The following is a 55687-nucleotide window of genomic DNA, read 5'->3' on the forward strand; positions in this document are numbered from 1 at the left end:
GTAAGCTAAAAGACCGAAGTCTTCCGCATCCGCTATCAAGCGCCCACACTTATCGGTTGTTTGTTTGTTAAAGAACTGGTCGCGGTTCGCTTTGCTCACCGCGTCGCTGCGTTTGCTGCAGCAGAGAAACGAGATTATGAAGCGTGATCATCGTTTCGTCAACAGGTTTTTTTCCTTCAGCTCGCTGCGCCGTGCGCGCCGCCAACCACCCCTGCCAACCCCGCAACCCTTGTCCCGTCTGCTTTGCAGCGGTGTTTCGTGTTGCGAGGGGGCGAATCATAGGGGACCCCCTCGGCCTTGGCAAGCGTTTTCTGAAATGATTCCGGCACCAACAGAAAAGTGCCGCAAAAGACTTATGGAGGCCAGTTGGCATCGCCGAGCCACGGCGCTAGCCGGCGGCCACCTGGCTGCGGCAAACTATGGCCGCAGGACAAGCCCGGGCGGCACACGACGAAATCCGCTACACCCGCGGGGCACTCTATATAGAAGGAGGAACTTGCATGACCATTCGCATCGTGAAGCTCGGCTCGCCCCGACAGCCCGACGAGGGAATCCGCATCGGCACCGTACGCAGGCCGCCCCGGGGCGTGCCGAAAGCCGAGTTCGCCAAGCGGGACTACTACGATGTGTGGTTTCCGAACCTGTCGCCCTCCGCCGAACTGGTTGCACAAGCCTTGGACATACAGAGCGGAGGGGATGAAAAGGCATGGCGGGCATTCGAGCGGCATTTTCGTGCGGAAATGGCGCGCCCGGAAGCCAGCAGGACATTGGATCTGCTGGCCGCGATGTCACAGCAAACGAACTTCTCGATTGGCTGTTATTGCGAACACGAGGAAAGATGCCACCGTTCTATATTGCGCGCCCTGCTGGCGGCGCGCGGGGCCGCGCTATCTTAGGCGGTGCGCTCAAACCGCCTTTTGGTCGCGCACGCACTGGCGGCGGAACAAGGGACGCAGGCTTGGCCAGCGGATAGGCAGGAGCGGGGTGCGATGGCGCACAGCGTTGCGCTCGGCATAGTGGGCCAGCAGTTGCTCGCCAACCGACTGCCGGAAATAGGCGGGCGTCGGGTAGTCCATGGTCAATCCCTATTGTGGTTCATCAGGATTGACAGTATACCGATTTTTGGTGCACTGCGTCATGTTGAGGCTTGCAAACGCCCCATTCCGGGGCATTGGGTTGCCGCCGGAACGCCCAGAAATACCAATGAAATCAACGAAAAGCAGCGCCCTGGTGGCGGCGGGTGCTGACTTGACCTGGTGCGGGATCTCTTTCGTATATCGAATACTATCTACCAGCACTCAGGAACCTGTGGCGGCGGCCTCGGCCACATCTTCGGCTGCCTTGGCGGCGCTATAGACGTGCCGCGTCGCCAACAGCGCCGCCAGATCCGCATCGCCGGCGATGACGGCCTGCAGGATCTGCGCATGCTCTTCCCAGTTCTGCCGGGCACGCGTCACGTTGGCCGGTGCGAACAGCAGGCCTGTGCGCTCCCTGAGCGTACGCACCATATCCTGCAGCACGCTATTGGCCGCGATATTGCCCAGCACCTCATGGAAGCGGGTGTTCAATTCGATGAAACGCTCCGAGCGTCCGCTCGCGGCGGCCTCGGTGCCCTGGCGCAGCACTTCGCTGAGTTCGGCGATCAGGGCAGGATCACGGCGCTGGGCAGCCAGCTTGGCGTTAAGCCCCTCCAGGGTGGCCCGCACTTCAACCATTTCCTTGGCGATGTTCGGCGACAGCGTCGCCACCGAGGCGCCCCGCCGGGGCTCGATGCGCACCAGGCCTTCGGCGGCAAGCGCGCGCAGCGCTTCCCGCACGGGGATGCGCGACACGCCAAGTTCAGTGGAAAGCTTGTTCTCGACCAGGCGCTCGCCTTGGTTGTACTGCCCGCCGAGGATGCGCTCACGCAACGTATCGGTCACCAGGGCAAACAATGGGGAGTGCTGGGCGCCAAGACTGGCGCCGGCGGAATCCGAACCAGGAAGTGCGTGTTCGGTACCATGGGCGTCGGACATAGATTCTGGCTTGGGTCGGCGAGACACTGTCCTCGGGTGTGGCGCACGGGCGAGCCATCGCGAACGAGTGTCAAAGGGATCAGGGACCGCGGCGCTGGCCCGGAAGGCTGAGGGACAATGCGACCGCGGCGGCATTGTCCGCATTGTATACCGGCGCACTACGGTTTTTGCGCAACACACATTGCCAATGCCAAGGCTCACATCAGGGCGCGCCGCGCCCTGGCACAACGCGCCGCCCATGTGCCGTGGGCACGGGTCCGGCAGGCTATGATGCGTAGCCTCTCCCAAACCCCGCCCGCGATTCGCCGATGGCTCTTAACCTGGTCTGGCTCTCCTTCTTCCTGCTCGCCTTCATCGTCGCCTGCATTCGTGTGGCGACAGGCGATACCGCGGTGTTTCCGGCGATGCTCGCGAGCCTGTTCGACAACGCACGCACCGCGTTCGAGATTTCGCTTGGCCTGGCGGGCGTCATGAGCTTGTGGCTGGGCATCATGCGCATTGGCGAACGCGCCGGCGTAGTCGACGTCTTTGCGCGGGCGGTCAATCCGCTTTTGCGCCACTTCTTCCCCGGCGTTCCGCAGGGCCACCCGGCCCAGGGCGCGATGATGATGAATGTGTCGGCCAATATGCTGGGGCTCGACAATGCGGCGACGCCGCTCGGCCTCAATGCCATGCGGGAGCTGCAGTCGCTCAATCCGCGCGCTGACACAGCCAGCAACGCGCAGATCATGTTCATCGTGCTGAACACGGCTGGCTTGACGCTGATCCCGACTTCGGTGATCGCCATGCGGCAAGCGATCGCGGTCAAGCAAGGCCTGGTCGGGTTCAATGCCGCGGATATCTTCCTTCCGACCCTGCTTGCCACCTGCGTGTCCTGCGTTGCCGGCTTGCTGGCAGTGGCTTGGGCGCAGCGGCTCAACGTGCTCAAGCCAGCCGTGCTGGCCGCCTTCGGGCTGCTGGCGGCGGCTGTCGGCGGAGTCTTCCTCTGGCTGCGGCACGCGCCCCCGGAACAGGTGAGCACCGCCACCGCCCTGGCTGGCAGCGGCTTCATCCTGACGTTGATCGTGGTCTTCCTGATTTGCGGCGCCGTACGCGGCATAAACGTCTACGAGGCCTTCATCGACGGCGCCAAGGAAGGCTTCGGCGTCGCTGTGCAGATCATTCCCTATCTAGTGGCAATCCTGGTGGCGATCGGGCTGTTTCGGGTGACCGGCTGCATGGATGTCCTGATGCGGGGCCTGAGCGCCGCTTTTGCTTGGCTGGGCCTGGACACCGCCTTCGTCCCCGCGCTGCCGGTCGGGTTGATGAAAATCCTGTCTGGCGCGGGCGCCCGCGGGCTGATGATCGACGTCATGAGCACCTATGGCGTCGACTCCTTCCAGGGTAAGCTCGCCGCGATCATCCAGGGCTCGACCGAAACCACCTTCTATGTGCTTGCCGTGTACTTCGGCAGCGTCAACATCCGCAACACACGGCACGCGCTTGCCTGTGCCTTGTTCGCCGATCTTGTGGGATTGTGCGCCGCGATCGGCATCGCCTACCTGTTCTTCCGCTGAAACTGGCACGCCGTGCCGCGATAAAACCGACGAATTGCCGACAAACACTCGACGAAAACAGGGCGAAAGATGATAGAAGACGAGCTTTCGATGTATTAAGCCGCTACTTTGTTGCTCACATACAACATGTTTGTGAAGCCAGACACGCTTGGCCTACATGCCGCTTGGTGCGACGCAACAAATCATATATAGTGGAGTCTGTCTCCTCCACCACCTCGGTGGATTCCAGCCCGCGCACGAAACTGCGCGGGTTTTTTTTGCCCGCGTTTTGCCAATCGCCATGGTTTGCCATTGCTGTGGCGGCTCACGGCATCGGCCGCAGCCGATCCTGCCCAGCGCACCAAAGAAGCTCAGCCGCTGCACCATGAGAAGGCCAGGCCGCACCGCTCCGGGGTGAAACCTCGAATTTCTCGCAAAATGTTGCGACGCAACATTCGATCCCGTAGAGTCAACCTGTCTCTTGCGCCTGGCAGGGCGAATCTCCGCCTCGCAGCGCCCACCCTTCTTGCCGACATGATCTCCGCGCTGCGCCTGCCCCGCCCCGATGCCTCGATGTTGCAAAGAGGCCTGGTCTACGCCTTCTCGTTCCTGGTCCTGGCCGGCACGGGATGGCTCACCGGGGAAGCGGGCTATCTGTGGGCGGCAACGGCTTCGATCTGGACCTGCCTGGCCGACCGCCGCGGCACCGCCGCCGAACGGCTGGCGGCACTGGGCTCCGTCGGCATTGGCGGTGCCGCCGCATGTGCCCTGGGCACCGCTGCAGCGGTGACGCCATGGACGGCGCTCGCCGTGGTGCTTTTCGCCGGGCTGGCCGCCGGGCTGGCCGAGACCCGCGGCCCCGTGCCCGCGCTGTCGGCCAAGCTGCTCTATGTGGTGCTGATCGCCTCCTGCCTGCAACCAGCGGGCGAGGCCGAACTGGCCATGCGTGTGTTGGCCCGCAGCCAGGAATTCCTGCTCGGCGGCATCTTCGCCTGCGTCGTCAGCCTGGCCCTCATCCGATCCGCGCGCGACACGCGGCCGCGCGCCGAGATACTGGCGGTGTTCGATGCGTTGCTGCGTTTTGCCTCCGATCTGGCGGCCGATGCGCCCGTGGGCGATGCGACGGCCACCAAGCGCGACATCCGCGAGCGTATCGAGGCTGCGCATCAGGCGATCAACATGCGGCGCAGCCTGCGGGACCCGCTTGGGCTGATGCACTATGCCTATGTGGTGAGCCTGGCCGATGCCATGTTCGCCCTGTTGATCGTTGCCGCCGAACTGCGCAGCCGGGCCGATGACGCGGGCCCCAAAGCCGGTGACACGGGCAGTGCGGAGCACCTGCCGCTGCGCCACTTGCTGCGCTGCGTCACCGATGTCCGGGAGCAGGTCTGCGAAGGTCTGGCCCATCACGCGCCTGACTTGCCGTCACTATGCGCGGCGCTGGCCGGCGAACTGCGCCGCCTGCATGCACCGCTGGCCAATGCCGGGGCGCCGCCGTTGTACCAGGCTGCGCTGAGCGCACTGGCCCGCTATCCGGCCTTCGGCGACTGGCGCCGCGAGTACCGTTGGCCGCGGCGCGCCATGCGCCGGACATGGCAACGCTGGCGCGCCGTGGTTGCGGAGCACACCGCCCGCGATGCCCGCGTGGCCCGCCATGCGGTGCGGCTGGCGCTGGCTGGCGGCCTGAGCCTGATGCCGGCGCAGTTCTGGAGAGTCGATCACGGATACTGGGTGGCGGTCACCGTCATCATGGTGCTTAGCCCCCAGTTGCAAACCACGCGCAGGATCTCGTTCCTGCGCTTCGCGGGTTCCCTGGCCGGCGCGCTGCTGGCCTGTGCCATCGGCCTGGCTCACCCGCCGGCGCCGCTGGCCCTGGCAATCAGCGCGGCCTGCCTGGCTGCCGCCTATACGTGCCGGCTCGCCGGCAGTCCCGGGGCCTTCGCAATGTGCCTGACGCCCGCAGTGATCCTGTTCTCGTGGGTCGGGGCTCCAGCGGCGGACAGCAGCCACTTTGCCGCACTGCGAGGCATCGACACGGCGCTGGGCTGCCTGATCGCCCTGGCTAGCTACTATGTGCTGGCGCCGCGGGCCGAGCTGTCGCGGGTGTATCGCCATAGCCTCGACGCGCTGGTGGCAAACACAACGTACCTGCGGGCCGCATTTGCCGGCGCCAGCGCGTTCACTGCCTCGCCCACCCGCTCGCCCGCGCCGACGCAGACACGGCTGGAAGCCTTGCGCATGGCGGCCGGGCGTACCTCCAGCCGGGCGGATCAAACCTTGCAGCAGGGTGTGGCAGAGCTCGCTCCAGAGTTGGCCCGCGAGTACGCCCAGCTGCACCTGGCCTTGCGGCGCATGGCAGCGCTGGCTGGCTTGGTGCGCGCCGGGCTAGAGGCCCAAGCAGGCAAGAGCCAGCCGGAACCGGCCACGCAGGCCGTCCTGCAAGGCCTCGCCGCACGGCTGTCCGACCTGGCAGCCAACCCCGGCGCAGGCGTGACTTCGCTTGCAAGCGGGTTCCTGCCGGATTCCGCGGCACCGCTGGACCGGTTTCTGGTTGAACAGGCCGGCTTCGCCTCGGCCCAGATCAACACCGCCCACGCAGCCGTGGCCGCCGTGCACCGGCTGGCCGGCGGCCAGCCCAGGCCCAACGGCCCGCATTTGCCCTATCCGGGTTGATGACGGTCAAAGCCCAGCACTCTGCGTTCATCGCGGATCGGAACCATCTCCTAGAATGGTTCCATTCCTCAGTGACCGGTGTGAGGCACGCCATGCCCGAAATTTCCTTTCCCCGCAGCGTCCCCACCTACTGTGCGGCTAGCCTGACCCTCTCCTGCCCCGCCACTGTCAACGGGCAACCCACCTTGTATTCGATCACGGCCGAGGCGCTCGAGACCCATTTCGGCGCCCGCTCCCCACGCGAGGAGGATCTGGTGCGGGCGTTTACCAGCCACCGGCAGCGCATCGAACGCATTGCCGAAGGCCTGTTCGAACTCACCCAGGCGCGGGAAATCCTGTTACGTAGCGGGCACATCCGATTCGCAGGCTGAAGGCTCAGCCTTCCGCCGCCTGGCCGCGCACCAGGAGCACCGGCACGCTGGCCTGCCGGATCACGGACTCGGCCACGCTGCCCAGGACCAGCCTGCGCACGCCACGCCGGCCGTGGGTGCCGATCACGATGAGGTCTGCGCCCCATTCAGCTGCGGCATCGTTTACCGCGCTGGCAATGTCGCCCCCCACGGTCTGCTGGGTGACCAGCCGCGTTTCATGGCGCACGCCCTGCGCGCTCAGGCGTTGCGCGGCAGCCGCCAGCGCGCGTTCGCCGCTGTCGGCCAGCGCTTGCTGCACGGGCGTTGGGTCGTAATACGCAACGTCGAACATAAGCTGGCCGTTGTCCACGACATACAAGGCGAGGACTTGCGCGCCCCCGGTGCCCGCGATCCGGATTGCCTCGGCAAGCGCCAGGTCGGAGGTTGCACTGCCATCCACTGCCACCACAATCTTCTTATAAGCCGCATTCGTCATTGCCATTTTCTCCAGTAGAACAACGGATAGTGGCGGAAGCGGCATCGCATTCCGCCGGATTCGATACTACTCGCCCCCGCGCGACGCGGACGTTCCGTGCGCGCCCGAGTCCACAATCACGAGGTAGCGCCCGGGCCGGGCCACCGGCGCCCGGCCCGGCGCCAGGACCCAAAGCGAGTCACCGCGCTGCGCAGCGGCCAGGTAGTCGGCATCCAGCAGACCATAGTGGTCAAGGAGGCGATTCAGGGTGGCGGGGATCCGCACGCATCCCTTGGAAGCCGGGTGGCCCAGCCGAGACTCAAGCCGGTCCGGATCGGTGGCATGCATCTGCAAGCGCATCTGGCTCTCCCCGCCCTTGCCCCAGCCACGTTGGGCATCGACCCAGCCGAAGTCATAGATGCGCATCCCGCTGACGCCGTAGCCGCGGATGCCGTTTTCGTTGTAGGTACCCTCGGCACGGAAATCCATGTTGTCCATGCTGTGGCTGAATACACCGGTCGGGGTGATGAAATGATCGAAAGTGCCTGGCTTGCCTGTCGAGACGGGCGCGGCGCCCACCCACTGCCAGGGCGCATCGTCGGCGGGCCGCGCGAACAGCATGGCGGCCTGGACGCGCGGGTTGCGATCGACCAGCACAGCCCAGTCACCCGCATCGGCCTCCCGCCCGTCTGCCTGTAGCGCGGACGCCAGCAAGCCGGCATACCGCACGGCGACGGCCGCCGGGAGGCTGAGATGGCGGGACACTTGTTGCGCGAATGCTTGCCGGACCATGCTGAGCTCATTGGCGGCGGCAAGTGGTGGCTGGAACGCCACCAGCGCGGCTAGCGCCAATGGCGCCAGACGTCGTCTGAAGCGAGCGAGCCAGCGCCGAAAACCTTTGACGCGGGCCCGCCCGAGGCGAGCGCACGACATGATTGCCTCCTTTAGACAGGCGTTGCGGCTAAACGCCATGGTTGACGTTTACGCGGCGCGGCGCCTTGTGCAGGATCAAGCTCCACGCACGGAAGCGCTCCGACGCCACCGTCCCGAAACGGTGGACGGTCTACTTATATAGACCGCGAAGGCACGGACTATTTCCGTTGTGTATGTCGGACGCCGCTTCCCCGGGGACGAAGGATCGCCAGCGTACCGAGCGTTGCGGCTCAGCCGCCGCGTTTCGTGCCTTACGCAGGTCGCATCCATATACAATCACGCCCATGCAATACATCCATGTCGTCAACGGCGACGTAGCGGGCAACACGCTACGGCAAGCCCTCGCCCAGGCCGCCAGGCCCGACCCGGTCGTCGTGCTTCGCGACGACCTCGCCGTCGGGCCGCTGGCCGATGTCGATAGCAGCGGGCTGATCCGCTCCGGTTTCTGGCAGCGCGTGGCGCCGCACAGCGACATCGACTTCGCCGCCGAAATGCATCAAGCGCTCGACCAGCTGCATGGCCTGCGCAAGGACGAGCTGGAAGTTGCCATCTGGCATGGCCAGAGCGCTTCCGACCAGTTGATGCTGCGCCGGGTGGTGTTTCACCTCTACCAGTCGCCCCAGCGCATCAATGAAGTGGCCATGGACATGCGCGAGCTGGAAGCGCCCGCGCGCGGCAACCTGGCCGCTATCGGCATGTATCCCGCGGCCCGGCTGGCGCGGCGCTTCTCCACCATCGCCCCGGTCTCGGTCCTGCGCCTGGGCCGCCTGGGCTATGAGTGGCAGCAGAACGTCAAGGAAAACGCCGACGTGCGCCTGTGGAAGGGCAATACGCTGGTGCCAGCGGCCTACCACACGGTCGACGAAGTCATCCTGGAGCGCGCCCCGCTGGAATGGGCGCCGGCCGCGCAAGTGGTGGGCGGCGTGATGGGCGCCATCGAAGGCCTGCTGGCCAGCGACTGGTTTGTGTTCTGGCGCTGCCGCGAGCTGATTGGCGCCGGCCAGCTGGTGCTGCGCGGCAATGCCGAATCCCTGCAGACCTGCGAGTTGCGCCGCAACCTGTCCGCCGGCGGCGAGTAAAAAGAGAAAAGGCGAAGGTCTCCATGGCCCGTACCAAGGCACCCGATTTCGAGGCGCAGCGCGAGCAGATCCTGGACCTGGCTGCCGCCGCCTTTGCCGCCAGCAGCTACCCCAGCACCTCGATGGCCGACCTGGCTGCCGCCTGCGGCACCTCCAAGGCCCGGCTGTACCACTATTACGAGAGCAAGGAGGCGATCCTGTTCGACCTGCTCGACCGCTACACGCGCCGGCTGATGCTGATCGTGACCGAGGTCGAGGCGGAGGCGGAACGCCAGGGACGCAGCGAGCTGGATAGCTTCTCCAACCTGATCCGGGCCTTCCTGGCCGAGTACGAGACCTCGCAGACCCGGCATGTCGCCCTGATCAACGACGTCAAGTTCCTCGCCGAGGAGCAGCGCGACCAGATCCTCAAGCGCGAGCGCGACGTGGTGGCCGCCTTCTCCCGCCAGTTGCGCCGGGCCTATCCCGAGCGCGTCACCCGCGACAACCAGGCCGCGCTGACGATGACGGTGTTCGGCATGATCAACTGGACCTTCACCTGGCTCAAGCCAGGCGGCAAGCTGTCGTACGCGGAGTTCGCCGAGATGGTGATCGACCTGCTGGCGGGCGGGTTGCCCGGTGCGCGCGCAGAACCCGCAGCGCGGCTGCGTGGTGTCGAGTAACACAAATTCATAGGCAGTGCCGGCGCCATTGCAGCGCCGGCGCGGCACCTCAGGACCAGTCTTCCTCTTCCCGCTGGCGGCGCTGATCGCGGTCCTGGCGGAACATTTCCTCCAGTTCGTCGCGCGCCTGGCGCGCCAGCGAGACCAGCTTCTTCTGGTCCGTGTAATGCGGATAGAAGCGCTCGATCGCCGCGATGTTATGCCGGCGAAAGCGCAGCGCGACCGAGCGGGCCTGCACGGGATCGTAGCCCAGCCCCTCCAGCACGCGACGGCCCAGCAACAGCGAGCCCTCGAACACTTCGCGCTCGAACAAATGCACGCCGCGGTCCTTGAGCTGGTAGACGTGCGACACATGGCGCGCCCGCGCGTAGATCTGCAGGTGCGGGAAACGCGCTCGCACGCTGTCGATCAGCGCGAGGCTGTCCTCCATGCCATCGATCGCCACCACCAGGATGCGGGCCCGCTCAGCGCCCGCGGATTCAAGCAGGTCCATGCGCGTGGCGTCCCCGTAGAACACCTTGAAGTCGTACTGGCGCAGAAACTCGATCTGGTCGGGATCGTGGTCCAGCACGGTCACGCCGATCCCTTGCGCATAGAGCAGGCGGCCGATGATCTGGCCAAAGCGGCCGAAGCCGGCGATCAGCACGGGGTTGTCCTGCGGCGCGATCACGTCGTCCGGGCGCCGCGCCAGGCGGGCCAGCCGTGGCGCCACCAGCCGGTCGAAGGCCAGCAGGAGCAGCGGCGTGGCCACCATCGACAGCGCCACCACCAGCACCAGCAGCGCCTCGGTGCGCGCCGGCAGCAAGCCGGCGCCGCCCGCCACGCCAAACACCACGAAGGCGAACTCGCCGCCCTGTGAAATCAGCAGCGCAAACAATAACCACTGGCCGCGCGCAATGCCAAAGCGCGGCGCCAGCAGGGCCAGCACCAGCGTCTTGAGCAGCACGAAGCCAACCACCAGGGCTGCCACCTGCACCGGCGCGCGCATCAGCACGCCGAAGTCGATCGACATGCCTACCGCCATGAAGAACAAGCCCAGCAACAGGCCCTTGAAGGGCTCAAGGTCGGCTTCCAGCGCATGGCGGTACTCCGAGTCCGCCAGTAGCACGCCAGCCAGGAAGGTGCCCAGCGCCATCGACAATCCCACCGCGTCCATCATCAGCGCGATGCCCACCACGAGCAGCAGCGCGAAGGCGGTGAACATCTCGCGCATGTCGGTGCGCGCGATAAAGCGCAGCGCGGGGCGGACCAGATAGCGCCCGCCCACCACCACGGCGCCGATCACCCCGACCGCCTTTGCCGCCCCGAGCCAGCCCCCCGCGCCGGACGCGCCGGCGTCTGCGCCACCGGCAGCCAGCAGCGGCAACAGCGCGATCATCGGGATCGCGGCGATGTCCTGGAAGAGCAGGATGCCGAAGCTGGCGGCGCCCGCCGGCGTGCCAAAGAGATTGCGCTCGGTCAGCGTGGCCAGCGCGATCGCGGTGGACGACAGCGCCAGCCCCAGGCCCGCCACCAGCGCGACCTGCCACGATGCCCCGACCAGCGCAGCGACGCCGCCGAGCAGGATCGCGCAGGCCGCCATCTGGGCGCCGCCATAGCCGAAGATCACGCGGCGCAGCGCCCACAGCTTCTTGGGCTCGAGCTCCAGGCCGATCACGAACATCATCAGCACCACGCCGAACTCGGAAAAATGCAGGATGGACTCGACGTTGGTCACCAGCCGCAGGGCCCACGGGCCGATCGCCACGCCGGCCAGCAGGTAGCCGAGCACCGCGCCCAGGCCAAAGCGGCGCGCCACCGGCACCGCCACTACCGCGGCAACCAGGAAGACCACCAGGGCCACCAGGAAATCGTGTTGTTCCATGGCGTGCTCCTCAGCTTGCGGCGGCGTTGGAGGCAACGCCACGGGCGCCGTCGGCAATGCCGCCCAGCACACCGGTGACCCGGCCGATATGGTCGGCCAGCGCCTGGGCATCGGCCTGGTTGGCATCGTGCAGCACCAGTGGCGACAGCCAGCTCATGCCGCACAGCACGGCGGTCTGCTCAAGCGGCAGCATGTATTCCTCGATGCTGTGGCCATGCGTGCCGTCGGGCCCGTAGGAGTCGGCGTGGCCACCGGTGCTGGCCACCACAAGCATGGACTTGCCACGCAGCGCCGTACCGCCGGGGCCGTAAGCCCAGCCACTCTCCAGCACATCGTCCACCCACAGCTTGAGCAGCGCCGGCATGCTGTACCACTGCACCGGGAACTGCAGCACCAGCGTGCCGGCCCGCGCGAGCGCGCGCTGCTCGGCGACCACGTCGATGTCGTAGTCGGTATAGCTGGTGTAGAGATCGTGCACGGTCACGCCGGGCAGGCTTTCCAGTGCCGCCGCCAGCGGACGATTGACGCGCGACAGTTGCGGCCTGGGGTGGGCGTAGATAACGAGAATCGGGGGCTCGGCCTTGGGGTCCACGAAAAATCCTGAGAAATCAGCTGCGCAACAGTAGTCGCGAGGCCAAAAAAGATGTGCATAAAGCACTTACATCTGTGAATAACCGGGGCTGTGCCACCGCGAAGCAGGGCCAATCCCGTGCCCCGGCCCGGCGAAAGCCGGTATGCGGCGTTGCAGCAAACCCACACCATCGGGCGGAAAGCGCCCTTCAAGCACCACACAACTGATTGATTTATATAGATTTAGTTGGAATTTACAAAATCGAACAAGGTAGATGCGATGCTCACCTTACGTGGAACTGACAAATCCACTACAATACTTTTTGCAATGCAGCAAGATAGTGTTTGCCCTTGTAGCCCGACCAATTTGTCGAAAGTGCATGGACGAACACCCGCTGAGTGCTATTTTTATACCTGATTACGTCGCAAGGAAAACAAAGTGAATCCGCTCGAACTGAGCAAGGCCGTCGGGGCCGTATCCGACGAAGATCTCCGCCGTGCAGCCGCAGCAGCGCAAGCCTCGCATCGCCCCACCACCCTGGTGCGCGAACTGGCTGCGCATCATCGCTCGCGCCTGCTCAAGCATTTCCTCGCCCTGGGCGAGGAGGATCGCCTGCTCCGTTTTGGCCAGTCGGTTGGCGATCATGTGATCGAAGCCTACGTCGACAGCATCGATTTCGACCACGACACCGTGTTCGGCGTGTACGACGAGCACCTGGAACTGATCGGCGTGGGCCACTTTGCCAACCTGCGCGACAACACGCAGGGCCGCGTCGCCGAGTTCGGCGTCTCCGTGTCGCAGAGCGCACGTGGCCGCGGCATTGGCAGCGCGCTGTTCGAGCGTGCGGCCATGCACGGCCGCAACAGCAATGTGCGCACCCTGTACATGCACTGCCTGTCGCGCAACGCCGCCATGATGCACATTGCCAAAAAGGCCGGCATGAAGGTGCAGTATGCGTACGGCGAGGCCGATGCCTACCTTGAGCTGCCGCCTGCCGATACCGTCAGCCGCCTGACCGAGGCGCTCGACGAGCAGGTTGCCGACCTCGACTACATGCTGCGCCGCAACTTGCGCGATGCGCGCCGTTTCGGCCTGCGCTTCTGGCGCTCGATGGTGCCGCAAAAGCACACCGCCTGAGCGAAGCCTGCCGGCATCGTACCGATGGCGCGCCCGCCCGGCGCGCCATTTTCTTTGGTGCCGGCGATAACCGCGAGGCTCTCAGCCTCCTGGTACCGGCAAGGCCGTGGTGTCCTTGATGCATTCGAGGGCGAAGCTCGATCGTACGTCGATGACCGCGGGATGGGCCAGCAAGTGGTCCTTCATGAAGCGTGCGAAATGCTCCATGTCTTCCACGTAGACCTTGAGCAGCAGGTCCATCTCCCCGGTCATGGCGTGGCAGGCGGCCACTTCCGGCCAGATCTCGATGGCAGCGCGGAACAAGTCCAGCGGCGCCTTGCCTTTGGGCGCGCCCCCGTGCTTCTCGAGCCGTACGTTGATATAGGCCAGCAGCCCCAGCCCGATCCGGCCGGGTTCCAGCAGCGCCGCGTACTGGCGAATCACGCCAACCTCCTCCAGCCGGCGGATGCGTCGCAGGCACGGGCTGGGCGACAGGTTCACGCGCTCGGCCACTTCCAGGTTGGTCAGCCTCCCGTTGGTCTGCAGCACCTCCAGGATCTTCCTGTCGATCTTGTCCAGCTCCACCTTGCTCACGATATTGTTGCTCCGCAATATGTTTGTCGGCAATTTTTTTGCGCAAATTTAGCAAACCGTGCACAAGTACGCAATTTTTTATGGCGACCTGTCTCTTCTGGCGTCCTTTCGCCCTGCGCGATCGCCTTCCAGGTGCAAGATGCCGCCGCGGCGTACGGCCCATGCACAGGAACAGGGCGTCAGAGACTGCCATGGCAAATGCGGCCGGATCGCCCCGGACGTTCCGGCCTTCAGGAGCGTGGACTATTCGCTGATCCGGCAGGTCGAGCGTTCGGAAGGCAAGGATGGTGCCAACACTGGCCAGAGCCGCCAGCCACGAAGCAAAAAAAAGCGCGGCCGGCAACGGTCGCGCTTCTTTTCATCTGCCCACGGCGCGGCGCGCCGTGGATCCTGCCTCAATCAGCCACCGCTGCTCGACGGCGCTGCCGGGTTGGACTGGCTACCGCGGGGCATCCGCTGCATCCGCTGCTCGTGCATCTTCTGCATGCCAGCGTGGATCTCGTCCAGCGTCAGCTTGCCGTCGTGGTTGGTGTCGAGCTGGTCGAAGTACTTGGCCAGGTGAGGCATCCCGGCTTGCACCTCTGCCTTGGTCAGCGCACCGTCGCCATTCTTGTCGGCCGCCTTGAAGCGGGCATCGAGCTCGGCCCGCATCTCGGCACGGCGCTGCTCCATCATCGTCTTGTGATAGGCAGCCAGTTCGCTCTTGTCGAGCTTGCCGTCGTGATTGGTGTCGATCTTGTTGAAGAGCGCGTCGGCCTCCGCTTTGGAGATCGTGCCATCGCCGTCGGTATCGATCGATTTGAACCACATGCCGCCGCCATGCTCCATATGGTGGCGCATACCCGCCTGAGGTCCCGGGCCCGGCGCGGCGGGGGCAGTGGTCTGGGCGAAAGCTGCGCCGCCCATCGCCAGGAACACCGCCGAAGCGGCCATGAAATTCCGGATCGAACGTGCCTTGAGATTGCCTTGCATGTCTTTGCTCCTTTTTCGTCTCGGTGGACTGGTAAGGATTAGAGCGCACGCCAGGCTGGAAAGTTGGTCCGCCTAATACGTTGTTACGCGGCTCACAGTTAAGCACCGCCGGCGTAAGCCGCTGAAAGTAACGTAAACAAGTTGGCGCAGCGCCGTTACAAATCAGTCTTTAGCAGAGATAGGTTCGTTACCGCCCTGGGACGGCTGCTGCGGCAAGGACTGCAGCGGCGGTGCGGGGATGGGCGTGGCGGGCACCGGCATCGGCGTGGATAGCGGCGCCGCCGCGCCTGCCGGCAAAGCCGGCTGTGGGGCCGCCGCGGGGCCGCGCGTGACGATGGCCGGGACCGGCAGCGCGATTTCCTGGCGCACGCCATTGCGCTCGATCACAACCCCACGATCACGGACTTCCGTCAGCCGGATCTGCGGGGACAGCGCGGTGCCCGCGCGCACCGCCTTGGCCGGGCCGCCATCCAGCGAGACAATGGCCGCCCCGGCACCGCTGCCAATGTCGGCTACCACCCCGATCAACTGCACATCGCGCACGCCGGACTGCGCGTTGCCGCCAAACAGCGTGCCGGCCGCGCCGGTCTCCACCGCCTCGGTCTGCGCCACGCGGGCCGCGTTCGGCACGGCAATGGTCTGCATCGCGCTGAAGGTCAGCGCCCAGCGGGTAGCCAGGGCGCATAGCGCAACGAACAGCACGAGCGCGGCCAGTCGCGGCAGCCAGAGGCTGGAGGGGTTGAAGCGAAGGGCGGGCCGCAAGGAGAGTTGCACGGAAGTGGGCTGGTAGGCATCAAAACACCAAGCCTACCAGAGCCGCATGACAGCTGTCTGCCTCCGTCAGGCCCGCGACGCATCGGCACGCCAAGGCAAAACGATGCGTTGCGCGCATCCCGCGCCGTTTTGCCGCGGGTGAACATGCAAGCACTCGCTCGCAAAGTCGTCATGAAGTGGCGGTTATACTGTTTGACCACTGGATCGCCGCCACGCGGATGCAACGCGGATGTAAGCAGGCGCTCCGCCAGATATTCCATAAGGCTAACCATGATGCGCAGGAACGTTGCCACCCTTCCCGACTCTTCCCCCCGCCTCGGCCGCCGCCGTGTCCGCGGCTTTACCCTGATCGAAATCATGGTCGTGATCGTGATCCTCGGCGTGCTGGCCGCGCTGGTGGTCCCGAAGATCATGAGCCGCCCCGACGAAGCCCGCATCGTCGCCGCGCGCCAGGACATTTCCTCGATCATGCAGGCGCTCAAGCTGTACCGCCTGGACAACAGCCGCTATCCCACCACCGAGCAAGGCCTTGCGGCACTGGTGGCCAAGCCCACCACCGAGCCCGTGCCCAACAACTGGAAGGGTGGCGGCTATCTGGAAAAGCTGCCCAAGGATCCCTGGGGCCATCCGTACCAGTACCTGAACCCGGGCGTGCGCGGCGAGATCGACGTGTTCAGCTTCGGCGCCGACGGCCAGGCTGGCGGCAGTGGCAACGACGCCGATATCGGCAATTGGGAATAAGGAACCAATGCCATGATCCGGGCCAGGCGCGCAGCCATGAGCACCTGGCCACAGGCAGGGCGGCTTCACGGCCATCGCGGCCGCGGCTTCACCTTGCTGGAACTGCTGGTGGTGATGGTGATCGCCGGCATCGTGATCTCGCTGGTCGCCGTCAATGCCGCGCCCAATGAGCGCGGCCGCGTGCTCGACGACGGGCAGCGCATTGCGCGGCTCTTCGAGCTCGCCCAGGAAGAAGCCCAGCTGCGCGCCCGGCCGATTGCCTGGGAGGCCGATACGGTCGGCTGGCGTTTCCTGCAAGCCACGCCGGCCGGCTGGGCCCCGCTCGCCGGGGACGTGTTCGCGCCGACCAAATGGCGCCTGCAGCTCGACGGCGTGGCCGTCACCGAAGGCGGGCGCGGCAACGGCGGCGCGCGCCTGGTGTTCGGGCGCGAGCTGATCGAAGGTCCCCAGCATGTCGTGCTGGTGCGCGGCGGCATTCGCATCGATGTGGCCAGCGACGGCGCCGGCCGCTACTTCGCCAGCACGCCATGACGCGCCACCCCAACTCCCCCCCCTGTGCGCGCAGCGCCCGGTGCTTGCCGGTGCGCGGCTTCACCCTGATCGAAGTGCTGGTCGCCCTGACCATCCTGGCCGTGGCGCTGACCGCCGCCATGCGCGCGATGGGGTCGATGATCGAGGCGGGCTCCGCCTTGCAGACCCGCATGCTGGCCGAGTGGAGCGCCGAGAACCACCTCGCCACCCTGCGCCTGTCCAAGACCTGGCCCGAGCCCGGCACGCGCGGCTACGCCTGCCCGCAAGGCGGTGTGGAGCTGTACTGCGAAGAAACCATCTCGGGCACGCCCAACCCCTCTTTCCGCCGCGTCGAGATCGCGGTCTACCCGTCCGGCGCCGACAAATCCGTGCGCCTGGCCTGGCTGGTCACCATCGTTCCCAATGAAACGCGCAACCTGCTCTGAACGCGTTAAGCGCTTTAAGTGCCTTGGGCGGCCGCGCCCGGCCGTGGCCATGCGCGGCTTCACACTGCTGGAAATGCTGGTGGCGATCACCTTGCTGGCAGTGATCGCCGTGATCGCCTGGCGCGGCCTGGACGCGATGACGCGCGGCCGCGAGCGCCTGACCGACCACGACAACCGCCTCAATACGCTCAAGCTGCTATACGGCCAGTTCCAGTCCGACTGCGAGCACCTGACCAGCCCGACCCTGCTGCAGGGCAGCCCGGTAGAGCTCGGCAACGGCCTGTTGCTGATGGTGCGCGACCGCCGAGACGAGGGCCGCCCCAGCCAGTGGCAAGTCATCGCCTATCGCCTCAACGGCAACACCGTGGTGCGCGCTGCCAGCCCGCCGGCGGACAACCGCAGCGCGGTGCAGGCCGCGATGATCACGCTGCGCCAGGCTGGCGGCGGCGCAAACCTGGCGCGGCCGCTGGTCGGCGATGCCGACAGCCTGTCGGCGCGCGTCTGGGTCGAACCCGGTGGCTGGCAGGCCGAAAACGGCCGCATCGCCGCCGCGCTGCTCAGCGGCAACGCCAGCGCCAGCGCGGTGGCCGCCTCCGGCGTGAGCGCCAGCCTGGGCGTAGCCACCACGGCGGTGCGTGCGATCGAGCTCAACCTCACGGCGCGCATGGGCGACGGCGACACGCCGCGGCGCTTCCAGAAAATCTGCATGACCGGCCTATGAGCAAGCGCATCGCTCCCCTTGTGCCGGCCGGCCGCCGCCAGCGCGGCGCCGCCGTGGTCACGGCCCTGCTGGTGGTCACGCTGGCGGTCGTGGTGGTATCCGGCATGCTCTGGCGCCAGCAGGTGCAGATCCGCTCCATCGAGAACCAGCGCCTGCTGGCCCAGGCCAGCTGGATCGAGCGCGCGGCCGTCGACTGGGCCCGCCTGATCCTGCGTGACGACCAGCGCCGCACCAGCGTGGACCAGCTCGGTGAGCCCTGGGCAGTGCCGATCGCCGAGACCCGCCTGTCGGACTTCCTCGGCGCCGGCCTGCGCACCGACCAGGAAGGCGAAACCTCCTTCCTGTCGGGCCGCATCCTCGACGCGCAGGCCCGCTTCAACCTATCCAACCTCGTGCTGTGGACCGCCAGCGAGTCCCAAGGCCGGATCGCCACCATCGACGCCCCCAGCCTGGCGATCTATCGCCGCCTGCTGCAGACGCTGGGCCTGAACGCCTCGCTGGCCGAGCCGACCGCCCGCTACCTGGTAAGCGCCGCCGGCGCCAGCAACGGCGGCAGCAGTGACAGCCAGCGCGGGCTGCGCGCGCCCGACGACGTCAACGACCTGCTCGCCATTCCGGGCTACACGCCGGAGATCGTGGCCGCGCTGGCGCCCTTCGTCGACGTGCTGCCCGAGCGCACGCTCGTCAATGCCAATACCGCCGAGGCCGAAGTGCTCGCCGCCGTGATCGACAAGCTGCCGCTGGACCGCGCCCGCGAAGTGGTGCGCCAGCGCGACCGCGCCTATTTCAACAACATTGGCGACCTGCAAACGCAATTGCGCACGCTGGCGCCGCAGGCCGACCCCAACGCCGCCACCAGCACGCTCGACGTACGCACCCACTATTTCCTGATCTACGGGCTGATCCGCCACGAGCGCGCCAGCCGCATGCAGGTCTCGCTGGTCTACCGCGGCGAAGTGCTCGGCAATGCCAATACCACCCGGGTGGTCTGGGTGCGCGATATCGACCGGATGCCGGAGCAGCGCTGATGCGTGCAACCCCTCGTCCGTGTGGCCGTCGTGGCTGGCGGATTTTGGGATCATGCTGTCGGATCGCGCGGGACGAAAAGGGTTACCGTAGGTGGCCACAAGGGGCAGGCCCGGGCCTCCCAGGCGCGCCGCGAAACACCTGCCGGCGCCCTTCCCGGGTGTTTGGCCAGCAGTATCAGACAGATACGTATTGACGCCAATTCGTCACACAGGCAAGGTATGCTCCGGCCCGGCGGAAGCGGTAGTCCATGGCTCCGGGCGCCCGCCTGCCCTGTGCCGCCGGCAGTATCGCAGCCGGCATCCGCCATGCAAGCAGCGCCGTCCGCTGCATGGGCCGCATGCCCCCGCTATCGTTCATTGACGCCACGATTGGCGCTGTAGCAAGGAAATCTTGAGCACCACCCTGTACGTCCGCCTGCCGCATCGGCCGCACGACCAGCCGCAACCCTGGCACTTCGGTGCCTTGCCGTTTGCCCTGGTCAGCACGGCCGTCGCCGGCCGTAGCCACCGGCAAGGCCCCCAGGCGGCGGGGCAGTTGTTGCGCGAAGGCCACGCCGCCATCGCCGAACTGCCTCCCGCCGAACGCCTGGTCCTGATCATGGCGGCCAGCGATGTGCTGCTTACCGGAGCCACGGTGCCGCCGCTCGCGCCGGCGCGGCTCAAGCTGGCGCTGCCGAACCTGGTCGAGGAGGTGCTGGCCACCGACGCCCAGCCTTGCCATATCGCCGTGGGCCCGCCCCTCGACGCGCTGCCGGGCAAGGGCAAGGCGGCCAGCGGCTCGCGCCGGCGCTTGCTGATGGTGACGGACCGCGCCTGGCTGCGCGCCGTGCTGGACGCATTTGCCGAGCATCGCCACCGCCGCCGCCACGTGTTGCCGGCGCAGTTGTGCCTGCCCCAGCAGCCTGTGGCGCATCCCGCCGAGCCCGGCGCGGATTCTGTCGGCCACCCCTCCGCGGCCAGCGCGGCCCCGGCCACGCTGGCGCTCGAAGCCGCCTCGCTGACCAGCGCGTCGCCCTTGTTTGAAACGGAGGGCGTGCCCGCGCCAGCCGAGCTTTCGCGCTATTGGCAACTGACCGTGCGCAGCAGTGAGTACGCCGGCTACGGCCTGCTGCTAGGCTCCGAGGCGCTCGCCGCCTGGCAGGGACTCGCCCCCGCCGGTGACTGGTACGCATCAAAGGACGCCTTGGCGCGGGTGGCGCCGCCGGGCGCGCAAGCGCTGGACTGGCGGATATGGATCGAAGGGGCGCAGGCCAGCCTGCGCGAGCCCGCGCTCGACCTGGCCCAGTTCGAATTCGCCCAGGGCCGTGCCGACCGCTGGAACCTCAAGGCCTGGCGCCTGCCGCTGGCGCTGGCTGCCGGCCTGGTGCTGGTCCAGTTGATTGGCATGAACGTGCATTGGCTGCTGCTGCGCCAGGAGGCGCAGCGCCTCGCGGCCGGCCAGGAACAGACGCTGCGCAGCGCCTTTCCGCAGATCCCCGTGGTCATCGATCCGCCGCTGCAGATGCGCCGCCAGGTCGACCAGCTGCGCCTGGCGAGCGGGCGCAGCACGCCCGACGATTTCCTGCCGCTGGCCGACCGCTTCGGCCAGGCCGCGCGCCAGCTTGCGCCGGACGCGCTGCTGGCGCTCGAATACCGCGGGCACACTTTGTTCGCCACGCTCAAGCCTGGCACCGACACCAATGCGCTGCGCAGCGCGGCGCGCCAGTCCGGCCTGGCCATGGAAGCTGACAACAGCCCGCCCGACGCCGCGCGCGCCAACGCACCGGCCGGCACCCGCTGGTCAATCAAGCCCAGCCTGTGAGCGCGGACCGCCAAGTGACCCCGATGAAAGACACCGCATCCAAGCCCGGCCCCCGCGCCACCCAGCGCAGCCCGGCTGGCCGCGCGCGCGTCGCGGACCGGCTGGCGCGCCTGCGCCCGCGCGTGCCGCAGCGCTGGCAGGAACGTTTCGACGCCTTCTGGTCGGCGCGCAACCCGCGTGAGCAGGCCATCCTGGCCGGCGGCAGCGCCGTGCTGGCGCTCGTGATCGGCTACACCGTCCTCTGGGAACCCGCCGCCGACGGTCGTGACAAGCTGCTGCGCAGCCTGCCGCAACTGCGCAGCGACGCGGCGGAGATGGAAACGCTGGCGCAGGAAGCGCGCGGCCTGGCAGCCAGCCCGGCCCCGTCGCTGCGCGGCGAGGCGCTCAACCAGGCCTTGCAGGAGAGCCTTGCCCAGCACGGCCTCAAGGCCACCCGCCTCAATGGCACCGGCGACAACAGCGTGCAGGTGCAGCTCGACAAGGTGCCCTTCGGCTCCGTGGCGAGCTGGCTGCAGGATGTGCGCCAGCAACAGCGCCTCAAGGTGATCGATACCCGCATCGTCTACGTGGGCGCCACCGCCTTGGTGAACGTCACCGCCACCTTGCAAGGCCCCGCGGCAAATCCGGGCGGGCGCGGCTGATGGCGCGCCTGGAAGCCCTGAGGCTCGCCCGCCGCCGCGTTGCCAGCCCCCGTGGCTGGCAACGCGCGGGCTGGCTGGCGCTTGGCTGCGTCACCGTGGCGCTAACCGTGCTGGCGGCATTTCCCGCGGCATGGATCGCCGATGGCATCGCCAGCCAGAGCCAGCGCCGCGTGCTGCTGGCCGATGCCGATGGCTCGCTGTGGAACGGCAGCGCCACCCTGGCCCTGTCGGCCGGCACAGGCAGCGAGACCGCCACGGTGCTGCCCGGGCGGCTGCAATGGTCAGTGGCCTTCTGGCCGTTGCTGACCGGCACGCTGCGCATGGTGGTCAACCATACCGAGGCCATGAGCGGCCCGGTCGCCGTGGCGGTGACCCCGCTCGGCTGGACCGCCCAGGCCGGCGCCATCCGCATGCCGGCGGCGCTGCTCGAAGGCGTCGGCGCCCCGTTCAATACCCTGCGCCCCGACGGGCTGATGCGCATTGACTGGTCCGGCCTGCAAGGCCGGTTCTTTGCGCGTGCCAGCGAGCCGGGCAGCGCAGGCGGCGCAGGCGGCGCGGGCGGCGCGGGCGGCATGACCGGCCACCTGACCGTACGCCTTGACCAAGTATCATCGGCCGTCAGCCGGGTGCGCCCGCTTGGCAGCTACCGCGCCGAGATCGACTGGTCGGGCGCCGACGGCAAGCTGCAACTGACTACCCTCGCCGGGCCACTGCACCTGCAGGGCAGCGGCACCCTGGGCCGCCAGGCGCGCTTCGAGGGCACGGCCGACGCCGACCCCGACGCCGCTACGCAATTGGTGGGCCTGTTGAGCCTGCTGGGACGACGTGAGGACAATGTGACACGGCTGCGCTTCTGACCCCGGCATCGGGGCGAAACCTTCGCGCCGATGCCCGCAGCCCGGAACCGAATATGAAAACCCAAGCCCTTCGACCTTCGCTCAAGACCCGCTGCGCCCGCGCCACCGCGCTGCTATGCGGCCTCTCCCTGCTGGCACCCGCGCCGCTGTGGGCCCAGCAACCGAGCCAGCCGGCGGCCCAGCCAGGCCAGCCGCCCGACCTGACTCCGCGCAGCCGCGACCAGGTCGTGCTCAACTTCGTCAATGCCGACCTGGAATCGGTGGTGAAGGCGGTGGGGCAGGCGACCGGCAAGAACTTCGTCATCGACCCGCGCGTGAAAGGCTCGGTGAACCTGGTGACCGAGCAGCCGGTGTCGCGCTCGCAGGCGCTGGAAACGCTGGGCTCGGTGCTGCGCATGCAAGGCTATGCGATGGTCGAGAGCAACGGCTTCACCAAGGTGGTGCCGGAAGCCGACGCCAAGCTGCAGGGCTCGCCCATCGTGGTCGGCAGCGGCAGGTCCCGCGGCGACCAGGTGGTGACCCAGGTGTTCCGCCTCAACTATGAGTCGGCCAACAACCTGGTGCCGGTGCTGCGCCCGATGATCGCGCCGAACAACACCATCACCGCCTACCCGGCCAACAACACGCTGGTCATTACCGACTACGCCGAGAACCTGCAGCGCCTGGGCCGCATCATCGCCGCCATCGACGCGCCGGCCTCGGGCGAGGTCGAGCTCGTGCCGCTCAAGAATGCCATCGCCAGCGATACCGCGCTGGTGCTGCAAAAACTGCTGGACCCGGGTTCCGCCGGCGCTGCTGGCGGGGCCGTGGCAGGCGCCGACGCCAGCCTGCGCACCTCGGTGGTGGCGGAGCCGCGCAGCAATTCGCTGATGATCCGTGCCTCCAGCCGGGCACGGCTGCAGCAGGCGCGCCAGTTGATCGAGAAGCTCGACCAGCCCTATGCGCGCCCCGGCAATATCTGGGTGGTGCCCCTGAAAAACGCGGAAGCCACCAAGCTGGCGCAGACGCTGCGCGCCATCGTCGCGGCCGACAGCTCCTTCAACACCGGCCAGTCCGGCACGCAGGGCGCAACCGGCGCGGCCGGCGTCGCCGGCGGCACCGGCCTGCTCAACACCTCGACGCCCAACACCGGCCAATACACGGGCGGCAGCACCGGCAGCTCCCGCAGCGGATCGGGATCCGGCGGCGGCAGCTCGGCCTTCGCGAACTCATTCGCCACCAACACGTTGCCGACCACCGGCGGCATCATCCAGGCCGACCCGGCCACCAACTCGCTGATCATCACGGCCAGCGAGCCCGTCTACCGCAACCTGCGCGCGGTGATCGAAGACCTCGACATGCGCCGCGCGCAGGTCTATATCGAGTCGATGATCGTGGAAGTCTCTTCCACCCAGACCGGCCAGCTGGGCATCCAGTGGCAGGGCCTGCTCAACTCGCGCAATAGCAACACCAACGTCTTTGCCGGCACCAACTTCGGCACGGGCGGCCAGAACATCATCAACCTGACGGGTGCCGCCGCCGCGATCAACGCGAACGGCGCCGCCGCCATTCCGAGCGTCTCGGGCCTGGTGCCCGATCTGGCCGGTCTGAACCTCGGCATCGTCAACCGGGCGATGGGCCTGGGCGCGCTGCTGCACGCGCTTGGTGCCGACGGCAGCGTCAACCTGCTGTCCACGCCCAACCTGATCACGCTGGAGAACGAGGAAGCCAAGATCCTGATCGGGCAGAACATCCCGGTCACCACCGGCTCCTACGCGCAGACCGGCAGTTCGGCGTCAGTCACGCCATTCCAGACCTTCGACCGCAAGGACGTCGGCATCACGCTGCGGGTCAAGCCGCAGATCACCGATGGCGGCCTGGTGAAGATGCAGATCTACCAGGAATCATCGTCCGTGGTACAGGGCACCGCCGCCCTCACCCAGGGCCCGACCACCAATGTGCGCTCGATCGAGACCAACGTGCTGGTGGACGACGGCCAGATCATCGTGCTGGGCGGCCTGATCGAGGACACCTACGGCGACGGCGTGCAGAAGGTGCCGGGACTGGGCGACCTGCCGTGGATCGGCGGGCTGTTCCGCTACGAAAACAAGAACCGCGGCAAGACCAACCTGCTGGTGTTCCTGCGCCCGTACGTGATGCGCACCGCCGGCGCCACCGACCGCCTGACGCAGGACCGCTACGACTATATGCGCGGCCTGCAGCAGGGCTTCGCCTCACCCAACATCATGGTGCGCGACGGCAATACGCCGATCCTGCCGCCGGCGGACGCGCCCATGGCACCGTTCGTCGACCCGCGCTCGCGCGGGCCGGTGCCGGGTCCGCTGCCGCTGGAGCAGACGCTGCCGCAATCGCAGCAGCAACAGCAGCAAAGGCAGCCGCAAGCCCAGGCGCCCGCGGCCAACGGCACGCCGCTGCCGCCGGGCGTCAATCTCGGCAACGCCACGGTGGACGCCGTGCGCCCGGTGAACTGAGACTCGCCATGGCCACAAGCATCGCCCCCGCCGCCATGTCCGACGAGCCGCTGGAGCCGCCGTCGACCATCGCCGCGCGCCTGGTCACCTACGGCTTCGCGCGCGAGGCCCGCCTGCTGATCGCGCACCAGCGTGCCGACGGCCTGGAGGTGTGGGTCAGCCGCGCCACCTCGCCCGCAGCGCTTGCCGAAGTGGCACGCGTGCACGGGCCGCTGCGCCTGCGCGTGCTGGAGCCCGATGCGCTGGAGCTCGCCATGTCCGAGGCCTACAACCGCCAGGACAGCGGCAGCGCCGCCCAGGTGGTTGGCGAGGTGGAGGGCGAAGTCGACCTGTCGCGGCTGATGCAGGACATTCCCGCCGTGGAAGACCTGCTGGAGTCCGAGGACGACGCCCCCATCATCCGCATGATCAACGCGCTGCTCACCCAGGCCGCGCGCGAAGGTGCCTCCGATATCCACATCGAGCCGTTCGAGTCATCCTCGGTGGTGCGCTTTCGCGTGGACGGCACGCTGCGCGACGTGGTGCGCCCAAAGAAGGCGCTGCACGGCGCGCTGATCTCGCGCATCAAGATCATGGCGCAGCTCGACATCGCGGAAAAACGCCTGCCGCAGGACGGCCGCATCACGCTGCGCGTGGGCGGGCGTCCCGTGGACGTGCGCGTCTCCACGCTGCCCACCGGCCACGGCGAGCGCGCGGTGCTGCGTCTGCTCGACAAGGAGGCCGGCCGCCTGGATCTCGCCAAGCTCGGCATGGCGCCGGGCACGCTGGGCGGCTTCGATCACCTGATCCGCCAGCCGCACGGCATCGTGCTGGTGACCGGGCCGACCGGCTCGGGCAAGACCACCACGCTGTACGCCGCACTGTCGCGGCTCGATTCGCGCACCACCAACATCATGACGGTGGAAGACCCGATCGAGTACGACCTCGACGGCATCGGACAGACCCAGGTCAACCCGCGCATCGACATGACCTTCGGCAAGGCGCTGCGGGCCATCCTGCGCCAGGATCCGGACGTGGTGATGATCGGCGAAATCCGCGACCTGGAAACCGCGCAGATCGCGGTGCAAGCCTCGCTGACGGGCCACCTGGTGCTGGCCACGCTGCACACCAACGACTCGGCTTCGGCGGTGACGCGGCTGGTCGACATGGGCATCGAGCCCTTCCTGCTGTCGTCGTCGCTGCTCGGCGTGCTGGCGCAGCGGCTGGTACGCCGGCTGTGCCAGCACTGCAAGCGCGAGGAAGTGATCGAAGTCACACCCGACGAAGCCGACGTGCTGCTGGCGCAAGGCAAACCGCTGCAACGCGTGTGGCATGCGGTGGGCTGCGACAAATGCGGCCACTCGGGCTACCAGGGGCGCATGGGCGTGTACGAGTTGCTCAGCGTGGATGACGAGATCCGCACCATGATCCACCGCCAGTCGGCCGAATCCGAGATCAAGAAGGTGGCCCTGGCGCGCGGCATGCACACCATGCGCCGCGATGCGCAGCGCTGGATCGACTCGGGCGCGACCGCGCTGGAAGAAGTCTTGCGCGTCACGCGCGACTAAGGGCGAGCCCAGAGACATGCCAGCCTATCGTTACGAGGCCGTCGATGCCGCCGGCAAGACCGATCGCGGCGTCATCGAAGCCGACAGCCCCAAGCAGGCCCGCGGCCAGTTGCGCGCGCGCGGCCTGACACCACTCAATGTGGATCCGCTGGCAGGCGTCGGCGGCGTGCAGAAAAGCAGCACCGCTGCCTTCGTGCGCCGGCTCTCCACGCAAGAGCAAGCGCTGTTCACGCGCCAGCTCGCCAGCCTGATCGTGGCTGGCCTGCCGCTGGACGAAGCACTGGCGGCGCTGGCTGACCAGGCTGAGCGCAGCTATGTGCACGAGCTGCTGGCCGGCATCCGCGCGGACGTGGTCGGCGGCAGTTCGCTCTCGGTGGCGCTGTTGCACCATCCGCGCGATTTTCCGGATATCTACCGCGCGCTGGTTTCCGCCGGCGAGCACTCGGGCCACCTCGGCCTGGTGCTGGAAAAGCTGGCGGACTATATCGAGACGCGCAACTCGCTCACCGCCAAGATCCGGCTGGCCTTTACCTACCCCGCCATTGTCACCGTGGTGGCGTTCGCCATCGTGATCTTCCTGCTGTCCTATGTGGTGCCGCAGGTGGTGAGCGTCTTCGCCAACACCAAGCAGAAGCTGCCGATGCTGACCATCATCATGCTGGCGCTGTCGGATTTCGTGCGCAACTGGTGGTGGGCCGCGCTGGCGTTCATCGTGGCGGTGAGCCTGGGCATACGCAGCCTGCTGCGCCAGCCCGGTGTGCGCCTGGAGTGGCACCGCTGGCTGCTGACCGCGCCGCTTGTCGGCAAGCTGATCCGCGGCTATAACACCGCACGCTTCGCCAGCACGCTCGCCATCCTGGTATCCGCTGGCGTGCCCATCCTGCGCAGCCTGCAGGCAGCCGGGGAAACGCTGACCAACGAGGCGCTCAAGGCCAACGTGGATGACGCCACCACGCGGGTGCGCGAAGGCGCCTCGCTGGCGCGTGCGCTGGCCGCGCAGAACCAGTTTCCTTCCGTGCTGGTGCATTTGATCCGCTCTGGCGAAGCCACCGGCAACCTGCCGATCATGCTGGAGCGCGCGGCGCAGGGCGAAGGCGCAGAGCTGGAGCGCCGCACGCTGTTCCTCACCAGCCTGCTCGAGCCGCTGCTGATCCTCAGCATGGGCGTGGTGGTGCTGCTGATCGTGCTGGCGGTGCTGATGCCGATCATCGAGATCAACCAGTTGGTACGGTAGTCATGCGGCTGGCGGCGCAAGCTGCCGAAATGCAAAACGGCGCCTTGCGGCGCCGTTTTGCGTTCTGACGAGTGTGGCTTATTCAGCAGCCTTCGCCGTCTTCTTCGGTGCGCGCTTGGCCGGCGCGGCGGCGGCAGCCTTCTTGGCTGCAGGCGCAGCCTTTTTGGCGGGAGCGGCGGCCTTCTTGGCCGGCGCAGCAGCCTTCTTGGCGGCTACAGCGGTCTTTTTGGCGGGTGCTTCCGCTTTCTTGGCGGGTGCGTCTGCCTTTTTGGCCGGTGCGGCAGCCTTCTTGGCGGGTGCAGCCGTCTTCTTCGCGCGGGCCGGGGCCTTGGCTTTCGCCTTGACCTCAACCACGGGCTCGACCGGCTCGACCGGCTCGGCAACCTCGACCACCTCGGCCATTTCCACAACCGGAACGACCTCGGCAACCTCGACCGCTTCCACGACCGGCGCCACCTCGACAATCTCGATGACTTCAGCGGCTTCGACGACCGCCGCCACCACGGTGGACGACGGTGCCACAAAGATCGAGCTGTCGATCGGCCACGGGATCTCGCTCAGCGTGACCTCGGGCTTGGGCGGCTTGCGGCGGCGGCCACCGTTCGATTCGCCGTTTTCGCCAGCATCGGCGTCGTCCTGCTCGTCCTCGGACTCGGCGCCGTTGTAAGCCTGCTCCACGCGCTCCAGCACGTCCATCGGATCGACCACGAACGACGGGGCGGTTTCGCTAACGGGAGCGGGGGCGGGAGCTGCAAATTCGGGCACCGGCGCGGGCTGCACAGGCAGTGCGGCCTGCTGCGCACGCTCCGGCCTTGAGCCTTGTTGCTGCGGGAAAGGCTGGCGATCGCCACCACGCCGCTTGTTGCGGCGATTCTCGCGCCGCTCGCGGTTGTCACGGTTCTCGCGGTTCTCAGCCTGAGGGCTTTCTGCCTGGGCGTTCTCACCCTGGCGGTTCTCGCCCTGGCGGTTCTCGCTCTGGCGGTTCTCGCCCTGACGGTTCTCGCCCTGACGGTTCTCGCCCTGACGGTTCTCGCCCTGGCGGCTCTCGCTCTGGCGGTTCTCGCCCTGACGGTTCTCGCCCTGGCGGCTCTCGCTCTGGCGGTTCTCGCCCTGACGGTTCTCGCCCTGACGGTTCTCGCCCTGACGGTTCTCGCCCTGGCGGTTCTCGCTCTGACGGCTCTCGGGCTGGCGGTTCTCGGGCTGGCGCTCGTCGCCCTGGCGGGGCTCGGCTTCGCCGGTCTTGGAACGGCGCTTCAGGCGCACCCACAGCGTCTTGTTGTTGTTGCCGTTGCGGGTCTCGACTTCGAACAGGCCCGTGGCAGCTACCAGCTCGGAGAGCTTGCCGTAGCCGTAGTTGCGCGAGTCGAACTCGGGTGCCTGCTTGGCGATGTGGTTGCCCATGCCGCCGAGCGTGGCCCAGCCTTCTTCGTCCGAGACCGCTTGCGAGGCGCTTTGCAGCAGGCGCACCAGGCGTGAATCCTGGCGCAGCTCGCCGCTGTTGCGCTTGCGCGCGGGCGCGGCGGCGCCGTCGGCTTCCGTATCGGTGTCGGTGTCGGCGTCGCTGCGCAGCACGTCGGCAAAGATGAACTTGTCGCAGGCCGTGACGAAGGGCTTGGGTGTCTTGCGTTCGCCAAAGCCGTACACGGTCAGGCCCTGCTCGCGGATGCGCGAGGCCAGGCGGGTGAAATCGCTGTCGCTGGAGACGATGCAGAAGCCGTCGAAGCGGCCCGTGTACAGCAGGTCCATCGCGTCGATGATCATCGCGCTGTCGGTGGCGTTCTTGCCTACCGTGTAGCGGAACTGCTGGATCGGCTGGATGGAGTGCGACAGAAGGCGCTCCTTCCAGCCGGCCAGGTTGGGCTTGGTCCAGTCGCCGTAGATCCGCTTGACGGCGGCTACGCCGTACTTGGCGACTTCGGCCAGCAGGCCTTCGACGATGGCGGGCGCCGCATTGTCGGCGTCGATCAGCACAGCCAGGGTCGCAGTGCCCTGGCGGGAGGAAATAGTCATGTTGGGTCCTGGAGGCCGGTCGGCCTCGGATGGGGCGGGTTGCACCGGGGCACAATCCCTGAAGATATGGCGCACGGTCCGCATCTGCCCGTTTGTTGCGTAAACCTGTTTGCAACGCAGTGTACACGCGAAGCGTGTCCATTCGGGAAAGCACGCCTGTGTCGGGCGCGCTTTTTGCTGCGTCGCAAGGTGCCGCCCCCTTGGAGGCGGTGCTACCATGCTGCAACGAGACACGGTCGTTTTCCGCCTTCACAAGAGGCGGCGTACGGTCGCCCACAACTGAAGTGAGTCGGTGATCCCGACTGCATGCCCCATAGAGGAGCACCTATGAATGCCCCCCTGACCCCTCCGGTCAGCGACGCCATCCGCCGCGCGCTCGCAAACGTTTCCCTGGAAGACAAATACACGCTGGAGCGTGGCCGCGTTTATATCAGCGGCACGCAGGCGCTGGTGCGCCTGCCGATGCTGCAGCGCGAGCGCGACCGCGCCGCCGGCCTGAACACAGCCGGCTTTATCTCTGGTTACCGCGGCTCGCCGCTAGGCGCGCTGGACCAGTCGCTATGGAAGGCCAAGCAGCATCTGGCTGCGCACGACATCGTGTTCCAGGCGGGATTGAATGAAGACCTGGCTGCCACCTCGGTATGGGGCTCGCAGCAGGTGAATATGTATCCGGACGCCAAGTTCGAGGGCGTGTTCGGCATGTGGTACGGCAAGGGCCCGGGCGTGGACCGCACGAGCGACGTCTTCAAGCACGCCAACTCGGCCGGCTCCTCCAGGCACGGCGGCGTGCTGGTGCTGGCGGGCGACGACCACGCCGCCAAATCGTCCACGCTGGCGCACCAGTCAGAGCACATCTTCAAGGCCTGCGGCCTGCCGGTGCTCTATCCCTCGAACGTGCAGGAGTATCTCGACTATGGCCTGCATGCCTGGGCCATGAGCCGCTACTCCGGCCTGTGGGTGTCGATGAAATGCGTGACCGATGTGGTGGAGTCATCGGCATCGGTGGAGCTGGATCCGCATCGCGTGGAAATCGTGCTGCCGCAGGATTTCGTCCTGCCGCCGGGCGGCCTGAATATCCGCTGGCCCGATCCGCCGCTGGAACAGGAAGCGCGCCTGCTCGACTACAAGTGGTACGCCGGCCTGGCCTATGTGCGCGCCAACAAGATCGACCGTATCGAGATCGATTCGCCGCATGCGCGCTTCGGCATCATGACCGGCGGCAAGGCTTATCTCGACACGCGCCAGGCGCTGGCCAACCTGGGCCTGGACGATGAGACCTGCGCACGCATCGGCATCCGCCTGTACAAGGTGGGCTGCGTGTGGCCGCTGGAAGCGCATGGCGCGCGTGCCTTTGCCGAAGGCCTGCAGGAAATCCTGGTGGTCGAGGAAAAGCGCCAGATCATGGAGTACGCGCTCAAGGAAGAGCTCTACAACTGGCGCGACGACGTGCGCCCCAAGGTCTACGGCAAGTTCGACGAAAAAGACAACGCAGGCGGCGAATGGTCGATCCCGCAGAGCAACTGGCTGCTGCCAGCGCACTATGAACTGTCGCCCGCCATCATTGCGCGCGCCATCGCCACGCGGCTCGACAAGTTCGAGCTGCCCTCCGACGTGCGCGCGCGCATTGCCGCGCGCATCGCGGTGATCGAGGCCAAGGAAAAAGCCATGGCCGTGCCGCGCGTGGCGGCCGAGCGCAAGCCCTGGTTCTGTTCGGGCTGCCCGCACAACACCTCCACCAACGTGCCCGAAGGCTCGCGCGCGCTGGCCGGCATCGGCTGCCACTACATGACGGTGTGGATGGACCGCAGCACCAGCACCTTCAGCCAGATGGGCGGCGAAGGCGTGGCGTGGATCGGGCAGGCGCCCTTCGCCGGCGACAAGCACGTGTTCGCCAACCTGGGCGACGGCACCTACTTCCACTCCGGCCTGCTGGCGATCCGCGCATCGATCGCGGCAGGCGTCAACATCACCTACAAGATCCTCTACAACGACGCGGTTGCCATGACCGGCGGCCAGCCGATCGACGGCAAGCTGTCGGTGCAGGATGTGGCCTTCCAGGTGGCGGCCGAGGGCGCCAGGAAAATCGTCGTCGTCACCGACGAGCCTGAAAAATACAGCGCCGCCATCAAGCTGCCGCAAGGCGTGGAAGTGCACCACCGCGACGAGCTCGACAAGATCCAGCGTGAGCTGCGCGAGGTGCCCGGCGCCACCATCCTCATCTACGACCAGACCTGCGCCACCGAAAAGCGCCGGCGCCGCAAGCGCGGCACCTACCCCGATCCGGCCAAGCGCGCCTTCATCAACGACGCGGTCTGCGAAGGCTGCGGCGATTGCTCGGTGAAGTCGAACTGCCTGTCGGTGGAGCCACTGGAAACGGAGCTTGGCACCAAGCGGCAGATCAACCAGTCGTCCTGCAACAAGGACTTCTCGTGCGTCAACGGCTTCTGCCCGAGCTTCGTCACGGCCGAAGGCGCGCAGGTGAAGAAGCCCGAGCGCCACGGCGTGTCGATGGACAACCTGCCCGCCTTGCCACAACCGGCGCTGCCCGGCCTTGAGCATCCCTACGGCGTGCTGGTCACGGGCGTGGGCGGCACCGGCGTGGTCACCATCGGCGGCTTGCTCGGCATGGCCGCGCACCTGGAAAACAAGGGCGTGACCGTGCTCGACATGGCCGGCCTGGCGCAAAAGGGTGGCGCGGTGCTCTCGCACGTGCAGATTGCCGCGCACCCGGACCAGCTCCACGCCACCCGCATCGCCATGGGCGAAGCGGACTTGGTGATTGGCTGCGACGCCATCGTCAGCGCCACCGACGATGTCATCTCCAAGACCCAGGTAGGACGTACGCGCGCCATCGTCAACACGGCACAGACGCCCACCGCCGAGTTCATCAAGAATCCCAAGTGGCAGTTCCCCGGCCTGTCGGCGGAACAGGATGTGCGCAACGCAGTGGGCGAGGCTTGCGACTTCATCAACGCCAGCGGCCTGGCCGTGGCGCTGATCGGCGACGCCATCTTCACCAACCCGCTGGTGCTGGGCTACGCCTGGCAAAAGGGCTGGCTGCCGCTATCGCTGGACGCGCTGGTGCGCGCCATCGAGCTCAACGGCACGGCGGTGGAAAAGAACAAGGCCGCCTTCGACTGGGGCCGCCACATGGCGCACGACCCGGAGCACGTGCTGTCGCTCACCGGCAAGCTGCGCAACACCGCCGAAGGCGCGGAAGTGGTCAAGCTGCCCACCTCCTCCGGTGCCCTGCTGGAAAAGCTGATCGCGCACCGCGCCGAGCACCTGACTGCCTATCAGGATGCCGCTTACGCGCAGGCCTTCCGCGACGCGGTGAACCGTGTGCGCACGGCGGAAATCGCGCTGGTTGGCAGCGGCAAGCCGCTGCCGCTGACCGAAGCGGCGGCACGCAACTTGTCCAAGCTGATGGCCTACAAGGACGAGTACGAAGTCGCGCGGCTCTATACCGATCCGGTCTTCCTCGACAAGCTGCGCAATCAGTTCGAAGGCGAGCCCGGGCGCGACTACCAGCTCAATTTCTGGCTGGCGCCGCCGCTGATGGCCAAGCGCGACGAGAAGGGGCATCTTGTGAAGCGCCGCTTCGGTCCCTCCACCATGAAGCTCTTCGGCGTGCTGGCCAAGCTCAAAGGCCTGCGCGGTGGCATGTTCGATGTGTTCGGCAAGACCGCCGAGCGCCGCACCGAACGCGCCCTGATCGGCGAGTATCGTGCGTTGCTGGAGGAGCTGACGCGTGGTTTGAGCGCAGCCAATCACGCGACCGCGATCACGCTGGCCAGCCTGCCCGACGACATTCGCGGCTTCGGGCACGTCAAGGACGACAACCTGGCGAAGGTGCGTACGCGCTGGACGGCGCTGCTTGACCAGTTCCGGCATCCGGAGACGGCGCAGCAGGTGGCTTGAGTTTCAGCTTGAACGGAGCGCCGCCGCGAAGGGGCGCTCCGGTTGCGGAAACTCGATAGCCGGCCTGAAGCCGACCGTTCAGGCATTCGCGTTGCGATCCGGCTCGGCGAAGAAAACCTCGATGGGCACGAAGTGCCATTGCGCGGCTTCGGGGTCGTAGAGGGCAACCTGGTTGATCTGCGCGCCCACGCAGACCGTTCCCGGCATGCGCTGTATGGCCAGCGCCACGGCCTGATGCCGTTGCTGTTCCGTCCACGTTTCGATCAGGCTATGCGAATCCGCGTGCGCGAACAGCCCGGCGTGCTCGCGCACGCGTTCGTACCTGGCAATGCCTTGCTGGTCGATCTCGAGCTCGATGGCATCGTGCGCCGATGGCGGGATCTCGTCGGTCTGCACCATGCAAACGCTGGCGAGCCCCCCTTTGCGCCTGACCACGATCCGGCCGTCGCTCGCAGCCCAGCCGCAGTGCAGGTTGATATGGAGCTTTCCGCCGCTATCCCGGATCAAGGTCCGGGGATCGAAAGCCGCCGCATGCGCGACGTGATACGGCTTGCCCGGGCTAGACACGAACGCCGCGTTCAGCAGTGCGTCAAAGGGCGAGATATGGACGGCCAGTGCCGAGCCGGCATCGGCATTGCCCTCCTCCACGAATTCGCATGAGGCGTTGCACCAGTCCGACTGGCCCTCGCATGGCGCGTAGTTGATCAGCACGAACAGCGCTGGCCGGGTGTGCAGAACGTGCCCGCATGGGCGAAAGGGCGTGTTGGGCAGCGCCATAAAAGTGCACCTCCTATAGGTTACATTCGGGGTGCCTCAATCTATACCCAACACGGTGCGATAAAAGAGTAGGAAATTTCTGCTTTTGCTTGGGGATTGCGCGAAGGCAGGGGTAAAGACACTGCTGACGCAGCGATATCAGCGGTCCCGGTGCTTCAACGCGAACAGCGTCATCCCCCAGAACGGCACCCACCAGATCAGGTCGCTGCACAGCACGAACAGGCCACTGCGCCATGCGAACACACCGGTCAGCGCGCCATGCAAGAAGCCCAGCGGCCCCAGGGTCTTGCCCACCAGTCCCACCACCACCAGCGGCCAGTAGCGCAGCATGTCCTGCGCCGCGATCCAGTAGCCCAGCGCGTAGACGCCCACCATCATGCCAATGCAGCGGATCATGGCATCGGGCGTGGCCGGCATGCCCAGCCAGTCGAAGATCTGCGACGGCCACAGGCTCAGCGCAATCGCATAGAGCAGGTTGTAGAGGGCTGCCAGCCGCAGTACGGCAGGCATCCACCCCGGTACGCGGGGCAGGCTGATGGACGCATTGCGCCCGTTGGTTGGATTGGACTTCATGCCATATTCTCCAGGTAAGTCTCGGGTTCAGATTCAGATTCAGGTTCGCGGATGGTCAGCACGCCGTCATAGCGCAGCAGGTAGCCCAGGCGTGGCGCCCATATGCGCACATCGCAGCGATAGCTGTGCGCATCCCGTGCGCGTTCGCTGGCCAGCACGTGCAGCCACGGCACGGTCAGGCCGAACAGGCTGACGCCGCGGCTGGCCTGCCACAACCGGCCGGTGCCATCGACACGCGTTGCCAGCACGATTGCCAGCGGCCCCATGCGTTCCGTCACCTGCCCGGCTCGCGCGAGCCGCATGCGGCTCGCCACGATGTGCCCGCCGATGCTGCGGTGCCAGCGCTCGCCAGCTGGCTCCGGTGAGATGGTCACAAGGGTCGCCGCCGCCGCCGTGGGCCGGGGCAGCGCCGACAGCCGCATCAGCGCGCGCAGCCAGCGCCGCGCGCTCCAGCGCACGCGCAGCGTGCCGCGCAGGTGCACGCCCTCGGCACGATGCACGCGCTGCAGCACCGGCGGCAGGCTGGCAAGAGCGGCACCCAGCATGGTCCCGTACAGGCTTTGCGGGCCAGCGTCCGTGCCATGCGCGGCTAACGAGTTCATCGACGTGCCCGCCCGTTGCCGAGCAGGTCCTCCAGCGCCAGTTGCAGGGTCGGGAAGCGGAAGGCATAGCCTTCCCGCTTCAGGCGCGCCGGCGCCACGCGCAGCCCGTCGAGCAGCAGCGTGGCCTGCTCGCCCAACGCCAGCCGCATCGGCCATGCGGGCGTGGGCATGAAGGCGGGCCGGCGCAGCAGCGCAGCCGCCGCGCGCACAAACCCGGCCTGGCTCGGGGTATCCGGCGCAACCAGGTTATAGGTGGCAACAGCCGCCGGGGCGGCTTGCGCGGCGTCGCCCCGGCAGAGCCAGGCGATCACGCCGAGCACGTCGTGGATATGTACCCAGCTCTGCGCTTGCCGGCCGCTGCCCATCGGGCCGCCAAAGCCGAGCCACACCGGCATCAGCATGGCGGGCAGCGCGCCTTGATGGCCATAGACCACGCCGAGGCGCAGGATGGCTAGCGGGATACCCAGCGGCGTCACGGCGCGGGCCGCGTCCTCCCACTGCTGGCACAACTGCGAGGCAAAGATGTCCTGCGGCGCGCTGGCCTCCGTACGCTGGCTCAGGTCGTCGTCACCCTGGATGCCGTAGAAACCCACCGCCGAGCCATTGATCATCAGGCGCGGCCGGTACGCTGCGGCGGCCAGCCACGCTGCCAGCGCGCGCGTGGTGCCCACCCGGCTTTCCACCAGGCTGCGCTTGCGTGCGGCGCTCCAGCGCGGGCCGAGGATGGGCGCGCCGGCAAGGTTGATCACCACATCGAAGCGCACGGCCGGATCGATCTGCGCCAGCGAACCGACGCATGCGGCGCGGCCGTCAAACAACTGTGCAGCCACGCGCGGGTTGCGCGCCCAGATCGTCACGCGATGGCCATCGGCCAGCAGCGAGCGCACCAGCGCCTGCCCGATAAAGCCGGTGCCGCCGGTCAGCAGGAACGATTGCGCGCGCCGGGAGGGATCGGCGCCGGTGAAATCGAACGACGGCGTAGCACCGGGGCGGGCCGCCAGCGAGCGGCTTGCGAACGCATCGCGCACGCCAGAGGCGGCCACGCCGAGCGCGAACACGCTCAGCACCCAGCTTTGCCAGCCTTGCGGATGGAAGTGCAGGCCCGATGGCAGTTCCCACCAGGCTTGCGAATGCCAGGCCAGCAGGCCGAAGATCACGCCACCGTTGATGGCCAGCACGGTATGCGTCACCCGCTCGCTCGGCGGCAGGCTGCGGGTCTGGTCTTCCACCACGAAGTCGCGCAGCGTGAGCAGGATCTCGATGGCAACGATGGCCCATAGCGGCACCAGCCAGGCGCCGCCCCAGGCAAACCAGGCCAGGCCGCCAAACAGCACGCCGTACAGCACTGCCCGGATCGCGTGCAGGCGCAGCTCCGGCGCGGCGTTGTGCTGCTGCGGCAAGGCGCAGCGCAGTTCGTGATGCCAGACGGTATCGAAGGCACCCATCAATCCCTGCATGATCAGCAGGTTGAGGATGACGGTGTAGAGCGTGCCGCTGGTGGGGTCCATCTCAAGCATCCTTATTTACATTAATTTCTGTCTTAAGAGAAATATCTGGTCAAAAAAAGCGGCCACCGCGGTGGCCTGCTTTTCATGCCTGTGCTACTTGCCGGCTTCGCGGGCACGCTGGTCGCCACGCACCAGCTTCTGGATACGCGCGCCGAGCTTCATCACCTTGACCAGGGTATCGGGCGAGAGGCGCAGCATTTCGTCGCCCCAGCTGCCCAGCGTTTCCATCAGCTGCAAGGTGGCGATGATGCGCTTTTGCACTTCCTTGTTCTCCTTGGCGAACGCGGGATTGCTCACGCATTCGTGCAAGGCATCGATGGTGGGATCGAACTCGCGCTGCTTGCGCTCGCGCACCACGGTGCGGAACAGGTCCCACACATCGGTGATGGTCTCGAAGTGATCGCGCCGGTCGCCCATCATGTGCACGGTGCGGATCAGCTTCCAGTTCTGCAACTCCTTGAGGCTGTTGCTGACGTTGGAGCGTGCGACGTTGAGCGTGTCGGCGATTTCCTCGGCCGGCAGCGGATGCTCGGCAAGGAACAGCAGGGCGTGAATCTGCGCGACGGTGCGATTGACGCCCCACTTAGAGCCCATTTCGCCCCAGTGCAGGACGAAGCGTTGTGCGACCGGTTGAAGTTCCATGCCTGACAGTTTATCTGTTCGGAAATTTCCGTCAAGACAGAAATTCAACTTCCTGCAGTCAACCCATGGCGGCCAGGTTCAGGCCGGCTGCGCCAGCGTACTCTCGTTCTCCTTCACGTACATCGAGTTGCGCGGACGCGCGAACACGCGCCGCACCATCGGCTCGAAGAAGGACAGCGGCAGCGTGTCGTAGTCCTGCATGAAGGCCGCGCCGTCGTACTTGGCGCAGAACTCCGCGGTGCGCTCGAACAGCGCGGGCTGGTCGCGGAATTGCTCGCGCAGGTTGCGGTCCAGACCCAGGTGATGGAAGAAGTAGTAGCCCTGGAACACGCCGTGCTTCTCCACCATCCACAGATTCTCCGGGCTGACGAAGGGCTTGAGGATGGCGGCGGCGATGTCGGGATGATTGAAGCTGCCAAGTGTGTCGCCGATATCGTGCAGCAGCGCGCATACCACGTACTCCTCGTCACGCCCGTCGCGGTGGGCCAGCGTGGCGGTCTGCAGGCAGTGGGTCAGGCGGTCGATGGGAAAGCCGCCGCAGTCGCCCTCGAGCAGCCGCAGGTGATCGAGCACGCGGTCGGCCAGCGCCTGCGCAAAGGGCATGAACTCGGCGGATATCGCCGCCCAGTCCTCGCGCGTGCCTTGTTCCATGTGGCTGAAGGTGGCGCGGGCGTGCGTGGTCGTTTCGCTCATTGTGGGGTCTCCGTGCAGGGTGATCCTGCTTGTTTTGCTTGTGATGAACAACGCTTGAACAAACATTGAGCAACGATTCTGGCACAGGTTTGGCGGCTACACTGTCAAGGACTTAGCATTGCCGCCGCATGCCGCGGCGCATCAATCCGCATGCAGATCCGCCCTTACCTGGCCGCCGACGAAGCCGCCATCATCGACCTCTGGCAAGCCTGCGGCCTGACCCGGCCGTGGAACGACCCGAAGAAGGACATTGCCCGCAAGCTGACCGAGCAGCCCGAGCTGTTCCTGGTGGGCGAAGTGGAGGGCCGCCCGGTGGCATCGGCCATGATCGGCTTTGACGGCCATCGCGGCTGGGTCTACTACCTGGCGGTGCACCCGGATCACCAGCGCCGCGACTACGGCCGCCGCCTGATGGCGCACGCCGAGCAGTTGCTGATCGAGCGCGGCTGCCCCAAGATCAACCTGCTGGTGCGCACTGGCAACAGCAAGGTCATCGACTTCTACCGCAGCCTCGGGTACGCGCAGGACGAGGCGGTGAGCCTGGGCAAGCGGCTGATTCCGGATATCTGAGCGCTGGGAGCGCAGGGAGTTTTGGCCATGTTCCGCATCCTCGGCATCGATCACCTTGTCCTGCGTACCGGCAACGTGACGGCGCTCATGCGCTTCTATGTGGACGTGCTTGGCTGCAGCGTCGAACGTGTGCAGGCGGAATTCGGCCTGATCCAGTTACGCGCGGGCGGCGGGCTGATCGACCTGGTAGCGTTGGACGGCCCGCTGGGCCGTGCCGGCGGCGCCGGGCCGGGCAGGGAAGGCCGCAACCTCGACCACTTCTGCCTGCGCCTCGATCCGTTCGATGCCGATACGATCGGCACCCACTTGCGTGCGCACGGCGTGGAACCGGGTCCCGTGGAGATGCGCTTCGGCGCCGAAGGCAAAGGCCCGTCGATCTACGTGCACGACCCGGACGGCAATATGGTGGAGCTCAAAGGGCCGCCCACGGGTAAGCAATAGCCGCTAGCCCATGTGACGCAAGGTGGGCATTCCGCCTGGATGCCCGCTACAATGCCCGCTCACCCCCCTCGCCGCCCAGCGCGCCATCCCCCTCCTCACGGCGGCCATTGCGCGGCGGTACATACCGCGTCCAGGCGCGCCATGACACGACAAGACGCCCCACCCGGCCCACGCGCCATCTCGCCACGCCAGCTGGTCTGGACCCTTGGCATTACCGAAACGATTTCCTGGGGCACGCTGTATTTCGCCTTCACCGTGTTCATCGGGCCGATGAGCGCGACACTGGGCTACTCCAAGCCCTTCCTTGCCGGCGGCTATTCGCTCGGGCTGCTGGTCTGGGCGATGTGCTCGTTCGCGGTGGGCCGCCTGCTAGACCGCGTGCCGGCGCGCGCCGTGATGTGCACGGGCTCCGTGCTGGCCGGCACCGGCCTGCTGCTGTGGGCGTGGAGCCCGAACCAGGCGACCTTCCTGCTGATGTGGATACCGATCGGGCTGGCCATGGCGACCACGCTGTACGAGCCCGCCTTCGTCGTGCTGCGCCAGGCCTTTGGCGATGGCTACCAGAAGTCCATCGTCACCGTGACGCTGATGGCGGGCTTTGCCAGCACCATCTTCGTGCCGCTGGCGCAATGGCTGGTGCTGCACCTGGGCTGGCGCGAGACGCTGCTGTGCTTCGCCGGGCTCAACCTCTTCGTCTGCGCGCCCTTGCACGCCCGCCTGCGCTATGCGGCGCATGCCACCTACGCGGCCGCGCCGGCGCCGGCCCCGCTGGCGGATGCCGCGCAACCGGGCATCGCCGGGATCGCGCTGCGCCAGCCGGTGTTCTGGGCGGTGGTGCTGGCCTTCACCGCGCTGGCGGTGATTGCCTCGCTGCTGGGTGCCCACCTGATCCCGATGCTGACCGAAAAGGGCTTGCCGCTGGGCGAGCAACTGGTGGTGGCGGCGCTGATCGGCCCGGCGCAGGTGGTCGGCCGCCTGGTGATGATGCGTTTTCCCGTGCGCCACCCGCTGCGGCTGTCGCTGCCGGTCTATCTGGTGATGTGCCTGGGCCTGCTGTGCTTTGCGCTCGGCTATGGCAAATGGCTGATGCTGGCGGCGGTGCTGTACGGCTGCGCCAACGGCATCAACACCATGCTGCGCGCCATGGCCATGCCGGAACTGATCTCGCGCCACCATTACGCCACGCTCAACGGCCTGATGATGACGCCGGTGCTGCTGATGCAAGCCGCCGCGCCCTGGTTGGGCGCATTGCTGTGGCGCGCCGCGGGCGGCTATTGGCTGATGCTGTGGGTGATGGTGGCGCTGGCGCTGATGGCGCTGGCGGCTTTCGGCTTTGCCCTGCACCGGCGCGGGCTGCTGCGCACGGCCAGCCACACGGCGGCGGCGTAGCCGGCCACGCCGGCCGGCTGCGCCGCCGGTCATGCGCCCGACGCACCGATGTGCGACGATGCAGGGCTCGATTACCCTGCAGCGCCCGCCAGGGCACCTCCCGCGCCGCCAGGCGCGGTTGGCCGTGCCCGCCGCCAATATGCCCGATTCCGCTTCCCCCAACCTGACCCAGCCGCCCTCCCCCTCCTGCGCAACACCCGCCGCCGCGCCAGTCAGCGCGCGGCGAGTGGAGCATGCCGCGCGCGCCACCATGGCGCTGTTTTTTGTCAACGGCGCCACCTTTGCCACCTGGGGCGTGCACATCCCGACCATCAAGGCGCGCTTCGGCTTGTCGGATGCGGTGCTGTCGCTGGCCATGCTGGCCGTGGCCGGGGGCGCCATCGCGGCGATGGGGCCGGTGGGACGCTGGGTGGGGCGCGTGGGCAGCGCGGCCGCTTGCCGGCGCAGCGGGCTGGTCTACGCCGTGGCTACCGTGGCCATCCTGGCCATGCCGGAGTTTGCCTTGCTGATCCTGGCACTGATCGCCTTCGGCATGGCCAACGCGGCCTTCGACGTGGGCATGAACGCGCAGGCCGCCACCGTGGAGGCCAGCCGCGCGCGGCCCATCATGTCCGCGCTGCACGGCATGTTCAGTCTGGGCGGCATGGCGGGCGCGGCGGTTGGCGGCGTGCTGCTGGGCCTGGGCGTGCCGCCGCTGGCGCACGCCCTCGGCATGGCGGTGCTGACCGCGGCGGTCACGGCGGGCGTGGCACCCTGGCTGCTGGACGACCATCCCGTGCCGCCACCTTCCGCGCATCACCGCGCGCATGCGGTGCGCGCGCTCTGGCTGCTGGGCCTGATGGCGTTCCTGGGCCTGGTTGGCGAGGGTGCGATGTATGACTGGTCCAGCGTCTACATGCGCGAGGTGGCGCTGGCGCCGGACGCCTGGATCAGCGCCGGCTATGCCGCTTTCTCCGGTGGCATGGCCTGCGGCCGCTTTGGCGGCGACCGCCTGCGCGCGCGCTGGTCGGATGCGCGCACGCTCGGCGCCAGCGCCTGGGTGGCGTTCGCGGGGATCTTGCTGGCGCTGTTGTGGCCAGCGCCAGCGGCGACCCTGGTCGGCTTCGCGCTGATGGGCCTGGGCGCGGCGAACATGGTGCCGATCTTCTTCGTGGCGGCTTCGCGCCTGCCGGGTGTGACGCCGGCCGAAGCCATCTCGCGTGTGGCGCGTTTTGCCTATATCGGCTTGCTGATGGGGCCGGTGATGATTGGCGGCGTGGCCCATGTCACCAGCCTGCGATACGGCCTGGGGGTGGTTGCCCTCACCATGGGCTGGATCGCCGTGGCGGGCGCGCGCCTGGCGCGACCTTACCTTTTGGCCCGCAAGGCGTGATGCCCAGGCAGGCTCAGGCAGCCTCGCTCCACGCCGGGGCATGGTGCGTGCCGGCCCCTTCGAACACGAAGGTATCCATCGCCAGCACGCCATAAGTGACCTCATCGGCCACGCGTGCCACGCCGGCCGGCGCCTGCTCGGCGGGCACGCCTTCGTGCGGGCCCAGCGCCGCGCCCAGCGCCACGAAGAATGGCAGCAAATGCTCGTCGGCGGGATGGGCGCGGCGCGCATACGGCGCCTGCGCGCGATAGTCCGCGATGCGCGTAGTGTCGCCGGTGGCGAGCGCATCGTCCAGCGCCTGGATCATCCAGCCGCGGAATGCCTCCACATAGGGCTCGACGGGCGAGCCGTGCTGCTCGCGCCGGCCCCCGGCACCGAAGACTTCCTGCAGGTTGTGGGTAAAGCTGCCCGAGCCCAGCACCAGCACGCCCTCGTCGCGCAGCGGCGCCAGCGCCCGGCCGATCTCGATCTGGGCTGCCGGGGGGAGATAGGGGTTCAGGGCCAGTTGCACCACCGGGATGTCGGCATCCGGGAAGAAATGCCGCATCGGCATCCAGGCGCCGTGATCCAGCGGGCGCTCATCGTCCTGCAGCACTACCGCGGCGCCGGGGACCTGCGCGGCCTCGACCAGCGCCTTGACGCGAGCGGCCAGCGCCGGCGAGCCCGGGGCGTCGTAGCGCAGTTCGTATAGCGCGCGCGGAAAGCCGCCGAAGTCGTGCCAAGCCTCCTGCCGCTCGCGGGTGCCGACCACCAGGGTGCTGTAGATCCAGTGCGCCGAGATCACCAGCACGGCGCGCGGCTTGCGCGCCCTCAGCACTTGGCCAAGGGCGTCGAAGGCGGCACCGCTCGGGCCCGGATCAAGGGCGAGCATGGGCGAACCGTGGGAGATGTAGATGGCGGGAAGCATGATGGCGGCCTTCAAATCCTTTTGATAGCGGTGTTCAGTTTGACAAAACTGCCCAGCCCCTGCGCCACCTATTTGCGGACACCTCCATCAAAAAACTTGAATTCACGCGGCGCTACCGTACTTCCCGCCACCGCATGCGCCCCCAGCCCACCCTGCGAGCGTGGGGTGCACCACACAACGCTTTAAAGATTCGGACACGCAGCGGGCAATCGGCTTATGATTCCAGCACGGAGTCCGGCCCAGCTTTGCGCGGCGCAATGCGTCGTCCGCGCGGGCCCTGGCAAACCCCGCATGACTGGATACGACGCGCCCTGAAGCGTGTCAGGTTGGAGAACACCGTGGTCAAGCGCACAGCCCACAGGCCCTTGCTGCCCCATGCGAACTGGTGGCAGCCAGGCGTGTATGCAAGCGGACCGGCTGTGCTCCTATGGATCGCCGCCCGCCTTCCCGCCCCCTTGCTGGTCGATGTATTCAATGCGCCTGGCGCCCCGGCGCTGCTCAACCATGTGGGCGATTCCGTCTTCGTGGCCGGGTGGGTCGGCAGCGCCCTCTGGCTCTGGCTCACGCGCCAGCGGCCGGATACGCCGGAGCCGCAACAAGAAGCCGGCCCGGGCGAGGCGCCCGACGCCCGCAGCGCGCACCAGCATCACGCCAGCCAGCCCTGAATCTCGGCCGTCGCGCGCCCTGGGCGCCGGGCACGCGCATGCTTGCTTCACGTGGAACATTCCATGGGGCGCTGGCCGCGCAGCCGGCCATGCGGATCTGACTCCACACGCTGCCATCCTGCTGGCTAATTAAAGAATCGCTTACTATTCTGCCTTTCCGAGTGCATGCCCGGTTTCGGGGCAGGCCTCCCGTCGATTTCCCACCGCATCAAACGCCACATGCAAGCCAACGCTGCAATACCTCAAGTCCACGAAATATCCAAAGCCCAACGACGAAAGGCCATCCTCGCCGCCACCATCGGCAACGGCCTGGAGTGGTTCGACTTCACCGTCTACAGCTTCTTTGCGCTGATCATTGCCAAGCTGTTCTTCCCCACCGGCAATGACCTCACGTCTTTCCTGCTGACCGTCGCCACCTTCGGCGTGGGCTTTTTCATGCGCCCGGTCGGCGCCATCGTGCTCGGCGTCTACGCCGACCGCGTCGGCCGCAAGGCAGCGCTGACCCTGACCATCCTGATGATGGCGCTCGGCACCGCCATCATCGGCCTGGCGCCCACTTATTCGTCGATCGGCCTGTGGGCACCGGCGCTGATCGTGGTGGCCCGGCTGATCCAGGGCTTCTCGGCCGGCGGCGAGGTCGGCGGCGCCACCGCCTTCCTGATCGAGCACGCCCCTGACGAGGAGCGCGGCGCCTACGCGAGCTGGCAGCAGGCCAGCCAGGGCATTTCCTTCATGCTGGGCGCTGCCATGGGCGCGCTGGTGATCAACGGCCTGGAGCCGGAGCAGATCGATGCCTGGGGCTGGCGTATCCCGTTCCTGTTCGGCCTGCTGATCGGCCCGGTCGGGATGTATATCCGCTCGCACCTGGAAGAGCCGCCCGCCTTTGAGGCCCGCCGCGCCGAGCGCGCTGCCAGCAAGGTCAAGTTCTCGCCGCTCACGCAGGTGCTGCGCGACCATCCGCGCGAAGTGCTGGCCGGCCTGGGCGTGACCATCCTGTGGACGGTCTGCACCTATGTGCTGGTGTTCTACATGCCGTCGTACGCCAAGCAGCAGCTCGGCCTGCCGCTGGGCGCCACCTTCCAGTCGACCGCACTGTGCGGCGCCATCATCCTGGTGCTGTGCCCGCTGATGGGCATGCTGTCCGACCGCGTGGGCCGCAAGCGCATGCTGGGCACCGTGGCGCTGATCATCGGCGTGCTGGCCTATCCGCTGTTCCACTGGCTCAACGTCTCGCCGACCACCCAGACGCTGCTGATGGTCCAGGTGATCCTGGGCATCCTGCTGGCGGCCTTCACCGGCCCGGCACCGGCCGTGCTGGCCGAGCAGTTCCCCACCGAGGTCCGCTCCACCGGCCTGTCGCTGGCCTACAACTTCGCCGTGACCATCTTCGGCGGCTTTGCCCCGCTGATCGTGACCTGGCTGATCGCATCGAGCGGCAGCAAGCTGGCGCCGGCCTACTACGTGATTGCCGCGGCCGCGATCAGCTTTGTCGCGCTGCTGTTCATGCACGACCGTACCGGCAAGCCCCTGCAGTAGTACCGCCGGACGTCGCTTTGAAATGAAAAAGGCCAGCCGCAAGGTTGGCCTTTTTCTTTGCGCTCAGTCCGGCGGCGCCTGCGCCGCGCCCAGCACCCGCAGCAGCCGCCAGGCCATCAAGCCCAGCACGCCGACCGCCAGCAGCAGCGCACCCCACAGGATAAAGCGCCGGCTGCGCTGGGTGTCCGAAGGCACGGCCGCCGGCGGCGATGCCGTCATGCCTGCAATCCGGGCGTCGGCGATCACCGGTGCCGGCCCGGCGAGCAACTCGGCCCGCGCGACCGCCCCGGGTTCTTGCACCGCGCCCGCCGGCTCCCCAACCGCTAGCGAGAACGGCCGCGCGCCGCGCGCGACAAAGGTCACCACGGCAGGGCGCCAGCCAAGCGCCAGCACCGGCATGCCGGCGCCAAGCCCACCAGCGCGGGCATCCACGCTCAGGCGCCACAGGCGATCCGTGTTGCGCCCGATCGCCAGCTGCGCGCTTTCCTGCTCGGTGCCCGCCGCGCCGGAAAGACGGTAGAGCTGTACGCTGCTGACCATGCGCCAGGATGCCTGCGCATCGGGCCGCGACCACAGCGTGGCTTGCACCACCGTGTTGGTCTGCGGCAGGCGAATGCGCACGCGCTCGGCCGGGAAGCGTCCGCCGCTGTCGAACAGGTAATCGCCCCCAGGCTGGGCCTGCGTGGCGACGATGCCGTCGCGCCATTGCAGCGCCAGCGGCGAGGGCAGGCTGGCCGCCACGGTCTCCACCTGCACGCGCGCCGGCACGGGCGGCGCGCCCTGCCACTGCAGCCGCAGGTAACGCGCCCGCAGGCGCCCCAACGCAATGCGGTCCTGGCTCAGCGTGCTGCCCTCGCGGCTCAGCCGCAGCAGCTGCGCGCCGCCCGCGGCTTGCCAGTGCTGCAGGTCGTCGCTGCTGGCAACGTCCACCCTGCCCTGATAATCGCCATCCGGCAGGCCGATCACCACCGCGCCGGCGTCGTCGCGCAACTGGCTCAGGTCGAGCAGCCATGCCCCGGCAGTGCCGGCTGCGGGCGGGGCGGTGGCGGCGCGCAGCGCGCCGTCGGTCCCGATCACCACGCCCAGGGGCGCGGACTGCCGCGACTGCGCGGCCGGCAGCGCGAACCATGGCACATCGCGCAGCGAGCGTACCTCGGCCGCCGGCTCGGGCGGCAGATCCAGCGCGTAAGGCAACAATTCGCCTGTGCCGTTGCGCACGCGCAGGTCAGCCAGCCCGGGGCGCGCGCTATGGGTGTAGACATCGGCGTCCAGGGTCACGGCGTAGTACGCTGCGTCGCGTTCGGTCGCCAGCGCGAACCGCTCAGCCCGCGCGGGCAGCGGCAGCAATAGCGATGACAGCACCGATGACAGCAGCGATGGCAACAGCGCGGCCATCAGCATCGGCAGCGCCCGCCCGGCCGCGGTTCGGAAAGCCGCCATCACGTCGCCTCCTCTTGCTTTGGCGGCAGGGGCGAGAAGTAGCCGATCAACAGCAGCAGCACGCCCACGCCGATAAACGAGATGATCCGCTCGATGCCCTTGACGAAGGACAGGTCGAACAGGAACAGCTTGACCACCGTCACCCCAAGCAGCGCGCCCCCCACAAACCACAGCGCGCGCGCGCCGCGGCGGGTGGCTGCCACCATGGTGATCAGCGCCAGCACGGTCCAGAACATCGACAGCGACGCCTGTACCAGCGTGGAGCCGCCCAGGCCCTCCAGCGTGTAGGGCACGCCGGCCCAGTGGTGCAGGGTGCGCAGGAGCACGGCGTTTAGCCACAGCAACACCGTGGCGATCGCGGCGTACCCGAGCACGCGCGGCCGCGTGGCCAGGCCCGCGGCGGCAAGCCGGTGCTGCCACAGCGCCACCGCCAGCATGGCAAGCAGCTGGGCAACATCGAGCGGGTTGAGCAGCGGCAGGTAGGAAAGCGGCGCGGCGTCGCCGTCGCTGGACACGCTGGCAATGCTCCACAGCCACAGCAACGCCACCAGCGGCAGCGCGCCATACAACAGGTAAGCACGCTGGAAACGCCCCACCGGCCAACGCAGGCGCCAGCCCCAGGCCGAGAGCAGCGCCAGCAGCCCGCCATAGCCATAGGCCCAGGCGCTCCAGCTCCAGGCGCCCTCCGGCACATAGGCACGCAGCCGCCAGTAAGCTTCGGTGGACAGCAGCACGCACACGGTCCAGAACAACAAAGCATGCATGGGCGCCAGCAAGGCATCGCGTTCATCGTCCTGCTGCCGCCACAGCAGCAGCCAGGCGGCGCCAAACACGATCAGCCAGGCGAGCGCGCCAAAGCCGAGCAAGGGCGACGCCGACGGCACAATGCAGCTAAGCACGGCAAGGACCGCCAGCAGCGGCGCCATGCCCTGCGCCGGCACGCTGGCCAGCGGCCACGCCAGGACGCGCCGCGCCAGGTGCGCCAACCACGCGCTCAGCACCATGAACATCGCCAGCATGTCGAGCAGCGCGCGCACTTGCCAGCCCCAAACGCCATACCAGTGCTGGATTTCGATCACGCCGCCGCCCAGCCACCACAGCAGTCCCCACAACGCCGCCCCCAGGCCGAGCGGCGCGCATGGCGCGGACCAGGCACGCGCCTCGGGCTGCCCGTGCAGGCGCCAGCCGCTGAAAACACCGGCCACCGCCAGCAGCAGCGTGCCCACGTAGCGGCTGTTCAGCACCGGCCACGCCAGTTGCGTGGCCTCGAACAAGCTGCCCGCGGCAAACGCCGCGCCGGCCGCCAGCTGCAGCAGCAGCCCGCTGGCCAGCGCAAGGCGCCGCTGCTGGCGCACCCCCACCCACACCACGGCAGCGCCTTCCACGGCCCATACAGCGCTTGTGGTGCGCCCGTCGAACGCCAGCGGCACCGCCAGCGACGCAAAGATGACGCCCAGCGCCAGCACGGCTTCAAACAGCAGCCCCAGGCGATCGCGGCGCGCCGCCAGCCACGCCGCCAGGCCGAGATAGAACGCCGCGAGCGCCACCGCGCTCCATGCCATGGCAAAAGGAATATTGCGCACCAGCGCGGCCTGCAGCCCCATGGCCAGCAGCGGCGTGCCGAACACCAGCGTGCCGTCCACGTAGTCCTTCAGGCTGACCCGCCGGCGCAGCGCATAGCGCAACGCGATGCCCGTATACATCAGGAAAAACAGGATCAGGAACGGCTCCGTGGTGGCGAGCAGTTCGGGCCGGTAGTTCAGCGCGCCCCAGGCCGTGCCGATGCCAAAGGTAAACGCAAAGCCGAGCAGGTTGAGCTGGCGCCAGGCCCGGAACCAGGCAATGGCAAAGACGCCGGCATTGAGCAGCGCGTAGTAGCTGAACAGCATCACATGGCTGCCGCCGCCCGTTGCGATCAGCACCGGGGCAAGGAAGCCGCCGGCGCTGCCGGTGAACGCCAGCGCCGGGGCGTTCTGCAGCACCGCGAGGCCGCCGGCGAGCGCGCAGATGACCACCATCAGCGCGAACGCGGCCGCGGCCGGCAGCAGGCCATAGAGCTTGGTGGCGGCGAAGACGGTGAGATACAGCACGCCCACGCCACCGCCCTGCAACACCAGCGCATAGGCGGCGCGCCGCTCGCGCAGGCGCCAGCCCGCCAGCAGCAGCAGCACCGCGCCGGCCGCCACGCCAGCCAGCCGGAACTCGACCGGCAGCATGGCGTTGTCGGAGGCGTACTTGAGCAGGAACGCCACGCCGAAGAACAGGATCAGGATGCCCACCCGCACCACGCTGTTGCCGCCAAGCAGCCAGCCGCGCGCGGCGGATAGCGCGCGCTCGACGAAATCGGGTTCGCCCGGCCCGAGCGTGGACGAAAGCGGTGGTTCAATGTGGCGCGCGCTTACAGGTGCGGGAGCGGGTGCCAGCGGCGGAGCTGGCGTGGAGTTCGGCACGGGTGCCGCCTCAACCGGGATCGGGATCGCCGCCGGGATGGACGGCACTGGCACGGCGACGCTGGCAGCCGGCTCGAAGGACGGGACATCGCTGGCGGCAACCGTACCCGGCGCTGCGCCAAGGGTCGATGTGGCCGATGGGGTGCCCATGCTCTCGCCGCGCAGGCTCGCCAGCTCGCGCTTGAGCGTGGACAGCTCCTGCTCGAGCCGCAGCACGCGGGCTTCGAGCGGAGCCGCCGCCGCGCCCTGCGCTTCGCCCTCACCAGGAGGCCGGGTGGGCCGGTCGCTGACCATCCAGCCAAAACCGAAGCCCAGGACCGCGCCCGTCAGCGCACCGCCAAACCCGGCCGCCACCATGCCGAGCACCAAGCCAATCACCCCGAATATCCAGCGCATCAGATGAGGTTTCGCCTAAGAAGGTTGGGGAAGGCGGCGGCCGTTGGTGCGGATACTGCGTTTGCCGGCACCCATCACCGCCTGCATCATGCATGTCCAGTGTAACGCCAGACCGACATTTCCAGGCGATTCCGGGCGATTCCAGTCGATATGCGCCGGCTGGGCGCTTAACCGGGGCGGGTTATTCTTCTTCGCCCTCTTTATGGATATTGATCACATGCCGCGCCTCGAACCAGAGCGGCATGCCGGGCGCCATTTCCTCTGTGCAATAAGGCTGGTTGTCCAGCTCGCCACTGTAGAGATCGCCCTCACGGCCGGTCACGACCACCCACATGCGTTCCACGTGCTGCTCCTCGCGGTCCTGCTCGTCAGCAGTGACGATGCGAAAGATCAGCTTCACCAGCTGGCCGGCCTGCAGGGCCTGGCGCTCCGCCAGTGCCGGCACCCAGAACGTCTCGGGGTGCGCCTCGCCGATGACCTCGCCGTCGTCGAGCTGCCAGCCGTCTTCTTCGATGGTCGCCAGTCGTTTTTCCATGTCAGTCCTCTTAATCAATTCGTCCTTTACGGGCGGCATCGTAGCAAATGCGCCCCGAGGCCGCGTGGGCGCGACATGCCGCGCGAGTCGCTTTAAGATGACAGATCGAAGGAGACCGCACCCATGGCAGCAGATAGCAACGTAACAAAAAAGGTGGCAACGAAGGGGCCGAAGAAGGTGCCGACGACGGTGCCGAAGAACGTGGCACCGAAAGCAGCGAAGAAAGCGGCGCTACCGGCTACTAACACCGTGGCGGACACGGAGCGCCAGCGCTGCAGCTGGTGCGGCACGCTGGAAGACTACTGCCACTACCACGATAACGAATGGGGCTTTCCCGTTGACGACGACCGGCGCCTGTTCGAGAAGCTATGCCTGGAAGGTTTCCAGGCCGGCCTGAGCTGGCTCACCATCCTGCGCAAGCGCGAGGCGTTTCGCCGCGCCTTCGCCAACTTCGAGATTGAAAAGGTGGCCCGTTTCGGCGAACGCGATATCCAGCGGCTGCTGGGCGACGCCGGCATCGTGCGGCACCGCGGCAAGATCGAGGCGGCGATCAACAACGCGCAGCGCGCCCTGGAACTGCTGGAGACGGAGCCGTCGCTGGCCGCGTACTTCTGGCGCTTCGAGCCCGATCCGGCCAGCCGCCCCAAGCTGCTGACGCCGGAAGTGCTGCGCACCATGGCCATCTCGCCGGAATCCACCGCGCTGTCCAAGGACCTGAAAAAACGCGGCTGGCGCTTTGTCGGCCCCACCACGATGTATGCGCTGATGCAGGCCATGGGCCTGGTCAACGATCACAGGGAAGGCTGTGCGACGCGAGAGGAGGCCTTGCGCGCAAGGCAAGCGTTCAAGGTGCCGCGAAGGTGAGGTAAACGTCGGGCAGGCGACGGTAGCACGCGACGGCGGCACGTATACCTGCTGGCGAGGATGCCCGTGCAGGTATACGTGCGAAGCGCTGCAACAAAGGCGGGCAACGTATACGCCCGGCGCAATGGTTGCCCTATGTCTTTCTTTATTGTTTACGTATACCAATATAGTAGTAGTAGGTAAACGGCCCGTTTTCCCGTGGATAAGCCGGTTTTTCCCTTTCCGCTCAATGACTTGCGGATGGGATAAGCCCTAGGGAATACCCTGATCTCGCGGGATATCTACTGGACGTATACGTGGCGGGAAAAAACCGCCTCGAAGTTGTTCGTATACGCCCCACAACCCACCCCCAGCCGGGGCACAGCTTTCCTGCCTGCTTATCCCCAGGTTTTTGCCAGGTTATCCACAGCCCGGCCGGGGTAAACGCCTCTCGCTTTCATCGATCGCATGTTGTGTCCTGCCCAACCGCGGCCAGCCTGCGTGTCTGTCGTTCTCCAACAGGTTTACCCGGAAAAGTGGCGACGCCTGCGCTATTGGCGCCGCCAGGCGGATGGCATGGTCCATGCGGTTAAGGGTTCAGAGCGCGGCGCCGATGCTCGTTTCCTTCCACGTTCCCACCGTCCCACCCGGAGCCATCGCTCCTTTGGAGAACCGTCATGAAGATCAACCGCAATGCACCACGAGAGAGCCTGCCCTGCTCGCGCATGCAGGCAGGGATGCGAACGCTGCGCCGAGGTGTCCTGTTGATGCGCGTGCTCGCGCTATGCGCGAACAGCATCGCCTATGCCCAGCCCCCCGCACCAGCCCAGTCATTGGTCACGCCCGAGCAGACGTTTGCGCAGGGTTACCTCGAAGCCGTCTCCACCGGCTATGACAACGGCCAGGCGCTGCTGGGATCCGAGGGCATCGCACCCGTGCGGTTGCCGCATTCGCCTAGCCCGCAGATCAGGCCGTCCCCGGCGCCGTCCGCACCGGCACCCACGGCCGCAAATCCGTCGGTGGTCCCGGTTTCGCAAAAGACGCGCCGCGAGTAACCGCGGTGAGCCGTGAGAACGACGTGTGCCCTGCGGGCGCATTGCGCAATCATGCCGTCATGCCCGCCGCAGCGTCAGCATGCGTATCAGGGAAGGCCGTACTCCAAAACAAAAAACGCACTACGTCGTTAAACGTAGTGCGTTGTCTTGTACTGCAAATCCTGGTGGCCGAAGGACTATAAAACAAGTCAATTAAGTTATTGTTTTATAAAGATATTATCAGCCTGAATATGAATTAGTGCCCCAAAAATGCCCCCAAACATTCGGGGCTTGTCTCTCAACGCGCCAGTCTTCTACCTTGCCTAAGAGCTTGGCCCATAGTGTTGCACGATTGAAACACAACCTGAAATCGGCAAACTAACGGCATCGATAGGTTCGAAGTGGCCCGGATGGCTAGAACTTCGACGGAGATGATCGACAAGCACTATGGGCACCTGCGGCACTACCGGATGCGCGCGAAGCACAATGCGCTCGCCATCATCTAGGACGAGAAAGTTGGAACGCGGCCTGTGAGCACGCGAAGTCGGTTCCCAGGCCGCAGGGGTGCCCATCCGACGACCACGCCGCGCTGGAACAGCTGCTCCTCGATGTCGCGAGCAAAGCCCGCAGGCCCGCAGCCGCCCCATCGCAGCGAACGCTACGGCCGCGCTCCTGCCTGCCAGGATCAGCGCCATGCGCAAAGTCCGGGTCTCAGCCGTCGCCGGCGTCATGGTCAACCCGAGGCCGGACCACGTGAAGGTGTTACGCCATACCTACGCGTCAAAGGCCAACGCAGCGCGCGCCGAGTGGGCCCGCATGCAGCGCGGCGTGGCGAATTTCAGCATCACGCTGGCGCGGGGCCGTCCGGACCTGTTCCCGAAACTGCCTGCGACGGTACCTGGGTGGAAGCCGCAAATCGACAATACCGTATAGACTATCATCACTTTCACGCACCACCTGATCGAGCGCGGATACTCCACGGCGCTGGAGATAAAGGCTGCTGATGTGTAGGGGTGACGCGCTTGCTTGCCGCTTAGGTGCCTGCGGAGAGCAATCCCGTATGAATAGCGATGCCTGACAGCACGCTGAATACTTTGGCGATATTCCAGCTCAGGCATGCAAGTGTGGCGTACAGCAGGATGCAAACTACCAGGGCAATCCTGAAAAACGTCTGACGCTTATTGCGCGGAGCCTCAAAGTGCTGCTTGAAGGTGCTTTCTGGCACATATTCGCGCGTCAGGTTGTGCCAATCACTTCCTTCCTTCTTGGCAAGCGCCAGATCACGCCAATGCGAGAAGCCTTGCAGCGTAATCGAGAGAATGAAGTAGATCGCCAGGACCTTGAAGAAGACCTGCACTTCAGTCGTCGAAACCAGTCCTTGGATGGCGCTGGTGTTCGTCTTGCCAATGAGGCTGACACCGATCATGAAGAGCACCGCAAGGGTATCGCGGGAGAGTGCTGCAACCAGATCGCGGACCTTTGCCGCGTACAGGTCTGCCTGCGCGCGCACGTCCTTCATCAGATCCCGCAACTCCTTGTAATAGGCATCCTTCCGGTCAAGGATAACGAAGCCGTATCGCTCTTTCGCCTGCTTTAACGCATCGACAAGGAATGCGGTCAGCGCGGTAACAAGAGACGTGTCGTCTCGTACATCGATAGACAACCGGTCGGTCAACAGCTTGTGGCGCGTTTCTTCGCGCTCGGCAAAGATCCATGAAACTGCTGCGTACATTTGATCAAGTTGCTCGGCAGATATCGATGCAGCATTGCCACCAACCAACGGCAGTTCCACACGTCGAGTGCCGCGCAGCACTACCCTAACTGCGTTGTCGCGCAGGTAGACGTCCTGGACCATGCAGAGTGCAACTACCATCGCGGAAAGCCGGCGCAATGCGCCGGCGGCGTCCTGATCCCTGTCTCCCCAAGTCAATGCCACTTTCACCGGATCCATTAGGAGTCGGCGGTCGCTAATGACGTGAATCAGCTTGAGAACATCCGCTTCACCCGGAAAATCGAAGGCGCAATCATCGGCTGGACTGATCGGCTCAGCACCGAGCGGTACGACCGATAGACGCGGTCCACCAAAGGCACGCTCAATGCCATTGACCACGAAGTAGGTGTGCGACTCGCCAAGCGCCATTCCGCCCTGTTCGTACGGGGACAGCCTTCCCCCCCATTCTTGAAACGCGGAGAGCGTCAGGAATATGTAACCTTCCGCCGCATCGGGGATGTCCTGCAGCATACGGCCTTTGTCCAAGCTCAGTTGCCACTCTCCCGGCCAATCGACATGGTCTTCGGTCTGCAGGGTTGCCAATGCGGCCTGGTCGTAGGCTTCGTCACCAAGGCGCAGATTCGGGCGGGTGAGTGCCGCGGCTGAGAATGCGGCCAGAACATTTGCCAGGGCTTGTATCGACCCTTCGTTCACTACACCCGCAACGCTCAAGTTGGAGACGGCCTCGTCCCAGCTCGCCGAAAACGGACCCAGCTTACACAACGACTCAACCACCCCCAAATGCACTCTCATTTTTATGTTGTCGAGATGTTCTTCGTCAGAATCAGGATTTGACTGCCGGGCATTCCGTCGCTCCGCGGACCGGTGGTAATACCGAAATCCTTCGGCTCACCTTCGAATTCTAGCTTGACGCCCTCGGAAGTTCTCCACTGTTGCTTCCTGTCGGGATTCGGCAGGGACTTGGGCTTTGTGGCAAACACCTGATTTTCGAGGCCGGCATTGGAAAGGTGCTGTCTCAATGATGCTTCCAAAAACCGCTTTTTGTCGGCGTTCGCCCGCGCGACTTCCGGGTCATCAGACTCGCGGACAATGGCATCAAGAAAACCATCGAAGTCAAAGATCGCATTGGCACTCATGTAGGCAGCCGCTCTGTAACCATAGTTGCCGCGAAGCTCACCTTCAAGCATGTGAGCTTCCTGAATGGCATTGGCCCACTCTTTGACCTTCGTAACGGCTCTGCGCGTGAGCACGCTAGCAATCTCGCGAAGTTTGACTGCCAAGAATGTCTTGAAGTATTCAGTGACTTCCCCATTCGGGCGAAGCTTGCGTTCGTCCGCCAACACGCTCCACTCGAAATGGTCGCTGACATTGACCAGTGCGCTCTTTTGAATGGCACTCTTGTCCTCGACAAGCGTGTCCGCAACCTTCGTCATCACGGCGTGACTTGTGCCGTCTTCCTTTGCCTCCACAACGATTTGATAGACGTTGCGATGGTCAAACTTTGCAAGGAAGACCAGCGTGAGCGGCGCGTTCTCTGCGACGAGGACAGTCACTGTGGCGACGACAAAGACGCCGCTGGCCATACTCTTCTTGTGCTGGGCAGCGAAGTTGGTCGTAAGGCCAAGAGACGCGTCGACGAAGCTGGCCGGATCGGTTATGAGTTGTTCACAGAGTTGCTTTGCACCGACACCATGCTCTAGAAATTCGTACTGGATTCCCTTGGAGACGCTCTTGATCCGCTCAAGAAAGAACATCTTCTGGTCTACGTCAAGCTCCACTTCGTCCAGCGGAACAACACGATCGTCACCGTCCGCATCGACGTTGATCACATGGAAGATCAGCCGATCGATCGCCATCGACTGGATCTGCGCCGTCTTTAGGACGCTTTCCTTTACAGTTGCCATCCGGTTTGTTCCTTGATCACTTTGTTATTGTGGCTTCAGGCAATTGCCTGGCGTCAGGCCAGAATCCGAGCTTTCTGGTCAGCAAACTCAGCATCGGTGAGGATGCCACGCTCCTTCAACGCTGCAAGACGCTCCAG

The 55687-nt window shown here is 66.5% G+C and carries 50 protein-coding genes and 1 pseudogene (1 of these 51 cut by a window edge); 28 read left to right on the forward strand and 23 right to left on the reverse strand.

From position 1 onward, the window contains the following. The first annotated feature begins 500 nt into the window (after window positions 1–500). A complete protein-coding gene (locus AC1Q7Q_RS28020; RefSeq protein WP_492375214.1) occupies window positions 501–896 on the forward strand; it encodes a DUF488 domain-containing protein in 396 nt (131 codons plus the stop codon). Window positions 897–905: 9 nt separating this feature from the next. Here AC1Q7Q_RS28020 and AC1Q7Q_RS28025 read toward each other — a convergent pair whose 3' ends face one another. Next, window positions 906–1076, reverse strand: coding sequence for a hypothetical protein (locus AC1Q7Q_RS28025; protein WP_492375215.1), 171 nt, complete (start codon window positions 1074–1076; stop codon window positions 906–908). A gap of 222 nt (window positions 1077–1298) precedes the next feature. Continuing rightward, window positions 1299–2015, reverse strand: coding sequence for a GntR family transcriptional regulator (locus tag AC1Q7Q_RS28030; protein WP_492375216.1), 717 nt, complete (start codon window positions 2013–2015; stop codon window positions 1299–1301). Window positions 2016–2323: 308 nt separating this feature from the next. On the opposite strand from AC1Q7Q_RS28030, the gene AC1Q7Q_RS28035 reads away from it, so the two are divergent. From AC1Q7Q_RS28035 to AC1Q7Q_RS28045, 3 genes are all read left to right on the forward strand, one after another. Then, complete coding sequence (locus AC1Q7Q_RS28035) at window positions 2324–3571, forward strand: nucleoside recognition domain-containing protein (protein WP_492375217.1); 1248 nt, start codon at window positions 2324–2326, stop codon at window positions 3569–3571. A gap of 552 nt (window positions 3572–4123) precedes the next feature. Continuing rightward, the gene (locus tag AC1Q7Q_RS28040; RefSeq protein ID WP_492375218.1) at window positions 4124–6223 is read left to right on the forward strand and encodes an FUSC family protein; all 2100 of its coding nucleotides are present in this window, start codon (window positions 4124–4126) and stop codon (window positions 6221–6223) included. A 92-nt stretch (window positions 6224–6315) separates the two neighbouring features. Continuing rightward, window positions 6316–6594: a DUF1488 family protein gene (locus tag AC1Q7Q_RS28045; RefSeq protein ID WP_183032748.1), complete on the forward strand. Its 279-nt coding sequence runs from the start codon at window positions 6316–6318 to the stop codon at window positions 6592–6594. A gap of 4 nt (window positions 6595–6598) precedes the next feature. On the opposite strand, the gene AC1Q7Q_RS28050 is transcribed toward AC1Q7Q_RS28045, so the two are convergent. Further along, window positions 6599–7069 carry a universal stress protein gene (locus tag AC1Q7Q_RS28050; RefSeq protein WP_492375219.1) on the reverse strand — a complete coding sequence of 157 codons (471 nt, stop codon included), beginning with the start codon at window positions 7067–7069 and terminating at the stop codon, window positions 6599–6601. A gap of 66 nt (window positions 7070–7135) precedes the next feature. Further along, window positions 7136–7981, reverse strand: a complete 846-nt coding sequence (locus tag AC1Q7Q_RS28055; protein ID WP_492375220.1) for a L,D-transpeptidase — start codon at window positions 7979–7981, stop codon at window positions 7136–7138. A gap of 284 nt (window positions 7982–8265) precedes the next feature. On the opposite strand from AC1Q7Q_RS28055, the gene AC1Q7Q_RS28060 reads away from it, so the two are divergent. Together AC1Q7Q_RS28060 and AC1Q7Q_RS28065 are read left to right on the forward strand one after the other, a co-directional pair. After that, window positions 8266–9060, forward strand: a complete 795-nt coding sequence (locus AC1Q7Q_RS28060) for a DUF1835 domain-containing protein (protein WP_492375221.1) — start codon at window positions 8266–8268, stop codon at window positions 9058–9060. A gap of 23 nt (window positions 9061–9083) precedes the next feature. Next, window positions 9084–9722 (forward strand): TetR/AcrR family transcriptional regulator, encoded by a 639-nt coding sequence (locus tag AC1Q7Q_RS28065; protein ID WP_043350405.1) that lies wholly within the window; start codon window positions 9084–9086, stop codon window positions 9720–9722. A 49-nt stretch (window positions 9723–9771) separates the two neighbouring features. Here AC1Q7Q_RS28065 and kefC read toward each other — a convergent pair whose 3' ends face one another. Then, a complete protein-coding gene (kefC, locus tag AC1Q7Q_RS28070; protein WP_492375222.1) occupies window positions 9772–11586 on the reverse strand; it encodes a glutathione-regulated potassium-efflux system protein KefC in 1815 nt (604 codons plus the stop codon). Window positions 11587–11596: 10 nt separating this feature from the next. After that, window positions 11597–12178, reverse strand: coding sequence for a glutathione-regulated potassium-efflux system oxidoreductase KefF (gene kefF / locus AC1Q7Q_RS28075; RefSeq protein WP_492375223.1), 582 nt, complete (start codon window positions 12176–12178; stop codon window positions 11597–11599). A gap of 417 nt (window positions 12179–12595) precedes the next feature. On the opposite strand from kefF, the gene AC1Q7Q_RS28080 reads away from it, so the two are divergent. Beyond that, window positions 12596–13294 carry a GNAT family N-acetyltransferase gene (locus AC1Q7Q_RS28080; protein WP_441637517.1) on the forward strand — a complete coding sequence of 233 codons (699 nt, stop codon included), beginning with the start codon at window positions 12596–12598 and terminating at the stop codon, window positions 13292–13294. A gap of 81 nt (window positions 13295–13375) precedes the next feature. On the opposite strand, the gene AC1Q7Q_RS28085 is transcribed toward AC1Q7Q_RS28080, so the two are convergent. The 3 genes from AC1Q7Q_RS28085 to AC1Q7Q_RS28095 form a co-directional block, all read right to left on the reverse strand. Continuing rightward, the gene (locus AC1Q7Q_RS28085) at window positions 13376–13867 is read right to left on the reverse strand and encodes an Lrp/AsnC family transcriptional regulator (protein ID WP_043352404.1); all 492 of its coding nucleotides are present in this window, start codon (window positions 13865–13867) and stop codon (window positions 13376–13378) included. A 399-nt stretch (window positions 13868–14266) separates the two neighbouring features. Next, on the reverse strand, window positions 14267–14839 hold the full coding sequence (locus AC1Q7Q_RS28090) for an EF-hand domain-containing protein (RefSeq protein WP_492375224.1): 573 nt from the start codon (window positions 14837–14839) through the stop codon (window positions 14267–14269). Window positions 14840–15001: 162 nt separating this feature from the next. After that, window positions 15002–15613: a type II secretion system protein N gene (locus tag AC1Q7Q_RS28095; protein ID WP_492375225.1), complete on the reverse strand. Its 612-nt coding sequence runs from the start codon at window positions 15611–15613 to the stop codon at window positions 15002–15004. A gap of 273 nt (window positions 15614–15886) precedes the next feature. On the opposite strand from AC1Q7Q_RS28095, the gene gspG reads away from it, so the two are divergent. The 11 genes from gspG to gspF all read left to right on the forward strand — a co-directional run bounded on the left by gspG (window position 15887) and on the right by gspF (window position 27610). Beyond that, the gene (gspG, locus tag AC1Q7Q_RS28100; RefSeq protein WP_441637549.1) at window positions 15887–16354 is read left to right on the forward strand and encodes a type II secretion system major pseudopilin GspG; all 468 of its coding nucleotides are present in this window, start codon (window positions 15887–15889) and stop codon (window positions 16352–16354) included. A 36-nt stretch (window positions 16355–16390) separates the two neighbouring features. Then, window positions 16391–16885 (forward strand): GspH/FimT family pseudopilin, encoded by a 495-nt coding sequence (locus AC1Q7Q_RS28105; protein ID WP_492375226.1) that lies wholly within the window; start codon window positions 16391–16393, stop codon window positions 16883–16885. Beyond that, the gene (gene gspI, locus AC1Q7Q_RS28110; protein WP_492375227.1) at window positions 16882–17310 is read left to right on the forward strand and encodes a type II secretion system minor pseudopilin GspI; all 429 of its coding nucleotides are present in this window, start codon (window positions 16882–16884) and stop codon (window positions 17308–17310) included. Before AC1Q7Q_RS28105 ends, gspI begins: the two co-directional genes overlap by 4 nt. A gap of 49 nt (window positions 17311–17359) precedes the next feature. Next, on the forward strand, window positions 17360–18031 hold the full coding sequence (locus AC1Q7Q_RS28115) for a PulJ/GspJ family protein (RefSeq protein ID WP_492375228.1): 672 nt from the start codon (window positions 17360–17362) through the stop codon (window positions 18029–18031). Then, on the forward strand, window positions 18028–19059 hold the full coding sequence (gspK, locus tag AC1Q7Q_RS28120; RefSeq protein ID WP_492375229.1) for a type II secretion system minor pseudopilin GspK: 1032 nt from the start codon (window positions 18028–18030) through the stop codon (window positions 19057–19059). The genes AC1Q7Q_RS28115 and gspK overlap by 4 nt, the downstream gene beginning before the upstream one ends. Window positions 19060–19450: 391 nt before the next feature. Further along, window positions 19451–20860 (forward strand): type II secretion system protein GspL, encoded by a 1410-nt coding sequence (gene gspL, locus AC1Q7Q_RS28125; protein ID WP_492375230.1) that lies wholly within the window; start codon window positions 19451–19453, stop codon window positions 20858–20860. Between the two features lie 23 nt (window positions 20861–20883). After that, on the forward strand, window positions 20884–21501 hold the full coding sequence (locus tag AC1Q7Q_RS28130) for a type II secretion system protein M (protein WP_492375231.1): 618 nt from the start codon (window positions 20884–20886) through the stop codon (window positions 21499–21501). Further along, window positions 21501–22358 (forward strand): type II secretion system protein N, encoded by an 858-nt coding sequence (gene gspN / locus AC1Q7Q_RS28135; RefSeq protein WP_492375232.1) that lies wholly within the window; start codon window positions 21501–21503, stop codon window positions 22356–22358. The genes AC1Q7Q_RS28130 and gspN overlap by 1 nt, the downstream gene beginning before the upstream one ends. Before the next feature lie 53 nt (window positions 22359–22411). Then, a complete protein-coding gene (gene gspD, locus AC1Q7Q_RS28140; protein ID WP_492375233.1) occupies window positions 22412–24829 on the forward strand; it encodes a type II secretion system secretin GspD in 2418 nt (805 codons plus the stop codon). 8 nt (window positions 24830–24837) lie between these two features. Continuing rightward, window positions 24838–26376 carry a type II secretion system ATPase GspE gene (gene gspE, locus AC1Q7Q_RS28145; RefSeq protein WP_492375234.1) on the forward strand — a complete coding sequence of 513 codons (1539 nt, stop codon included), beginning with the start codon at window positions 24838–24840 and terminating at the stop codon, window positions 26374–26376. Between the two features lie 16 nt (window positions 26377–26392). Then, window positions 26393–27610: a type II secretion system inner membrane protein GspF gene (gene gspF / locus AC1Q7Q_RS28150; protein ID WP_492375235.1), complete on the forward strand. Its 1218-nt coding sequence runs from the start codon at window positions 26393–26395 to the stop codon at window positions 27608–27610. Window positions 27611–28848: 1238 nt separating this feature from the next. On the opposite strand, the pseudogene AC1Q7Q_RS28155 reads toward gspF, so the two are convergent. Next, window positions 28849–29620: pseudogene (locus AC1Q7Q_RS28155) on the reverse strand (NYN domain-containing protein); the annotation flags it as partial. 327 nt (window positions 29621–29947) lie between these two features. On the opposite strand from AC1Q7Q_RS28155, the gene AC1Q7Q_RS28160 reads away from it, so the two are divergent. Continuing rightward, window positions 29948–33541 (forward strand): indolepyruvate ferredoxin oxidoreductase family protein, encoded by a 3594-nt coding sequence (locus AC1Q7Q_RS28160; protein WP_492375236.1) that lies wholly within the window; start codon window positions 29948–29950, stop codon window positions 33539–33541. A gap of 78 nt (window positions 33542–33619) precedes the next feature. On the opposite strand, the gene AC1Q7Q_RS28165 is transcribed toward AC1Q7Q_RS28160, so the two are convergent. From AC1Q7Q_RS28165 to AC1Q7Q_RS28190, 6 genes are all read right to left on the reverse strand, one after another. Continuing rightward, window positions 33620–34318: a hypothetical protein gene (locus AC1Q7Q_RS28165; protein WP_492375237.1), complete on the reverse strand. Its 699-nt coding sequence runs from the start codon at window positions 34316–34318 to the stop codon at window positions 33620–33622. A gap of 138 nt (window positions 34319–34456) precedes the next feature. Then, a complete protein-coding gene (locus AC1Q7Q_RS28170) occupies window positions 34457–34891 on the reverse strand; it encodes a hypothetical protein (RefSeq protein ID WP_492375238.1) in 435 nt (144 codons plus the stop codon). Next, window positions 34888–35493 carry a DUF4166 domain-containing protein gene (locus AC1Q7Q_RS28175; RefSeq protein ID WP_492375239.1) on the reverse strand — a complete coding sequence of 202 codons (606 nt, stop codon included), beginning with the start codon at window positions 35491–35493 and terminating at the stop codon, window positions 34888–34890. The genes AC1Q7Q_RS28170 and AC1Q7Q_RS28175 overlap by 4 nt, the downstream gene beginning before the upstream one ends. Then, on the reverse strand, window positions 35490–37001 hold the full coding sequence (locus AC1Q7Q_RS28180) for a TIGR01777 family oxidoreductase (RefSeq protein WP_492375240.1): 1512 nt from the start codon (window positions 36999–37001) through the stop codon (window positions 35490–35492). Before AC1Q7Q_RS28180 ends, AC1Q7Q_RS28175 begins: the two co-directional genes overlap by 4 nt. Before the next feature lie 93 nt (window positions 37002–37094). Next, complete coding sequence (locus AC1Q7Q_RS28185; RefSeq protein ID WP_492375241.1) at window positions 37095–37643, reverse strand: GbsR/MarR family transcriptional regulator; 549 nt, start codon at window positions 37641–37643, stop codon at window positions 37095–37097. Between the two features lie 78 nt (window positions 37644–37721). Further along, entirely contained in the window at window positions 37722–38336 is a 615-nt protein-coding gene (locus AC1Q7Q_RS28190; protein WP_492375242.1) for an HD domain-containing protein, read from the reverse strand. A gap of 150 nt (window positions 38337–38486) precedes the next feature. Here AC1Q7Q_RS28190 and AC1Q7Q_RS28195 point away from each other — a divergent pair, with 150 nt between their 5' ends. The 4 genes from AC1Q7Q_RS28195 (at window position 38487) to AC1Q7Q_RS28210 (ending at window position 42108) form a co-directional block, all read left to right on the forward strand. Continuing rightward, window positions 38487–38906, forward strand: a complete 420-nt coding sequence (locus AC1Q7Q_RS28195; protein ID WP_492375243.1) for a GNAT family acetyltransferase — start codon at window positions 38487–38489, stop codon at window positions 38904–38906. A 27-nt stretch (window positions 38907–38933) separates the two neighbouring features. Next, a complete protein-coding gene (locus AC1Q7Q_RS28200; RefSeq protein ID WP_416049890.1) occupies window positions 38934–39347 on the forward strand; it encodes a VOC family protein in 414 nt (137 codons plus the stop codon). A gap of 141 nt (window positions 39348–39488) precedes the next feature. Next, window positions 39489–40736, forward strand: coding sequence for an MFS transporter (locus AC1Q7Q_RS28205; protein ID WP_492375244.1), 1248 nt, complete (start codon window positions 39489–39491; stop codon window positions 40734–40736). 250 nt (window positions 40737–40986) lie between these two features. Further along, a complete protein-coding gene (locus AC1Q7Q_RS28210; protein WP_492374179.1) occupies window positions 40987–42108 on the forward strand; it encodes an MFS transporter in 1122 nt (373 codons plus the stop codon). Window positions 42109–42121: 13 nt separating this feature from the next. On the opposite strand, the gene AC1Q7Q_RS28215 is transcribed toward AC1Q7Q_RS28210, so the two are convergent. Beyond that, window positions 42122–43015: a DODA-type extradiol aromatic ring-opening family dioxygenase gene (locus AC1Q7Q_RS28215; protein WP_492374176.1), complete on the reverse strand. Its 894-nt coding sequence runs from the start codon at window positions 43013–43015 to the stop codon at window positions 42122–42124. A gap of 419 nt (window positions 43016–43434) precedes the next feature. On the opposite strand from AC1Q7Q_RS28215, the gene AC1Q7Q_RS28220 reads away from it, so the two are divergent. Both AC1Q7Q_RS28220 and AC1Q7Q_RS28225 read left to right on the forward strand, forming a co-directional pair. After that, entirely contained in the window at window positions 43435–43680 is a 246-nt protein-coding gene (locus AC1Q7Q_RS28220) for a hypothetical protein (protein ID WP_492374175.1), read from the forward strand. Window positions 43681–43899: 219 nt separating this feature from the next. Continuing rightward, window positions 43900–45216 carry an MFS transporter gene (locus AC1Q7Q_RS28225; protein WP_416049893.1) on the forward strand — a complete coding sequence of 439 codons (1317 nt, stop codon included), beginning with the start codon at window positions 43900–43902 and terminating at the stop codon, window positions 45214–45216. Between the two features lie 63 nt (window positions 45217–45279). Here AC1Q7Q_RS28225 and AC1Q7Q_RS28230 read toward each other — a convergent pair whose 3' ends face one another. From AC1Q7Q_RS28230 to AC1Q7Q_RS28240, 3 genes are all read right to left on the reverse strand, one after another. Then, the gene (locus AC1Q7Q_RS28230; RefSeq protein ID WP_492374174.1) at window positions 45280–46656 is read right to left on the reverse strand and encodes a DUF3999 domain-containing protein; all 1377 of its coding nucleotides are present in this window, start codon (window positions 46654–46656) and stop codon (window positions 45280–45282) included. Then, window positions 46656–49502, reverse strand: a complete 2847-nt coding sequence (locus tag AC1Q7Q_RS28235; RefSeq protein ID WP_492374173.1) for a DUF2339 domain-containing protein — start codon at window positions 49500–49502, stop codon at window positions 46656–46658. The genes AC1Q7Q_RS28230 and AC1Q7Q_RS28235 overlap by 1 nt, the downstream gene beginning before the upstream one ends. A 181-nt stretch (window positions 49503–49683) precedes the next feature. After that, entirely contained in the window at window positions 49684–50037 is a 354-nt protein-coding gene (locus AC1Q7Q_RS28240; protein ID WP_043350474.1) for a hypothetical protein, read from the reverse strand. A 123-nt stretch (window positions 50038–50160) separates the two neighbouring features. Between AC1Q7Q_RS28240 and AC1Q7Q_RS28245 the strand changes: the two genes are divergently transcribed. The 3 genes from AC1Q7Q_RS28245 (at window position 50161) to AC1Q7Q_RS28255 (ending at window position 52847) form a co-directional block, all read left to right on the forward strand. Continuing rightward, a complete protein-coding gene (locus AC1Q7Q_RS28245; RefSeq protein ID WP_492374172.1) occupies window positions 50161–50901 on the forward strand; it encodes a DNA-3-methyladenine glycosylase I in 741 nt (246 codons plus the stop codon). Between the two features lie 656 nt (window positions 50902–51557). Then, on the forward strand, window positions 51558–51935 hold the full coding sequence (locus tag AC1Q7Q_RS28250; RefSeq protein ID WP_492374171.1) for a hypothetical protein: 378 nt from the start codon (window positions 51558–51560) through the stop codon (window positions 51933–51935). Window positions 51936–52607: 672 nt separating this feature from the next. Continuing rightward, on the forward strand, window positions 52608–52847 hold the full coding sequence (locus tag AC1Q7Q_RS28255) for a hypothetical protein (protein WP_492374170.1): 240 nt from the start codon (window positions 52608–52610) through the stop codon (window positions 52845–52847). A gap of 100 nt (window positions 52848–52947) precedes the next feature. Here AC1Q7Q_RS28255 and AC1Q7Q_RS28260 read toward each other — a convergent pair whose 3' ends face one another. The 3 genes in view from AC1Q7Q_RS28260 to AC1Q7Q_RS28270 are tightly spaced (at most 53 nt apart) and all read right to left on the reverse strand, a layout consistent with a single transcriptional unit that may run on beyond the window. Continuing rightward, window positions 52948–54438: a hypothetical protein gene (locus AC1Q7Q_RS28260; RefSeq protein WP_492374169.1), complete on the reverse strand. Its 1491-nt coding sequence runs from the start codon at window positions 54436–54438 to the stop codon at window positions 52948–52950. A 2-nt stretch (window positions 54439–54440) separates the two neighbouring features. Continuing rightward, window positions 54441–55550: a nucleoid-associated protein gene (locus tag AC1Q7Q_RS28265; RefSeq protein WP_492374168.1), complete on the reverse strand. Its 1110-nt coding sequence runs from the start codon at window positions 55548–55550 to the stop codon at window positions 54441–54443. Between the two features lie 53 nt (window positions 55551–55603). Further along, on the reverse strand, window positions 55604–55687 hold the 3' portion of the coding sequence (locus tag AC1Q7Q_RS28270; protein ID WP_492374167.1) for a PH domain-containing protein. The gene runs 483 nt beyond the window's last position; 84 of the gene's 567 nt are visible here — the last part of the coding sequence; its start codon lies off the right edge, out of view — the gene reads right to left on this strand; the stop codon is at window positions 55604–55606.

The sequence above is a fragment of the Cupriavidus sp. GW823-FHT07A04 genome, assembly GCF_058794615.1.

What these genes read in the sequence shown, in the direction of transcription:
- AC1Q7Q_RS28265 (WP_492374168.1), bottom strand. Translation starts at nt 55,550, where the DNA reads ATGGCAACTGTAAAGGAAAGCGTCCTAAAGACGGCGCAGATCCAGTCG.
- gspN (WP_492375232.1), top strand. Translation starts at nt 21,501, where the DNA reads ATGGCGCGCCTGGAAGCCCTGAGGCTCGCCCGCCGCCGCGTTGCCAGC.
- AC1Q7Q_RS28205 (WP_492375244.1), top strand. Translation starts at nt 39,489, where the DNA reads ATGACACGACAAGACGCCCCACCCGGCCCACGCGCCATCTCGCCACGC.
- kefC (WP_492375222.1), bottom strand. Translation starts at nt 11,586, where the DNA reads ATGGAACAACACGATTTCCTGGTGGCCCTGGTGGTCTTCCTGGTTGCC.
- gspG (WP_441637549.1), top strand. Translation starts at nt 15,887, where the DNA reads ATGCGCAGGAACGTTGCCACCCTTCCCGACTCTTCCCCCCGCCTCGGC.
- AC1Q7Q_RS28210 (WP_492374179.1), top strand. Translation starts at nt 40,987, where the DNA reads ATGGCGCTGTTTTTTGTCAACGGCGCCACCTTTGCCACCTGGGGCGTG.
- AC1Q7Q_RS28185 (WP_492375241.1), bottom strand. Translation starts at nt 37,643, where the DNA reads ATGGAACTTCAACCGGTCGCACAACGCTTCGTCCTGCACTGGGGCGAA.
- AC1Q7Q_RS28245 (WP_492374172.1), top strand. Translation starts at nt 50,161, where the DNA reads ATGGCAGCAGATAGCAACGTAACAAAAAAGGTGGCAACGAAGGGGCCG.
- AC1Q7Q_RS28240 (WP_043350474.1), bottom strand. Translation starts at nt 50,037, where the DNA reads ATGGAAAAACGACTGGCGACCATCGAAGAAGACGGCTGGCAGCTCGAC.
- AC1Q7Q_RS28105 (WP_492375226.1), top strand. Translation starts at nt 16,391, where the DNA reads ATGAGCACCTGGCCACAGGCAGGGCGGCTTCACGGCCATCGCGGCCGC.
- AC1Q7Q_RS28200 (WP_416049890.1), top strand. Translation starts at nt 38,934, where the DNA reads ATGTTCCGCATCCTCGGCATCGATCACCTTGTCCTGCGTACCGGCAAC.
- AC1Q7Q_RS28055 (WP_492375220.1), bottom strand. Translation starts at nt 7,981, where the DNA reads ATGTCGTGCGCTCGCCTCGGGCGGGCCCGCGTCAAAGGTTTTCGGCGC.
- AC1Q7Q_RS28060 (WP_492375221.1), top strand. Translation starts at nt 8,266, where the DNA reads ATGCAATACATCCATGTCGTCAACGGCGACGTAGCGGGCAACACGCTA.
- AC1Q7Q_RS28090 (WP_492375224.1), bottom strand. Translation starts at nt 14,839, where the DNA reads ATGCAAGGCAATCTCAAGGCACGTTCGATCCGGAATTTCATGGCCGCT.
- AC1Q7Q_RS28255 (WP_492374170.1), top strand. Translation starts at nt 52,608, where the DNA reads ATGCGCAAAGTCCGGGTCTCAGCCGTCGCCGGCGTCATGGTCAACCCG.
- AC1Q7Q_RS28025 (WP_492375215.1), bottom strand. Translation starts at nt 1,076, where the DNA reads ATGGACTACCCGACGCCCGCCTATTTCCGGCAGTCGGTTGGCGAGCAA.
- AC1Q7Q_RS28195 (WP_492375243.1), top strand. Translation starts at nt 38,487, where the DNA reads ATGCAGATCCGCCCTTACCTGGCCGCCGACGAAGCCGCCATCATCGAC.
- AC1Q7Q_RS28260 (WP_492374169.1), bottom strand. Translation starts at nt 54,438, where the DNA reads ATGAGAGTGCATTTGGGGGTGGTTGAGTCGTTGTGTAAGCTGGGTCCG.
- AC1Q7Q_RS28190 (WP_492375242.1), bottom strand. Translation starts at nt 38,336, where the DNA reads ATGAGCGAAACGACCACGCACGCCCGCGCCACCTTCAGCCACATGGAA.
- AC1Q7Q_RS28230 (WP_492374174.1), bottom strand. Translation starts at nt 46,656, where the DNA reads ATGGCGGCTTTCCGAACCGCGGCCGGGCGGGCGCTGCCGATGCTGATG.
- AC1Q7Q_RS28215 (WP_492374176.1), bottom strand. Translation starts at nt 43,015, where the DNA reads ATGCTTCCCGCCATCTACATCTCCCACGGTTCGCCCATGCTCGCCCTT.
- AC1Q7Q_RS28065 (WP_043350405.1), top strand. Translation starts at nt 9,084, where the DNA reads ATGGCCCGTACCAAGGCACCCGATTTCGAGGCGCAGCGCGAGCAGATC.
- gspD (WP_492375233.1), top strand. Translation starts at nt 22,412, where the DNA reads ATGAAAACCCAAGCCCTTCGACCTTCGCTCAAGACCCGCTGCGCCCGC.
- gspI (WP_492375227.1), top strand. Translation starts at nt 16,882, where the DNA reads ATGACGCGCCACCCCAACTCCCCCCCCTGTGCGCGCAGCGCCCGGTGC.
- AC1Q7Q_RS28030 (WP_492375216.1), bottom strand. Translation starts at nt 2,015, where the DNA reads ATGTCCGACGCCCATGGTACCGAACACGCACTTCCTGGTTCGGATTCC.
- AC1Q7Q_RS28130 (WP_492375231.1), top strand. Translation starts at nt 20,884, where the DNA reads ATGAAAGACACCGCATCCAAGCCCGGCCCCCGCGCCACCCAGCGCAGC.
- AC1Q7Q_RS28175 (WP_492375239.1), bottom strand. Translation starts at nt 35,493, where the DNA reads ATGAACTCGTTAGCCGCGCATGGCACGGACGCTGGCCCGCAAAGCCTG.
- AC1Q7Q_RS28225 (WP_416049893.1), top strand. Translation starts at nt 43,900, where the DNA reads ATGCAAGCCAACGCTGCAATACCTCAAGTCCACGAAATATCCAAAGCC.
- gspK (WP_492375229.1), top strand. Translation starts at nt 18,028, where the DNA reads ATGAGCAAGCGCATCGCTCCCCTTGTGCCGGCCGGCCGCCGCCAGCGC.
- AC1Q7Q_RS28020 (WP_492375214.1), top strand. Translation starts at nt 501, where the DNA reads ATGACCATTCGCATCGTGAAGCTCGGCTCGCCCCGACAGCCCGACGAG.
- AC1Q7Q_RS28040 (WP_492375218.1), top strand. Translation starts at nt 4,124, where the DNA reads ATGTTGCAAAGAGGCCTGGTCTACGCCTTCTCGTTCCTGGTCCTGGCC.
- gspE (WP_492375234.1), top strand. Translation starts at nt 24,838, where the DNA reads ATGGCCACAAGCATCGCCCCCGCCGCCATGTCCGACGAGCCGCTGGAG.
- AC1Q7Q_RS28180 (WP_492375240.1), bottom strand. Translation starts at nt 37,001, where the DNA reads ATGGACCCCACCAGCGGCACGCTCTACACCGTCATCCTCAACCTGCTG.
- gspF (WP_492375235.1), top strand. Translation starts at nt 26,393, where the DNA reads ATGCCAGCCTATCGTTACGAGGCCGTCGATGCCGCCGGCAAGACCGAT.
- AC1Q7Q_RS28235 (WP_492374173.1), bottom strand. Translation starts at nt 49,502, where the DNA reads ATGCGCTGGATATTCGGGGTGATTGGCTTGGTGCTCGGCATGGTGGCG.
- AC1Q7Q_RS28170 (WP_492375238.1), bottom strand. Translation starts at nt 34,891, where the DNA reads ATGAAGTCCAATCCAACCAACGGGCGCAATGCGTCCATCAGCCTGCCC.
- AC1Q7Q_RS28160 (WP_492375236.1), top strand. Translation starts at nt 29,948, where the DNA reads ATGAATGCCCCCCTGACCCCTCCGGTCAGCGACGCCATCCGCCGCGCG.
- AC1Q7Q_RS28050 (WP_492375219.1), bottom strand. Translation starts at nt 7,069, where the DNA reads ATGACGAATGCGGCTTATAAGAAGATTGTGGTGGCAGTGGATGGCAGT.
- AC1Q7Q_RS28035 (WP_492375217.1), top strand. Translation starts at nt 2,324, where the DNA reads ATGGCTCTTAACCTGGTCTGGCTCTCCTTCTTCCTGCTCGCCTTCATC.
- AC1Q7Q_RS28045 (WP_183032748.1), top strand. Translation starts at nt 6,316, where the DNA reads ATGCCCGAAATTTCCTTTCCCCGCAGCGTCCCCACCTACTGTGCGGCT.
- AC1Q7Q_RS28250 (WP_492374171.1), top strand. Translation starts at nt 51,558, where the DNA reads ATGAAGATCAACCGCAATGCACCACGAGAGAGCCTGCCCTGCTCGCGC.
- AC1Q7Q_RS28115 (WP_492375228.1), top strand. Translation starts at nt 17,360, where the DNA reads ATGCGCGGCTTCACACTGCTGGAAATGCTGGTGGCGATCACCTTGCTG.
- AC1Q7Q_RS28165 (WP_492375237.1), bottom strand. Translation starts at nt 34,318, where the DNA reads ATGGCGCTGCCCAACACGCCCTTTCGCCCATGCGGGCACGTTCTGCAC.